Origin of the sequence: Pseudarthrobacter sp. C1 (genome assembly GCF_034720455.1) — a bacterium.
Taxonomy (GTDB): Bacteria; Actinomycetota; Actinomycetes; order Actinomycetales; family Micrococcaceae; genus Arthrobacter.
Genome location: NZ_JAYESK010000004.1, coordinates 341,459 through 398,057, shown reverse-complemented (window position 1 = coordinate 398,057; position 56,599 = coordinate 341,459). Strand labels below are relative to the sequence as shown.

Sequence of the window (56,599 nt, the reverse complement as noted above, 5' to 3'; positions counted from 1 at the left end):
CAACGCCGGACAATTCCTGGTGGACATACCGGTTCCCGTCGTGCCTTCGAACGTGACAGCCATGGTCCGGGTACTCCAGTCCGTGAGACCCGTCTCGAAGTAACCCTCCCCGGCGCGTTGAACGGTAGACTTGGATGGGCCGTTCTCCGGCCATTGCCGCCCACGCCCATCACAGATACTTGGGGCTGCGGCTTATCCCTGCTGTGAAAGGCTTTACCTGCTGTGATTACTGTCCAGGACCTCGAACTGCGTGCCGGCGCCCGGCTCCTGATGGATCAGGTGAGCTTCCGCATCGACAAGGGAGACAAGATCGGGCTGGTGGGCCGGAACGGCGCCGGGAAGACGACGCTCACCCGCGTGCTCGCGGGCGAAGGGCTTCCGGCAGCCGGCAAAGTTACCCGCACCGGTGAAATCGGCTACCTTCCCCAGGATCCGCGCACGCCGGACATGGAGCAGCTCGCGCGGGACCGGATCCTGTCCGTCCGGGGCCTGGACATCGCCGTCGGCAAGCTCCGCTTGGCGCACGAAGAGATGGCCAGCGAGGATGCTGCCGTGCAGCGCAAGGCAATGAACCGCTACGACCGGCTCGAGTCCGAGTTCCTGGCGGCCGGCGGTTACGCCGCTGAAGCCGAGGCCGCAGCTATCTGCTCCAACCTCGCCCTGCCGGACCGGCTGCTGAACCAGCCGCTCAAGACCCTTTCCGGTGGCCAGCGGCGCCGCGTGGAACTGGCGCGCATCCTGTATTCGGATGCGGAAACCATGCTCCTCGACGAGCCCACCAACCACCTCGATGCCGACTCCATCGCGTGGCTCCGTGACTTCCTGAAAAACCACCAGGGCGGGCTCATCGTGATCAGCCACGACACCGAACTCCTCGAAGCCACCGTTAATAAGGTGTTCCTGCTGGATGCCAACCGTGCGCAGATCGACTTCTACAACATGGACTGGAAGCGCTACCTCACGCAGCGCGAAACCGACGAACGTGCGCGCAAGCGCGAGCGGGCCAACGCCGAGAAGAAGGCCCAGGTGCTGTTCGACCAGGCAAACAAGATGCGCGCAAAGGCCACCAAGGCCGTTGCCGCCCAGAACATGGCCAAGCGCGCCGAGCGCCTGTTGAGCGGCCTGGAGGCTGTCCGCGAGCAGGACCGGGTGGCAGCGCTGCGCTTCCCGGATCCCTCGCCGTGCGGCCGGACCCCGCTTACCGCCGAGGGCCTCAGCAAGTCCTACGGCTCCCTGGAGATCTTCACTGACGTGGACCTGGCCATCGACCGCGGCTCCAAAGTGGTCATCCTGGGACTCAACGGTGCCGGCAAAACTACCCTGCTGCGGATGCTCGCGGGCGTGGACAAGCCCGACACCGGTGACGTGATTGCCGGGCACGGCCTGAAGGTGGGCTACTACGCGCAGGAGCACGAGACCCTCGACGTCGAGCGCACCGTCCTGGAGAACATGCGCTCCGCTGCACCGGACATGAAGGACGCGGAGGTGCGCGGCATCCTGGGCTCGTTCCTGTTCTCCGGCGACGACGTCGACAAGCCTGCCGGCGTCCTCTCCGGCGGCGAGAAGACGCGCCTCGCCCTGGCCACCATCGTGGCCTCCAGTGCCAACGTGCTCCTCCTCGACGAGCCCACCAACAACCTCGACCCCGCCAGCCGTGCCGAAATCCTCGGGGCCCTCAAGAACTACAGCGGAGCCGTCGTCCTGGTCAGCCACGACGAGGGGGCTGTCGAGGCCCTCAACCCTGAGCGCGTCGTCCTGCTGCCGGACGGTATCGAGGATCACTGGAATGAAGACTATTTGGACCTGATTACGCTGGCTTAGGCTGTCGGTCTTGCTTGCGTTCGCTGCGCTTGTGGGCCTGTCACCTTGGGTCAGCGGACGTTAAGCTCCAAGGCTCCGGTAATTCTCTGCAACTGCCCGTAGGTGATGCTGAACATTGAGTTGTGGTCTCCTGCTCCGGCCCAGAGGAGTTCCTGTTTCTTGAGGGAGCTGTCCAGGAGGGCCCTGATCTTTTCCGGGTGGCCCACCGGGGCCACCCCGCCTACCGCCTGGCCGGTATGCTGCAGGACGAACTCGGGGGAGGCGCGGCGGATTCTGCCTTCACCCAGCTGCCCGGCCACCAGCCTTGTGTCCACCCGTGCCGCCCCACTGGCAAGGATCAGCAGGGGCTCCCCATTGAGGTCGAAGATCAGGCTGTTCGTGATCGCCGCGAGGTCGCAGCCGAGCGCCTCAGCTGCCGCGGACGCCGTCGGAACGCCCGCCGGAAAAGTCCGCACGGTGTCCCCAACTCCGGCAGCCACCAGGGCCGCGCGCACCAGGACCACCGGGCCGCCGTCGTGCTCCGTCATCCGTCAGTACCCCTGGGCGTCGAGGAGTGCGTCTTCCTCTTCCTCGGATGTCGCCTTCTTCCGCTTCTTGGGAGGTGACGGACGACGGCGTGGTGCCCCGGCCGCCGCGCGGGGCGCGCCGTCCGCAAACGCATCGTCGTCCTCTGCGTCAATGGCCGCGTTGCGCGCCTGCTGGCGGGCGGCGTAACCGAAACCGACAAACATCAGGACGCCGAACGCGAACCACTGCAGCGAGTAGGAAAGGTGCGTGCCTTCCTCTGTGGAAGGCTTGGGGAACGCCATGGGCATCTCGGCGGCCGGGGGAGTCTCGGAGGCGAGCTGCCCGTAGGCTCCGGTCAGCAGCGGGTACCCAAGCTGGGCGGAGTAGGCGGGAAGGTCGATGGACGCCAGCTGGCCGTCGGGGGCGCCGCGCTTGAGTTCAGGCTCGGGATGCTTCAAGCGGACGACGGCGGTCACCTCACCTGGAGGGGGCGCCGGCACGGAGTCGGGGCTGCCGGGATTCCTGTTGCCGATGGGCAGCCACCCACGGTCAATCACGACGGTTTCACCCGTGGTCAGCCGGAACGGGACCACCACTTCGTAGCCAGGCTGGCCATTGAGCGGACGGTTCCGAACCACGCGCTGGCCATCAACAAGATAGGTGCCCCGCAGCTCCACCTGCGTCCACTCCAAGGCGGAATCCAGCCGGCTGAATTGTCCCTTGGCGTCCTCGAACGGAATGGGCGCCGCAGAGTAATTGGTCACCACCCGGTTGATCTCAGCGAGGGTCTCGGCGCGGCGGTCCATCTGCCAGCGGCCCAGGAACACGCAGGCGGTGGCGAAGATTGCGGCCAGCAGGAGATAACCCAGCCACTTGCTGGAAAAGAGGAAACGGTACATTCAGCTGTCCTGCTCCGGGGCACCAAAGATCCGGTAGTCCTCAAGCGGCAGGGTTTCCTTCCACAGCCCCCTCGTCTGGAGGTAGTCTTCCAGCCATTCCCGGTGGTCCGCACAGGCGAGCCAGGTCTTGCGCCGCTCGGGGGTGTGGATTTTAGGGTTGTTCCACAGGAGCTGCCAGGAGGCCTCGGAGCGGCAGGCCTTGCGTGAGCAGATGGCAGCGGATTCCGCGAGCGTGGGATCGGTTCCCGCCGCGAAGTCGAAAATACTCATGATGCCCTCCGCTCCTGCCCGGTTGTTGTTTCGTCGTCATCATTGATGAGTTCGCCCTGAAGGACCTCGTTGCCGTGTTCGTCATTGGCCGAGCGTGCGGGGGGACTCTCGAGTTCCGCCAGCGGCGCGGAGTCCAGCAGCAGGTCACTGTGCCCCTCCGCCTTGTCGCTGCCGTTCGCTATGACCACCGCAATCCACGGCAGGAACACGGCTCCGGCCACCGCGATAATCTTGAACCAGCCGTCCACCACGAAGATCAGAATCAGGCACACCATGCGGATACCCATGGCCAGCGCGTACTTGATCATGCGCTGGCGCATATCCTCGGAATGGGCCGCCGCAGCATCCGTGATGCTATGGACTTCCGCATCGCCGGAGAACCGGCCGGGTTCTCCAGTCGCGGATTGTCCCGCATGGTTTTCAAGGGTCACGGTGATTCATCACGCTCCAAAGGCTTAGCTCAATTCTCTCACCATCGGCAGTGGCACCCAAACCCGGGCCGGGCCGGACGCTAAGATCGAAGTCAGCCAAATTACCCCTACCTACCGCGGCCCCAGCGCGCCGCAGAATACCGGAGCCCCTCCATGACTGAAGCAGCCACCGCTCCCCGCAGCGTCCTGATCACCGGCGGCAACCGCGGCATCGGCCTGGCCATCGCCGAGGCGTTCCTGGCCAACGGCGACAAGGTTGCCGTCACCTACCGCAGCGAATCGAAACTCCCGGAGGGGATCCTTGGGGTAAAGGCCGACGTCACGGACGAGGCCTCGGTGGACGCCGCCTTCAAGGAAGTGGAAGCGGCGCACGGTCCCGTGGAGGTCCTGGTGGCCAACGCGGGCATCACCAAGGACACCCTGCTGCTGCGCATGAGCGAGGACGACTTCACGTCCGTCATCGACACCAACCTCACCGGCGCGTTCCGCGTCATCAAGCGCGCCTCCAAGGGCATGATCCGGCTGCGCAAGGGCCGCGTCGTCCTGATCTCCTCCGTGTCCGGCCTGTATGGGGCTCCCGGCCAGATCAACTACTCGGCGTCGAAGGCAGGCCTTGTGGGCATCGCCCGTTCCCTGACGCGTGAGCTTGGATCGCGGGGGATCACGGCCAACGTCGTCGCCCCGGGCTTCATCAACACGGACATGACTGCCGAACTCCCCGACGCCACCCGGAAGGACTACCTTTCCAGCATCCCGGCGGGCCGCTTTGCCGAGGCCTCCGAGGTAGCCAACGTGGTCCGCTGGATCTCCAGCGACGAGGCCGCCTACATCTCCGGAGCTGTCATCCCCGTCGACGGCGGCCTGGGCATGGGGCACTGACCGGCGCCGGCGAACTAGCAGCCCGGCGCTTCTTTGTGTAGGTCACACAAGGGAATTGGCCGGGGGCGCTGGCATGATGGACTGCAGGCCATCAGCAATTTAGACGTTTCAGACAAAGGAGCCCGCATGGGACTGCTGGATAACAAGACTGCCATCGTGACCGGATCCTCGCGCGGAATTGGCGCGGAGGTAGCCAAGAACCTTGCCCGCGAGGGCGCCGCCGTCGTGGTGAACTACCGCCAGAAGGCACCGCGCGCCAACAAGGTGGTGCAGGGCATCGAGGCCGCCGGCGGCCGCGCCGTGGCCGTGGGCGCCGACCTCACCAGCCAGGAGGGCGTGCAGGCCCTGGCCAGCGCCGCCATGGAGAACTTCGGGTCCCTGGACATCCTGGTGCTGAACGCTTCCGGCGGCATGGAAACCGGCATGGGCGAGGACTACGCGCTCAAGCTGAACCGCGACGCCCAAATCAACATGCTCAACGCCGCCGTGCCCCTGATGCAGGAAGGCTCCCGCGTGGTGTTCGTGACCAGCCACCAGGCCCACTTCATCAACACCGTGCCCACGATGGAAGCCTACGAGCCCGTTGCCCGCAGCAAGCGCGCCGGGGAGGACGCCCTGCGCGAACTCATTCCCGGCCTCGCCGAGAAAGGCATCACCCTGGTGGTTGTGTCCGGCGACATGATCGAGGGCACCGTCACCGCAACGCTCCTGGACCGCTCCACGCCTGGTGCCATCGAGGCCCGCCGCGCTGAAGCCGGAAAGCTGTACTCCGTGGAGGAGTTTGCCGAAGTGGTGGCCAGCATGGTCACCGCCGACGTCGAATCCGGCCACACCGAATACGCCGGCGGGGCAGACTACTTCGGCAAGGGCGCCGGCCAGGCCACGAGCTAGGCCCCAGCCAAAACGCCGGATGGCACGTTGCGGCGCGACGTGCCATCCGGCGTTTAAGGGGAGGCGCCGCTCAGACGCCGGCGACGTACCGGACGGCGTCGAGGTACGGCATGTTGACGGCGGCGTCAGCCACGGCGCGCACGGCGGGTTTGGCGTTGAAAGCGATGCCAATGCCGGCCGCACCGAGCATGTCCAGGTCATTGGCGCCGTCACCCACGGCCACCGTGTGCTCCAGCGCGATGCCCTCCGCTGCTGCCCATTCACGCAGGTATTTTTCCTTGGCTGCCCGGTCCACCACGGCGCCGAGCACCTTGCCCGTCAGCGCGCCGTCGACAATCTCCAGCTCGTTCGCCTGCCAGTAGTCCAGGCCCAGCTCATCGGCGATCGGCTCCAGGATCTGGTTGAAGCCGCCCGACACCACTGCAACCACGTGGCCGGCAGCCTTGAACGCGGAAACCAGTTCCCCGGCTCCCAGGCTCAGCTTCACTTCCTGGCGGACGGAGTGGACGACGTCGGCCGGAAGCCCCGCGAGGACTGCCACCCGTGCGTGGAGGCTTTGGGCGAAATCCAGTTCCCCGCGCATTGCGGCTTCGGTGACAGCGGCCACTTCTTCGCGTTTCCCGGCGTAGGCGGCCAGGAGTTCGATGACCTCCTGCTGGATCAGGGTGGAGTCCACGTCCATGATCAGGAGTTTGCGTTCGGCTGACCGCAGGCCGGCAGGGACCAGGGCGGTGTCCAACCCGCCGATGGAGGCCCCGGCCAGGGCATGGCGAAGGGCGGCAAGTCCGGCGGCCGTCGCATCCGGGAGCGCCAGGTCCGCGACGTGGACCTGGTACCGCTCGTCGCCAAGGCTTGCCTCTGACAGAATGGCGGCGCCGTGCGCGGTGAAAATGGAACGGAGCTGCTCCAGCCCGGTTGTGGTTACATTCAGGCCGTAGCTGACCGCAGTCACGTTCGAAGTCATGCCTGCAATCTTAGCCAGCGGGGGAGGGGTCCCTTGAATTCATTTCACGGCTGCTGAAAGGTGGCAAGCGGACAGCAAAAACGGTCGCACCTGGAGGAACCCATGATTGAGCTGCTCACGCCCGGCGAGGTTGACGAGGCCCGTGTTTCGGGCCAGTTCGTGGCGAAGACCTTGGCGGCGTTGAGGGAGAGAGTCGGTCCGGGAACGAACCTCCTGGAAATAAACGACTGGGCTGCCTCCATGATCCAGGCCGCGGGCGCGCGCTCCTGCTACGTCGACTACGCCCCCTCATTTGGGCGCGGCCCCTTTGGGAAAGTCATCTGCACGTCCGTGAACGACGCCGTCCTGCACGGGCTGCCCCATGACTACGTGCTGATCGACGGGGACCTGCTGACGCTCGATTTCGCCGCGAGTGTCAACGGATGGGTGACGGACTCGGCAATCAGCTTCGTCGTAGGGAATTCGTCCGCGCCCGAAGACCGGCACATGATCGACACCACCGAGAAGGCCCTCCTGGCCGGCATCGGCGCAGCGCAGCCGGGAGCCAGGATCGGAGACATCTCCCACGCGATCGGCTCGGTGCTTGAAGCGGCACAGTTCCAGGTCAATACCCAGTTCGGCGGGCACGGCGTCGGGAGCACCATGCATCAGGACCCGCACATCCCCAATACCGGTAAACCCGGCCGCGGATACGTGCTTCGCCCGGGACTGCTGTTGGCCATAGAACCTTGGGTCATGGACGGCACCAGCAAGCTCGTTACCGATCCGGACGGGTGGACGCTGCGCAGTTCCAACGGCCGCCGGACCGCGCACTCGGAGCACACCATAGCCGTCACCGGATCCGGTCCGCTGGTCCTCACTCAACTGGCATGACGGGCATGCGGGGAAGCTGCCCATCCAGGGTTTCGCTGTTACCTGCGCCGGTTATCAGTCGGCCTCTTTTTTGTCCTAGTGTCTACTCCTATGAGTGATGTTCTGGAATTGGCTTCCGTCAGCGTTGTCCGCGGCAAAAAGACCCTGCTGGACAAAGTCGATTGGGAGGTCAATGAAGGCGAACGCTGGGTGATCCTCGGACCCAACGGCGCCGGCAAGACGACGCTCCTGCAGATCGCTGCAGCCCGGCTCCACCCCAGCAGCGGTAAGGCCGGCATCCTTGACGAAATCCTCGGGCGCACGGACGTCTTCGAGCTCCGCCCCCGGATCGGGCTTTCCTCCGCCGCGCTGGCCACCCAGATTCCTGAACAGGAGAAGGTCCTCAACGTCGTGGTCACCGCCGCCTACGGTGTCACCGGCCGCTGGCGCGAGGGCTACGAGCGCGACGACGAGCGGCGGGCTTTCCGGCTGCTCAACGACTGGGGGATGGGCCCGCTCCTCAACAGGACCTTCGCCACCCTGTCGGAGGGGGAGCGCAAGCGTGTCCAGATCGCCCGTGCCCTCATGACCGATCCCGAGCTGCTGCTGCTTGATGAACCGGCGGCCGGCCTTGACCTTGGTGGCCGCGAGGAACTCGTCCACAAGCTTGGGGAACTCGCACAGGACGAGGCCGCGCCGGCCATGGTCCTGGTGACGCACCACCTGGAGGAAGTCCCGCCGGGCTTCACGCACGCCATGCTGCTGCGTGACGGCGGCGTGGTCGCCGCGGGTGTGATCACGGATGTCCTGACCGCCGAAAACCTCAGCAAGACTTTCGGGCTGGACCTGGACGTGAGCGTCAACGCCGGCCGGTACACCGCCGTCGCCCGCCGCTAAGGCGGCACTGCAGCACTTTGGATCTTCTCAGCAGCATCTTTGTGACCATCGCCGGCCTCTGGGCCGGCACCATCAACGCCGTCGTGGGCTCCGGCACCCTGGTGACGTTCCCCGTGCTCATCGCCCTCGGGGTCGCCCCTGTGGTGGCCTCCATGAGCAATGCCATGGGCCTTGTCTTCGGCACGGCAGCGGGAGCGTTCGGTTACCGGCGCGAGCTGAAGGGCCGCGGACGGCAGCTGATGAGGCTCCTGCCGGCCTCGCTCCTGGGCGGCATCTCCGGCGCCTGGCTCCTCCTGCACCTCCCCGAAGAGGTATTCCACTACGTAGCGCCCGTCCTCATTGTCCTGGCCCTCCTGATGGTGGTCTTCCAGCCCCGCCTGCAGGCCTGGGTGCGCACCCGGGAGGCGAACCCGGAACACGCCGTACGGGACAAGGGGCACGGCATCCTCCTGGTGGTGCTGGTCTACCTCGCCGGCGTGTACGGCGGCTACTTCGTTGCGGCCCAGGGAATCCTGCTGGTGGGCATCCTGGGCGTCTTCCTGACGGGCACCATCCAGAACGCCAACGCCATGAAGAACATCCTGGTCCTGGGCGTGAACCTGGTGGCCGCGGTGTCCTACGTGCTGTTCGCGTTCGACCGGATCAACTGGCTTGTGGTGCTGCTGATTGCCGTGAGCTCCAGCATCGGCGGTCTCATCGGGGCCAAAGTGGGCCGCCGGCTCCCACCCACGGTGCTGCGGGCCGTGATCCTTGTCCTGGGCCTGGTGGCCCTCGGATTCATGATCGCCAATCTGCTGAAATAATCACCCGGTGACAATCCACTATCTTGAATCGGCCGCGGACCCCCGGGTCTCCGACTACACGCAGCTCACTGACGTGCACCTGCGCAAGCTCCGGGAGCCGGCTGAAGGCATGTACATTGCCGAGTCTTCCCGCGTGCTGCGCCGGGCGCTGGCCGCCGGACACCAGCCGCGGTCCTTTTTCCTGGCGGAAAAGTGGCTGGACGACCTCCAGGACGTCCTGGCCGCCCACCCGCAGGTGCCCGCCTTCATTGGCAGCGCCGCCCTGCTGGAGGAGATCACCGGTTTCCACCTGCATCGCGGGGCCATGGCGGCGATGCAGCGCCCGGCTCCGGTCCCGCTGCCGGAGCTGCTGGCCGGTGCATGCAGGGTGGCCGTCCTCGAGGACATCGTGGACCACACCAACGTGGGCGCCATCTTCCGGTCGGCAGCCGCCTTGGACATCGACGCCGTCCTGGTCTCACCCCGCTGCGGCGATCCGCTGTACCGGCGGAGCGTCCGGGTGAGCATGGGCACGGTCTTCCAGGTGCCGTGGGCCCGGCTGACCAGCTGGCCGCAGGACCTCCTCCTGCTCAAGGACCACGGCTTCACGGTCGCGGCGCTGGAGCTCACCAAGGACGCGGAGGACGTGGACGCGGTGGCTGCCCGGAACCCGGAAAAACTCGCCCTGGTGCTTGGCACCGAAGGTGCCGGAATGAGCCCTGAGACCCTCGCCGCCGTCGACCTCGCCGTCAAGATACCCATGCGCAACGGCGTGGATTCCCTGAATGTTGCGGCCGCATCGGCGGTGGCGTTCTGGGAGCTGCGCCCCCGGGACCACGCCGGGCACCCCGTTCGCGGGCACCATGGTTATCCGCTATGATTGATAGCTGGCTGCCCTGCGCTTCACCGCACAGAACGCGGCCATCCCATTCATACCTGGCAGCTGGCAAAATCCAGTTGTGCGAACAAAGGTCCCATTATGAAGTCTGATATCCACCCGAAGTACGAAGCTGTTGTTTTCAACGACCTGGCTTCCGGCACGAAGTTCCTGACCAAGTCCACCGTTTCCTCCTCGAAGACCATCGAGTGGGAAGACGGCAACACCTACCCGGTCATCGACGTCGAAATCTCCTCTGAGTCCCACCCGTTCTACACGGGCAAGCAGCGCATCATGGACTCCGCAGGCCGCGTCGAGCGCTTCAACGCCCGCTTCAAGGGCTTCGGCGGCAAGAAGTAACATACTTCCGCAAGGTTCTTTGGGAAAGCCCGCACCGGCAACCGGTGCGGGCTTTCTGCGTTCCGGCACCGTTACTTGGGTGCGCCGCTCCTGGGGCAGGATGGAAGCATGACCGGCACACCTGTTCCAGAGCATCCTTCCGCCGCCCGCCTGCACGGTGAATATAAGGTACCCGGCGGCAAGCTCGTGGTGGTTGACCTGGACGTCATTGGCGGCCGGCTCGCCAATGTGAGCGTCAGCGGCGATTTCTTCCTGGAGCCGGACGAGGCACTCCTGGACATCAACCGTGGCTTGACCGGACTGCCTGACACGACGACGGCGGCCGAGCTTGCCGCCGCCGTCTCGTCTTCGCTGCCGGCCGGGGCAGCCCTGTTCGGCTTCTCCGCGGACGCCGTCGCGGTCACCGTCCGCCGCGCCCTCGCGAAGGCGACCTCGTGGGCGGACCACCAGTGGAACGTCATCGCACCCACCGTCCTGCCGACAGAAATCAATGTTGCCCTCGACGAGGTCCTCACAGAGGAAGTCGGCGCGGGCCGGCGCAACCCGACGCTCCGCTTCTGGGACTGGCAGGAGCCGTCCGTGGTCATCGGCAGCTTCCAGTCGGTCCGCAACGAGGTGGACCCGGCCGGCGTGGAGAAGCACGGCATCACGGTGGTCCGGCGCATCAGCGGCGGGGGAGCAATGTTCATGGAGGCAGGCAACTGCATCACCTACTCCCTCTACCTGCCGCAGACCCTCGTTGACGGCATCAGTTTCGCCGACTCCTATCCCTTCCTGGATGCCTGGGTCATGGCGGCACTGGAGAATCTCGGCATCAACGCCTTCTACGTACCGCTGAACGACATCGCCACGGACCAGGGAAAAATCGGCGGGGCAGCGCAGAAACGCCTCGCCAACGGCGGCATGCTGCACCACGTGACCATGAGCTACGACATCGACGCCGACAAAATGGTCGAAGTGCTGCGGATTGGCAAGGAGAAGCTCTCGGACAAGGGCACCCGCAGCGCCAAGAAGCGGGTGGACCCGCTCCGGCGCCAGACCGGCCTGGCACGCACCGCCATCATTGCCGCCATGAGCGAGGTATTCACCGGCAGGTACGGCGCAATTCCCTCACAGCTGACCGAAGCCGAACTTGGCGCGGCCCGTGAACGCGTCGGCAGCAAGTTCGGCACGGCAGACTGGCTGCACCGCGTCCCGTAAGCCCATCCATTGTCCCTGCCGGCCCCTAACCTCACAAGTTCGGCCAGGGAACCCTGCCGGCATGGGCCCACCTAGGGTTCGAAACGGCACTTAGGGAGCAATCGATGGTGAATTCACGACGGCGGCCTGTGCGTTGAGCGCCCGCAGCAGGTGGCTGCGCTGCTCCACGACGATGCGCCGCAGGGCGCGGGGAGCGTCTCCGTTGTCCGCCAGCCACTTGTCAGTGCGAAGGATGACCGGATGCTCCGCCGGTGCCGAGCCCTCCGCCACGTCCTGCGCCAGGGGATAGAGGCCCCGGACGATCCGGCCGGCGATCTCGATGCTGCGGCTCTCCCATACGCTGCGCAGGCACTCGAAATAAGGTTCAACATAAGGCTCCAGCAGCTCCGCGGGGGACGTCATGAAACCGCTGATGGTGGCGCTCAGGAGCTGGTTGGAGAGCTCATGCCCGTGCACCGCCGCCGTCCAGGCCGCTGCCTTCACGTCCGTGTCAGGACGGGCGGCGATCGCTGTGGCATGCCCGGCGCGTCCGGAGGCCGTGGTGTCCCGGGCGAGTTCGGCGTCCAGTTCTTCCACCGTGGCCTGGCCATGTGCTGCCAGGGCATGCCAGAAGTGCCAGCGTAGTTCGGCGTCCACTGCCAGCCCGGCCACCTCGGCGGTGCCGTCCAGGAGGCCGCGCAGCCGGGACGCCATGGCGTCATCATGCCGGCTGAGGGTGGCCAGGGTCCTCGCCCATGCCAGCTGCTGGTCCGAGCCGGGCCTGGCTGCGTCCAGTTCGCCGGCTGCGGCAGCCAGGAAGGAGGACCGTACGGCGCTCCGGACGGAGGCGGGCGTGTAGCGTTCGACGGCGGTGCCGGCGTTCTCAAGGACATTCAGCAGTACGCCGATGCCGGTTTCGGCAGGTGCGAACGCTGCGACAGCCTCGACGTACCGTGATGCCGGGCTTTCCCCGTCGCGGGCTGAATTCCAGAGCGCCGTCCAGCACAGCGCCCGGGCCATGGGGTCGGCGAGCCGATCCAGGGAGGAAAGGACCGTGGCTTCGGACGCCGGATCGAGCCGGACTTTGGCGTACGTGAGGTCCTCGTCATTAACGAGCAGGAGCCCGGGCCGCGGCCGGCCGGACAGCTGGGGGAGTTCGGTCCGCGCGCCCGCCACGTCCGTCTCGAACGTCCCGGTCCGCACCAGGGCCCCGTCGGCGTCGAAGTTGTAGGAGCCGACGCGGAGCCGGTGCGGGCGCAGCTCCTCGCGTCCGGTGACCGGGTCCACCGCTTCCTGGACGATGGCCGCTGTGCCCAGCCGGCCGTCGTCGCCCGCTGCATCTGCTGCGATGTCCAGGGACAGCGTGGAGATGCCCGAGGTCTGCAGCCACTGCTGCGCCCAGCCGGCCAAGTCCCGCCCGGAGGAGGCACTCAACGCGGCCAGCAGGTCGTCAAGCGTTGTGTTGCCGTAGGCGTGCTTACGGAAGTAGGCACGGGAGCCCTCAATGAACGCCTCGAACCCTACGTAGGCCACCAGCTGCTTCAGCACCGAGGCGCCCTTGGCGTAGGTGATGCCGTCGAAGTTCTGCTTGGCGGCCTCGAGGTCCGGGATGTCCGCCACGATCGGGTGCGTGGTGGGCAGCTGGTCCTGGAGGTAGGCCCACGCCTTGCGCTTGTTGGCGAAGTTCACCCAGGCCGTGTCCCAGTCAGTGGCCTGGTCCACGCCCAGGGTTCCCATGTAGTCGGCAAAGGATTCCTTGAGCCACAGGTCATCCCACCACTGCATGGTCACCAGGTCGCCGAACCACATGTGCGCCATCTCGTGCATCAGGGTGTTGGCCCGCCCCTGGTACTGGGAGTCGGTGGCGCGCGAGGTGAAGACGTAGCTTTCGGTGAACGTGACCAGGCCCGGGTTCTCCATGGCGCCGAGGTTGTACTCCGGCACGAAGGCCTGGTCGTACTTGCCCCAGGGGTAGGGGTAGTCGTAGAGCCGGTTGAAGAAGTCCAGGCCGTCTTTGGTGAGCCGGAAGAGTTTGTCCGTGTCGAAGGAGTGCGCCATGGAGGCGCGGCAGTAGAGGGCGAGCGGCACGTCCAGGGAGGTCCCGTCGTCGAGCGTTGCCTGCCAGCGGTCCTGCGCCTTGAAGTAGGGGCCGGCCAGCACGGTGGTGATGTACGTGGACATCGGTTCCGTGGCCGCGAAGTCCCAGCGTGCCGAGGCGGGGTCGTCGGGAAGGACGGTCCGGTCAACCTCTGCCCCGTTGGAGGCGACGTGCCAGCCGGCGGGGGCCGTCACGTGGAAGGTGTACGTGGCTTTGAGGTCGGGCTGCTCGAAGTTGGCGAAGACCCGGCGTGCGTCCGCGGGCTCGTACTGCGTGTAGAGGTAGCACTGCCCGTCGGCAGGATCAACGAACCGGTGCATGCCTTCGCCGGAGCGGCTGTACAGGGCAGTCCCGGCCACTGCCACCTGGTTGTGGGGCTGCAGGTTGTCCAGCCTGATCCTGGCGCCGTCCGCCACGTCCTCAACGCGGAGTTCCCTGCCGTTCAGGACAACGCTGTGGACCTCCCCGATGAAGTCCAGGAACGTTGCTGCCCCGGACTCGGCGGCGGTGAAGGTGATGATGCTGCGGGTTGGATAGCCGGCGGCGTCCGGGTCCGCAGCCTGCCGGACGTCCAGCGAAACGTCGTAGCTGGTGGTGCTGATCAGGACTGAGCGTTCAGCGGCTTCGTCGCGCTGCAGATTCTCATGTGACACCCAGCTATCTAATCACGGGATGGGTGACCGGAATCATGCGGCGATCAGCAGGGCAGCCGCCAGTCCCAGGACGGCAATCAGGAACCATGAGGCGAGGGCCGCCAGAAGTGCCCGCCCGCCGGTGTGCAGGAGCGTGCGCATCCGGACAGCGGACCCCAGCCCGAACAGCGCGGCGCCGAGCAGGATGTCCTGCAGTGCGCCACCTGCCTCCAGCCATTCCGGGGCCAGCCAGCCGGTGGAACGGAGCCCCACCATGGCGACGAAACCCAGGACGAAAAGCGGCACCACCGGCGGCAGTTTGGCGTTCCCGCCGTCCCCGGGAACTGCCCGCCCGGGGGCGATACGGTGGTGCGCGCCGGCTATTGCTGAGACCGGCGCCAGCAGGAGCACCCGGGTGAGCTTAACCACGACGGCGATGCCCAGCGCCGCAGTCCCCGCCGTTTGCGCCGTGGCCACCACCTGGCCGACGTCGTGCACCGATGCGCCCGTCCAGGCGCCGAAGACCGGCGCGCTGAGCCGGAGGGGATGAACCAGCAGGGGAAGGACGCCGATGGCAAGGGTTCCGCAGAGCGTCACGAGGGCCACCGGCAGGACGGTGTCCACATGCCGGATCCGGCGGACGGCCGCCATGGCGCCGATGGCCGAAGCACCGCAGATTGAGAACCCGGTGGCCACCAGGAGCGACGTCACCGGCGGGAGCCGGAAGAGCCGGGAGATGGCGTATGTCCCGCCGAAGCTCGCCGCCACGACGCCAACGATCAGGACCAGGGACAGCCAGCCCAGTCCCAGCACGTCGGTGATGCTGACCTTCAGCCCGAGCAGGACGATTCCGCCGCGCATAAGATGTTTCCCGGCGAAGTCCAGTCCGGGCCGGGCCCTGCCGGCTGTCCATGCTCCGGCCGCCGGCAGGTTCGCAGCAAGGACGCCCAGGGCCACCGCCAGTGTCATGGCCGGCAGCGCGGGCACCAGCCAATGGACCAGGAACGCGGCGGCCAGCGCAACTGCCGCTGAAGCCAGGCCCGGGAGGAGCCTCTCCGGCCGTCCGGGCAGGTCCGGACCGGGGTTGCGGAAGGAACTGCTGACGGGCACTCACCTACTGTGCCGGAAAAGGGGCGGAATCCACGAATAGGGGGACCTCCGCCAACACGCCACAATGGATGGCAGTAATGAATTCGAAACAAAAAGATGGTTGGCTATTGGACATGTCAGACCTATTCCAGGATTACTCCGTGGCCGCCGGCCGGTCCGGAGCCTATGACGAGATGTTCGCCCCCGGGCAACAGGCCCGTGACTCGTACGGGCAGGTGGCGGACGCCCTTCGCAAGCTCTCCCTGGCCGATGTCAGTGCGCGCGCCGACTCAATGGCGCGCACGTTCCTGGACCGCGGCGTGACGTTCGATTTCGCGGGGGAGGAGCGCCCGTTCCCGCTGGACATCGTTCCCCGCGTCATTCCGGCCGGCGAGTGGGATGTACTGGAGCGCGGGGTAGCCCAGCGGGTACGCGCCCTTGAGGCGTTCCTCAACGACGTGTACGACAAGATGACCGTGGTGGCAGACGGCGTGATCCCGCGGCAGCTGGTCACCACCAGCGCGCACTTCCACCGGCAGGTCCATGGCTTCGAACCGGCCGGCGGCGTCCGGGTCCACATCTCCGGCATCGACGTTGTCCGTGATGCCGCCGGAACGTTCCGCGTGCTGGAGGACAACGTCCGCGTTCCCTCCGGCGTGAGCTACGTCCTGGAGAACCGCCGGGCCATGGCCAAGGGCCTGCCGGAGGCTTTCGGCCAGCAGCTCATCCGGCCGGTCGAGGAGTACCCGCGGCGCCTGCTCTCTGCCCTGCGGAAGACCGCGCCGTCCGGCGTGGACGATCCCACCGTCGTCGTCCTGACCCCCGGCGTGTTCAACAGCGCCTACTTCGAGCACACCCTGCTGGCCGGACTGATGGGCGTTGAGCTGGTGGAGGGCCGCGACCTCATCTGCCGCGGCAACCGCGTATACATGCGCACCACGGCGGGCGAGCAGCGCGTGGATGTCATCTACAAGCGGATCGACGACGATTTCCTTGACCCCCTGCAGTTCCGCGCCGACTCCATGCTCGGCTGCCCCGGGCTGGTCAACGCGGCCAGGGCCGGCGGGGTCACCATTGCCAACGCCGTGGGCAACGGCGTCGCGGACGACAAACTGGTCTACAGTTACGTCCCTGACCTCATCCGCTACTACCTCAGCGAGGAACCCATCATCGCCAACGTGGACACATACCGCCTGGAGGAGAAGGAATCCCGCGAGTACACCCTGGACAACCTGGCCGAACTGGTGGTCAAGCCCGTGGACGGTTCCGGCGGCAAGGGCCTGGTTATCGGGCCGGATGCCTCCAAGGACGAACTGGACGCCCTCCGCCAGCGGATCATCGCGGACCCCCGCGGCTGGATCGCCCAGCCGGTGCTGCAGCTCTCCACGGTCCCGACGCTGAGCGGGGACAAGTTCGGCCCCCGCCACGTGGACCTGCGCCCCTTCGCGGTGAATGACGGCGAGAATGTCTGGGTGCTCCCGGGCGGCCTGACCCGCGTGGCACTCAAGGAGGGCTCGCTGATCGTGAACTCCAGCCAGGGCGGCGGATCCAAGGACACCTGGGTCCTGGCCGATTCCCCCCAGGTGCCGGTGGAGACCGTGCCGCGGCCTTCCATCTCCGTCCGGGAGCGCGTTTCCGTGTGGCCGGTGGAGAGCAACTGGCGGGACCGCCAGTCGGAGCAGCAGCAGTGACCCGGGCCGTAGGCCGGACAGTTTCTTTTCCAGTTTCGGGCACGCAGGAGGTAGCCGCGAATGCTTAGCCGTATTGCCGAGTCCCTTTTCTGGATCGGCCGCTATGTGGAGCGGGCGGACGGCACCGCCCGGATCCTTGACGTCCACCTGGAGCGCCTGAACCACCTCCCCATGGAGGAACGCAAGAGCGTGGCACAGGAGCTCCTGGCGGTCATGGGAGCCAGGCCGCAGAGCGAGGATTTCGGGCTGCCCGAACTGCTCCACGCACTTGCCTATGACAAAACCAGCGCCACCTCCATCGCCGGTTCCCTCGGGGCGGCGCGGGAGAACGCCCGGCGCGCCCGGGAGACTGTCTCTTCCGGTCTCTGGGAGAGCCTGAACACCACGTATTACGGGCTGAGCCAGCACCGGAAGGACGTTGTGGGCACGTACCGGTTCTGCAACTGGACCCTTGAACGGACGGCCATGGTCAGCGGCCTGGCGGACACCACCGTCAGCCACGACGAAAGCTGGCTCTTCCTGGTGCTGGGCCGCTCCCTGGAACGGGCGGACATGACGGCCCGCATGCTCTCCACCCGGGACGTGCTGTCCGCCGGCATGTCATGGGTCAACATGCTGCGGTGCGCCGGGGCGTACGAGTCCTTCCTGCGTACCCGGCGTGCCGCCTTTGGAGACCAGCACGCTGCCGAGTTCCTGCTGCTGGACCGCCTCTTCCCGCGGTCCATCGTCTATGCCCTGCGGGATGCCGATGAATGCTTGGCAAAACTTGATCCTTCCGCCCAGCGGGTGGGTTTCATCAATGATGCGCGGCGGATTGTGGGGCAGGCGCGGACGTTCCTCGAGTTCCACCGGACGGACGATCTCATGTCCGAGTTGCCCGAACACATGGAGCGGGTGCAGAAAGCCGTCTCACAGGCCTCGGACGCCATTTCCCGTAAGTACTTCAATCAGGCGGATGAACTGGCCTGGGTGGGAGAAGTTTCATGACCCGGCTGAGCATCGTCCACAAGACGGCCTACAAGTACAACAAGAGGGTCACGCTGTCCTACAACGAGGCCCGCATGACGCCGCTGACGGATTCCCAGCAGGTGGTGCTGGAGTCCGTGGTCAAGGTTTCGCCGTCGCAGGCTGCCGTGAGCACCTACCGGGACTACTGGGGCACCAGGGTTACTGCCTTCGACATGCAGATGCCGCACGATCACCTTGAAGTTGTTTCCAACATCACGGTGGAGGTCCACCGGGCCGAGAAGATCCCGTCGGAGTCGGACATTGCCGGCTGGGATGTCCTGGCCTCGCCCGAGACGCTCAATACCTTCAGCGACTGGCTTCCGCAGTCCAGGCTGAGCGGGCCAGGAGACGAAGTCCTGGGCATCATCCCGGGCGTCGTGGCCGGGAAGAACCCGCACGAGGCCGCCATGGCAGTGTTCGAGTGGATGCGCGGCGAAATGACCTACATGTCCGGTTCCACCGCGGTCACCACCAACGCGGAAGAGGCCTGGGGCCAGCGCCAGGGCGTGTGCCAGGACCTCGCGCACCTGGCCATCGGTGCGCTGCGCAGCTGCGGCATCCCGGCGCGTTACGTCTCCGGTTACCTGCACCCCCGTTCCAGCGCCGGAATCGGCGAAACCGTGGCCGGCCAATCCCATGCATGGCTGGAGTGGTGGGACGGCGACTGGCGCAGCTGGGACCCCACCAACCACAAGCCGGCCGGCGACTTCCACGTGACGGTGGCCCGGGGCAGGGACTACCGCGACGTGCCGCCGCTGAAGGGCATTCTTTCCGGCGGGGGCGGTTCAGCCCTGAGCGTCAGCGTGGAAATCACCCAGCTCGCCTGACGGGCCCGCGGGCTTTTACTCCTGCGCGGTCCTCACAGCGCCGCTGAGCTGGGTCCACCAGGTCATGGGTTCCGTCACCTTGAAGCGGCGGCCGGTGATGGAGTCCGGCGTGATCCGGACGAAGATGTCCTTTTTCCCTGCCTGCCAGGGAAAGAGGAAGAGCTGGGTGGTTTCCAGGACCTGCTCCGTGCCGGTGACGACGGCGGCAGTGCCCTTCACCACCACGCTCCAGGCCAGTCCCGTATTGGGGTCCACCCCGTCCGCCTCCAGCGCCACCGGGGCGTCCTCCGAAGCGCCGGAAAGCTTGGTGCCCTCGCTGGTGCGGAACACCAGGGTGCCCCGGTCAACCGTGTAATTGATGGGGAAGATGTCCGGGCGTCCCGCCACCAGCACCGCCAGCCGGCCGACGGACACGGTGCGGAGCACGGCCCAGCACTCATGGTGTTCAAGATTCTGCACTTCAGATACGGGTTCGGCACTCATGCGGCGAGCTTACCCTCACCAGGGGCTGGGTTTGTAGTCCTTGAGGAACACGCCGTACTGGTCCTCGCCGTTCTCCCCCATAACGATGGGATCGTAGACGCGGGCGGCACCATCAACGAGGTCCAGGGGCGCGTGGAAGCCTTCCTCCATGAGCCTGACCTTGGTGTAGTGGGGACGCTCGTCGGTAATCCAGCCGGTGTCCACGGCGGTCATCAGGATGCCGTCACTGTCCAGCATCTCCTGGGCGCTGGTGCGCGTCATCATGTTGAGCGCTGCCTTGGCCATGTTGGTGTGCGGGTGGCCCGGACCCTTGTAGGCGCGGGAGAACTGGCCTTCCATCGCCGAGACGTTGACGATGTACTTCCGGCGGGCGGTGGATCGCTTCATGGCTCCCCGCAGCCGGCTCACCAGCAGGAAGGGCGCGGTTACGTTGCAGAGCTGCACCTCGAGCATCTCGAGCGGATCCACCTCATCCACCACCTGGGTCCAGCTGTTGATCGTGGCCAGGTCCGGTACCAGCCCGCCCGCGTCGATGGCCGTTCCTGACGCAATGCGCTCCAGCGAGGCCGATCCGGTGGACAGCGCCAGCGACGTGATGGCGTCCCCGGCCAGGACCGGGTGTTCTGTCACGCTGCTGGCAAGCGCCAAGGGGTGCTTGTCATGGGCGTGGCCGAACGTCACCAGTTCCGGACCGCCGTTGGCCTGCTCCAGCGCGGCCGGAAGCGGTTCATCCTCGGCGTCCACCAACGGCTTGTAGGCATTGCCGGAACGGCGGACCGTCTGCGCCGCGTTGTTGATGATGATGTCCAGCGGGCCTGCCTCATTGAGCGAGTCCGTGAGGGCCATGACCTGGGCGGGGTCGCGGAGGTCGATGCCCACGATCCGGAGCCGGTGCAGCCATTCGCCGCTGTCCTCCATGGCGGCGAACCTGCGGGCGGCGTCCTTGGGGAAGCGGGTGGTGATGGTGGTGTGGGCACCGTCGCGGAGCAGTCGAAGCGCGATGTACATCCCGATTTTGGCCCGCCCCCCGGTCAGCAGGGCGCGGCGGCCGGTCAGGTCGGTGCGGGCGTCCCGCTTGCTGTGGCTGAAGGCAGCGCACTCCGGGCACAGCTGGTGGTAGAAGGCGTCAACCTGGGTGTAGTGCCGTTTGCAGATGTAGCAGGGTCGCGAGCGGATCAGGTGCCCGGCAACCTTGCCGGTGGCCGAGGTGGCCAGCTTGTTCCCGCGGGTCTCGTCGTCGATCCGGTCCGGCGCGGCGGTTGCCGTCCGGGCAATGACTGCCCGGTCCGCCTCGGAAATCAGGTCGCGCTTTGTGACCCTTCGGTGCCGCTTGACGGCCTTGAACATTTTCCCCGTGGCGCGCCGCACCGAAACATAGTCCGGGTGCTCCTCGTCATAGGCATGGATGGTATTCAGGACCTTGAGGCAGGCCTGGATTTCCTCAGGGGTCAGATCGGGGGAGCTCACCGTATCGATTTTACAGCCTGGGATCAAGCCGGCCGCACCCCCTGGGGGGTGGGCCGGCCCGCTGAACGCTGTTAGGAAATCCGCGCCCCCTGCGCAGAGTCTGCAGCAGCGGCTGCGTGGTTCTGGGCGACCCTGTCCACGGACTCCCGCACTCCGGGGTGGAGGTCTGCAGCCGCCTTCACGGCGTTCGGGACGAGGTGGAGGTTCCTGGCAGCGAGCGTCCGTTCCTCCTCGCCGGGCTCGGGAACGTTCTGTCCCTTGGCGAGCACCGTGATGCCCGAGTCGGTGACCTTGAAGCCGCGGGCCCGGTCCAGGTCCGCGTCCAGGCCAATGGCCGCGCCTGCCGGAACCTTGACGTTCTTGTCGATGATGGCCCGGTTGATCACCGCGCCCTCGCCCACCTGCACTTTGTCCATCAGGACCGAGTCGATGACACGGCTGCCGGTGGCCACGTAGACGTCGTTGGACAGGACGGAGCCTTCCACGATGCCGCCGGAGATCACGACGCCGCTGGAGACGATCGAGTCCAGGGCCGTGCCCACCGTGTTGTTCTGGCCGCGGACGAACTTGGCGGGCGGCGAGATGCTCTGCCGGGTGTAGATGGGCCATTCCGAGTTGTAGAGGTTGAAGACCGGGAGCGGGGAGATCAGGTCCATGTGGGCGTCGTAGAAGGAGTCGATGGTGCCGACGTCGCGCCAGTACGTGCGGTCGCGTTCGGTGGAGCCGGGAATGTCATTGAGCGTGAAGTCGTACACGCCGGCCTCGCCCTGGTTCACGAAGTAGGGGATGATGTCTCCGCCCATGTCGTGCTTGGTGTCCAGCCGCTCGGCGTCCACGTGCAGCGCCGCTACCAGGGCATCGGCGTCAAAGACGTAGTTGCCCATGGAGGCCAGGAACTGCGACGGGTCCGCGGCCAGTCCGGGGGTGGTGGCAGGCTTTTCCACGAACGCGGCAATCTTTTGGGGATCGTTCTGGTCCACTTCGATCACGCCGAACTGGTTGGCCATGTGCAGTGGCTGCCGAACAGCGGCCACTGTTGCCTTGGCGCCGCTGTGGACGTGCTGGGCCACCATCTGGGCGAAGTCCATGCGGTAGACATGGTCCGCGCCGACCACCACAACAATGTCCGGGTTGGCGTCGTGGATCAGGTTCAGGGACTGGTAGATGGCGTTTGCGCTGCCCAGGAACCAGCTCTTGCCCACGCGCTGCTGGGCCGGAACCGAAGCCACGTAGTTGCCCAGCTGGGTGGACATGCGCCAGGTCTCGGAGATGTGGCGGTCCAGGCTGTGCGACTTGTACTGCGTCAGCACCACGATCTGCAGGTAGCGGGAGTTCACCAGGTTGGACAGCGCAAAGTCGATCAGGCGGTAACTCCCGGCGAAGGGGACCGCGGGTTTGGCCCGGTCAGCCGTCAGCGGCATCAGCCTGTTTCCCTCGCCCCCTGCGAGGACAATGGCCAGGACTCTTTTGTTCAACGGCATAATGGTCGCTCCTGTACGCCTTCGTATCTCCCCAAGACAGTCCGGCATGCCCGGACTCCTTCACACTAGAACAGTTAAGCGTGAAGGACTACCTTGGGTCTTGTGCGAATAGACATTGTGACTAAAGAGTTCCCGCCGGAGATCTACGGTGGCGCCGGAGTCCACGTAGCCGAATTGAGCAGGGTGCTTAGTAAGCATGTTGACCTGCAGGTTCGTGCTTTTGGCGCTCCCCGCGATACCGACTATCATGGCGCCACCGTGACGTCCTACCAGGTGCCTGAGGACCTTGGCGGGGCCAACGCCGCGGTGCAGACCCTCGGGGTGGACCTCCGGATCGTCCCGGACGTGGAAGGCGCGGACCTGGTCCATTCGCATACCTGGTACGCCAACATGGCAGGGCACCTGGCATCCCTGCTGCACGGCATCCCGCATGTCCTCAGCGCCCACAGCCTGGAGCCGCTGCGCCCCTGGAAGGCGGAGCAGCTCGGCGGCGGGTACGCGCTCTCTTCCTGGGTGGAGAAGACGGCTTATGAGGCTGCGGCAGCCATCATCGCTGTTTCCGAGGGTATGCGGCAGGACATCCTGCGCAGCTACCCGGATGTTGATCCCGCGAAGGTCAAGGTGGTCCACAACGGCATTGACGTCGAGCTGTGGCAGCGCGACGAGAATGACGACGCCGTCCGCGCCCTGGGCATTGATCCGGCCAAACCCAGCGTGGTTTTCGTGGGCAGGAACACCCGCCAAAAAGGCGTTCCCTACCTGCTGCGGGCTGCCGCGAAGCTGCCCGCCGATGTTCAACTGGTCCTGTGCCTGGGCGCAGCGGATACCCCCGAGCTCGCTGCCGAGACTGCCCGCCTGATCGAGGACCTGCAGAGCCAGCGAACCGGCGTGGTGCTCATTGAGCGCATGTTGCCCCGGCACGAGCTCATCCAGGTCCTCAGCCACGCCACCGCGTTCGCCTGTCCCTCGATCTACGAACCCCTCGGCATCGTGAACCTGGAAGCAATGGCCTGCGGCGCCGCAGTGGTGGCCAGCGCCACTGGCGGCATCCCGGAGGTGGTGGAGCACGGCCAGACCGGCCTCCTCGTGGACCTTGAGCAGGTCACCGACGGCACCGGGACCCCCCTTGATCCGGAGAAGTTCGTCACCGAATTCGCGGCCGCCCTCACCGAGGTTGTGTCTGATCCGGAGCGGGCACGCGCCATGGGCCAGGCCGGCCGGCTGCGCGCCGAGAAACACTTCTCCTGGGAGTCCATCACCGAGACCACCCTGGACGTGTACCGCTCGGTGCTGCCGTCCCACGGCTAACGACCCCTCGCTATTAATTACGACGGCGCCGCTCCCCTCACGAGGGGGCGGCGCCGTCGTTCATTAGGCCGTTGGCCGTCAGTTCCGTTTCGCCGCAGCGGTCCTGGCCAGCAGGACCTTCTCATCCACCGGGGACTGGCCGCTTGCCCGCTGGCTGCGGAAGTAGGCCCGCGCCTCATCCTGCCGCTTCTTCTCCGCACCGGTCGCGATTGCGGCGCGCACGTGGTCGCCGCCGTAGCCAAAGGCGTCCACGAGGTCCAGCGCATGCGGGCGGATCTTCACCAGCAGCCTGTTGATGTATTCACCCACCGTTCTGGCCCGCTGCATGGAAAGGCGGCCGTTCATGAGGTACCAGGACAGGTTCTTTTCAATCAGCGACAGGCCGAAGAGGTCACGCAGCCACGTCAGCACCGTCCTGGTGCCTGGGTCCTCCACCTCGCGAAGCGCGTCGGTGAAGGCCTCCCATTGCAGCAGTTCGGCGTGCGCCTGGGCGGCATCGATGAGTTCGTTCTGGTGACGGTTGAACAGTGCCGCGCCCTTTTCCTGGGAAAGCCGGTTGCTGCCTTTAAGGGCTGTTGCCGCTTCCGCCACCATGGTCTGCACCCTGTCCGTAAGGAGGGCACGCTGGCCCTCCTCGTCACGGAGGGCGATGGCGGCTTTCTGCACCGAGCCGGTGTCCGCCATGAACTGGGCCACCTGCCGCAGTCCTGTCCGGTGGATTGCAGCGCCGGTTGCCTGGCCCACCACATAGCGGGCCAGTACCCCGAAGTCCACGTTCCGGAACTCCTTGGCGTAGTCGGCCAGGAGGCGCTTGGCCACCAGCTGCAGCAGCACGGTGTTGTCGCCCTCGAACGTGGCGTAGACGTCAAGATCGGCCCGCAGCGACGCAAAGCGGTTCTCGATCAGGAAGCCGGCACCGCCGCAGGCTTCGCGGCATTCCTGCAGGGTGTCCAGCGCATGCCAAGTGCTCAGGGCCTTCAGTGCGGCGGCGAGTGTTTCCAGGTCCTGGCGGTCGGCGTCGGTGTCGTGGGCGCCGGAAAAGACGTCGTCGAACTTCTCCAGGAGCTGCTCATGGGCGAACCCCGCTGCGTAGGTAGTGGCGAGCCGGGTGAACAGCCGGCGCTGGTGGCGCTGGTAGTCAAGCAGGACTTCTTCGTCCGTATGGGAGGAGGCGTTGAACTGGCGGCGCTCGGTTGCGTATCGGATGGCCGCCGTCAGGGCCACCCTGGACGCAGCCACGGCGGCGCCGTCCAGCGACACCCGGCCCTGGACAAGGGTTCCCAGCATGGTGAAGAACCGCCGGCCCGGGCTGGCGATGGGGGAGGTGTATGTGCCGTCCGGGGCTACGTCGCCGTAGCGGTTCAGGAGGTTCGTCCGGTGGATCCGGACGTTGGTGAAGTGCAGCCGCCCGTTGTCGATTCCGTTGAGTCCACCCTTGATGCCGTCGTCCTCGCCGCCGATGCCGGGCAGGAACTCCTTGGTTTCCGGGTCCCGCAGGTCCACGTAGAAGGCATGTACGCCGTGGTTGACGCCGCGGGTGACAAGCTGGGCGAACACCACGGCGCCCAGTCCGTCGTTGGCCGCGTTCCCGATGTAGTCCTTCCAGGCGGCGCGGAACGGCGTGTGCACCACGAATTCTTCAGTGGACGGATCGTACGTGGCCGTGGTCGCGATGCTGGCCACGTCGGAGCCGTGTCCCGTCTCGGTCATGGCGAAGCAGCCCGGGATGTCCAGGTTCATGATGCCGGGAAGCCATTTCGCATGGTGTTCGGCGGTGCCAAGGTGCATGACGGCGGAGCCGAACAGGCCCCACTGCACGCCGGCCTTGATCTGCAGCGAGGGATCGGCCACCACAAGTTCCTCGAAGCCGGCGATGTTTCCGCCGTGGTCGTCGGCGCCGCCCAAGGCTGCCGGGAAGGCGCGGTGCACCGCCTCATTGTCCACAAGGTACCTCAGCTGTCCGAACACCCTGGTCCGGTGCTCGGTGTGGGTCAGGCCTTCAATCTTGTGAAGCTCGGGGCGTGCGGCAAGGTCCCGGGCCTGCAGCCGGACGGCCGCCCACTTGCCGAGCAGCTGCTTGCCCAGCGTTTCGACGTCGACGGCGGGCTGGGGCCGGGCGGCGGTGCCGGGGACCGCTTTTTGCGGTGCTTCCGGGCGTTTCCCCTTGCCGGTGGGACGGTCCACTACTTCAGTCATGTCAATGTCCTTCGTTGGTGCTGACAGTGTTTGGTGGTTTGCATTGGAGTTAGGTCATTCCCGCGCGGCCGGGGTGAGCTCGGGAGCTATGCCGACGCAGAGCCAGTCCGTGATCTGGCGTGCCATTGCTTCCTGGTCAGGTTTGGCGGGGGAGTCCGGCGTGCTGAGCCATTGCTCGCCGGCATTCCGTACCAGTCCAATCGCGGCCTTCGGCCAGTAGCCGATCACGGCGTGCTTGCCGTCCCCCAGGTGGGACCGCATGGGCGTAGCGATCATCTCCGCGATGGCGTCGAAGAAGTGCCCCAGCGCCCCGGAGACAGCTCCCGATGAACCCTCCGGGTCGCCGCTGCCATGCCGGGTGACAAACGTATAGACGTTGGGGCTGGTCTCCGCCATTTGCAGGTAGGCCGAGACCATGGCCAGAAGCCCTTCACGAGGGGTATGGGCGCTCTGCGCGGCTTCCTTGATCCTGCGCTGCATCTGGCTCAAGACCACTTCACCCACCGCCTGCTGAAGCCCGGCCTTATCGCCAAAATAGCGGTAGAACACGGACTTTGAGGTTCCTGCAGCAGCGGCAATCTCCTCCATGGAGGCGTCACTTCCCAGCAGGTGCACAGCCCGCCGCGCCGATTTGATCAGCTCCCTCCGGCGCTCCTCCCGATGGCTCTGCCAGCGCGAAGAACGTCCGTCGGGGCTGCCTGGCACAGAGGCATCCGGGGGGTCCGTGTGGGTGATGTTCACGATACCCAGCGTATCAGGTACGCTGGGTATCGGTAACCGAACGTGACCCGAGGAGAACCCATGTCCATTGACGGACAGTCCAGCACCGGACCCGAAGACCCAAACAACCGCACGGCAGGCACCCCTGCCACGCGCCGGGCCGTGATCGTCGGCGGGAACCGGATCCCGTTTGCCCGCGCCGGCGGATCCTACGCAAAATCCTCCAACCTGGACATGCTGACCGCCGCCCTTGACGGCCTGATCGCGCGCTTCGGCCTCCAGGACGAGCGCATCGGCGAAGTGGCCGCAGGCGCCGTCCTCAAGCACTCCCGGGACTTCAACCTCACCCGCGAAGCGGTCCTGGGTTCCGCCCTCTCCGCCGAGACCCCTGCCTATGACCTGCAGCAGGCGTGCGCCACCGGGCTGGAGACCGTGGTGGGCCTGGCCAACAAGATCAAGCTGGGCCAGATCGATTCCGCCATCGCCGGCGGGGTGGATTCGGCGTCCGATGCTCCGATCGTGGTCAGCGAGGGCCTCCGCGAGGTGATCCTGGACCTCAACCGGGCCAAGACCCTTACGCAGCGCCTGCAGGTACTCGGGCGGCTGCGGCCGAAGGATCTCGCCCCGCTGGCACCCGGCACTGCCGAGCCCCGGACCGGACTTTCGATGGGCGAGCACCAGGCCCTGACCACGGCGCAGTGGAAGATCTCCCGCGAGTCCCAGGACGAACTGGCCTACAACAGCCACAGGAACCTCGCCGCCGCCTACGAGTCAGGGTTCTTCGATGACCTTGTCACGCCCTACCGGGGACTGGTGCGGGACGGCAACCTCCGTGCAGACACCTCGCTCGAAAAGCTCTCTACCCTGAAGCCGGTCTTCGGCAAGAACCTCGGTGCTGCGGCCACCATGACTGCCGGCAACTCCACCCCCCTCACCGACGGGGCGTCCACGGTCCTGCTGGCTTCCGAGGCCTGGGCAGACGCCCGCGACCTGCCCAAGCTCGCTGCCGTGGTGGATGCGGAAGCCGCGGCCGTGGACTTTGTCCATGGCAAGGACGGCCTGCTGATGGCCCCCGTGTTCGCCGTGCCCCGGCTGCTGGCCCGCCAGGGCCTCACACTGGCGGACATTGACTTCTTCGAAATCCACGAGGCATTCGCAGCCACGGTCCTCGGCACCCTGGCGGCCTGGGAGGACGAGGAGTTCGGCCGTACCCGCCTTGGCTTGCAGGGCGCTTTCGGCAGCATTGACCGGTCGCGCCTGAACGTAAACGGGTCTTCGCTGGCTGCCGGCCATCCCTTCGCCGCCACCGGCGGCCGGATTGTGGCTTCGTTGGCCAAGCAGCTGCATGCCACGGGCAGCACCGCCGGCCGGCCCGCGCGCGGACTGGTCTCGGTCTGCGCGGCCGGCGGCATGGGCGTCGTCGCTGTTCTCGAATCACTGTAGGAGGTTCCGGTGACAGACAAGTACGCACAACTGGTTAACCAGGGCCCGGGCAGGAATGTGGCCAAGAAGCTCGGCCTTCCCCAGCCCGCGGTCCTTCGCCGCTACGAGCCCGGGCAGCCCTTGATCAACGGCCCCATCCTGGTCCAGGGAAGCACGGCGGGTGCCGATGCCCTGTCCGCGGAACTGCTTTCCTGGGACCTTGATGTCCGGCGGCACGCCGTACCGCGCGAAAAACTCGGTGCCATCATCCTGGTGCTGGATGAAGTGGCGCACCCTGAGGACCTCGAAAAGCCGATTCTCCCGGCAGCGGCTTCCCTGCGGGACCTTGCCGCCGGCGGACGCGTCGTCACGGTCTCCCGGCCGGCGTCGGACGCCGATTCGCCTGCAGCTGCCGCTGCCAGGCAGGGGGTTGACGGGTTCCTCCGCTCGCTGGCCAAGGAACTTCGGGGCGGCGCCACGGGCAACGGCATCATCCTGAGGGACGGTATCGAGCCGACCAGCCCCAGCGCCCTGGCAGCCCTCCGATTCTTCCTCTCCGGCCGTTCGGCATTCGTGGACGGGCAGTTTGTGACCGTGTCCGGCACGTCCGGAGAACTTGCCGGGGACCCGGACAAGCCGCTGGCCGGCAAGATCGCGGTGGTGACCGGAGCGGCACGCGGCATCGGAGCGGCCATCGCCCGCACCCTGCACCGCGACGGCGCAACCCTGGTCCTTGTGGACGTCCCCGCGGCCGGCGACCAGCTGGCGGCGGTTGCGAACGAGGTGCGGGGGACCGCGCTCCAACTGGACATCAGCAGGGAGGACGCGGGACAACGCATTCTTGAGCACGCCGCGCAGCGCCACGGACGACTGGACATCATGGTCCACAACGCCGGGATCACCCGGGACAAACTGCTGGCCAACATGGACCAGCCCCGGTGGAACTCGGTCATCAGCATCAACATAGCCGCGCAACTCCGCATCAACGAGGCTCTCCTTTCCTCAAAGCACTTCCGGGAATCGCCGCGCATAGTGTCAGTTGCTTCAACCAGCGGCATTGCCGGCAACCGGGGGCAAACCAACTATGCGGCGTCCAAGGCCGGGGTGATGGGAATGGTCAGGGCCACCGCTCCGCACATGGCCGCGCTCGGCGGCAGCATCAATGCGGTGGCCCCGGGCTTCATAGAAACCGAGATGACCGCCAGGATCCCGTTTGCCCTCCGCGAGATCGGCCGGCGGCTGAACTCCCTGCAGCAGGGCGGCCTGCCATTGGATGTTGCCGAAGCCGTGTCCTTCCTTGCCAGTGATGCAGCGGCCGGCATCAACGGCGAGGTGCTCCGGGTCTGCGGGCAGAACATGGTGGGGGCATGATGCCCGCCCAGCCGGTCATCCTGGGGGAAATGCCCTCGCTGTCCAAGCTCTACGTCAACGCCGCTGCCCAGGCCGCACGCCGCCGGCTGCTGGGCAGCCAGGATGGATCCGTCCTGCCGGCCGAAAGCCATGAAGTGCGCGGGGTCAGCGTGGACGTTGCCACGCTCACCGCGTACCAGCACCTGATCGGCGAGACGGCCAGCGACGTGCTGCCTGCCGGGTTCATCCACGCACTCGCCTTTCCGCTGGCCATGAGCGTGCTGAACAGGGACGACTTCCCTTTGCCCCTGCTCGGCATGATCCACCTTCGGAACAGCGTGCAACAGCGTTCCCCGGTACTCTTCACCGACAGCCTGGACGTCTCCGCCAGGGTGGAAAATCTCCGGGGTCACCGTGCGGGGACGGTGGTGGATGTGGTGGCGGATGTGCGGTTGTCAGGGGCACCCGAGGCCTCCTGGCGGGGGGTGTCCACCTACCTGGCCAAGGGAGTCTTCCTGCCCGGGATCGACAAACCGTCCCCGGCCTCCGCCCGGGCGGAATTCAAGGCGCCGAACCCCACCGCTATCTGGCAGCTTGGTGTTGACACCGGCCGGGCTTACGCGGCGGTATCGGGTGACTTCAATCCCATACACCTAAGCGTGCTTTCCGCCAGGGCTTTGGGGATGCGGCGGTCCATAGCCCACGGCATGTACCTGGCGGCCAGGGCGCTCGCCGACGTCGGCCCTTCCCGTGGCGATTCCTTCACGTGGGATGTGGATTTCGACTCCCCGGTGTTTCTTCCCGGCATGGTTGCCCTGGAGATCAATACCGAAGAAGGGGACTCCGGCGCGCGGACGCGTTCCAGTTTCGTGGCATGGAATCCCAGGTCGGGGCGCCGCCACTTCAGCGGTTCGGTCAGCGCCCCCTAGTCGCGTGTCCGGACAGCGCGCAGGATGCGGTGGAGGCTCAGCAGGACCGATTCGGACGCGGGGACCATTCCCTGCTCCGCATCCCTTCCGGCGGTGGCAGCCATGCAGGCTTCCACCGCCTCCTTTGCCGCCCCGAAATGGCCGTCCTGCGCGGAGGTGTCGTCGTCGCTGAACGAGCGGAGAAGGTTGCCGGTGGCTGACAAAGCATCGGCTAGCGGACCGGTGTCCTGCAGGGGAACGCTGTAGGGTGCCTCGCTCTCCCAGATCACGTCCGAAAGCACGTCGGTGATGTCCTGGATGTGGAAGGTCACCCTCTCCAGTTCGCGCAGGTTCCGGTAATCAAGATCGACGTCGCGGGGGTGCAGTTTGCGCCTCGGATTGGCCCGCCGGCTTGCGTCAGCCTCCTTGACCAGGTGCCGGACTGAGCGGGCCGCCGCCGCCAGTTCGTCTGAACGGCTTGACCAGTCCTCGTGTTTGGGCGGCCATTCTTCCTTTAGGGCCGCCCCCATGTCGGTGAGCTGGCGGCCAAGGGCTTGGCGGAGCTCATCCAGGCTGGCCGCGGCGGCGTTCAGGTGCAGCGGCGGAAAGATCAGGAAGTTGACGCCGATCCCAACGGCGACTCCAAAGCCCATCTGCAGGAGGTAACCGAACGAAAAGTCGTCCGGATTACTGCCGCCCACGAGCAAAACCAGCAGCGCCGCCGTCGGAATCCAGTCACTGCCCGAACCGATTCCCGGCAGGCCCCCAAGCAGGACGCCTATTCCCATGATCAGCGCGACGGCGAGCGGCGACGGATCCGTGACGGTAACCAGCACATACGCCAGGCCGATGCCCACTGCGAGTCCGGCAAGGGCCTCGAGGCCCTGCCGTACCGAGCCGGCAACGTTGTGGTACATCGCCACCAGCGCACCCAGGGGGGCGTAGTAGGGATAGTTCGCAGCAGCTCCGGGCAGATGCGGGGCGATGGCGAAGGCCAGTCCGGCTGCAAAAGCCGCCTTGGCCGCCAGTTGCAGCCGCTGCGCGGCAAAGGCCGACGACAGGCCGGACACCGCCTGTTTGAGAAAAAGGGTCCCCCTGGCCCACCTGGTATCCGGGCGTGCTTGAGACTGGCGCATTCGTACCACCCTACGGCGCCCCGGCGGCTGCCTACAAAGGTGCTGGTCAGGGAGGCGGGCACAGTGTGCCCGGGGTGTGGTTCAGGACAGATCTGCCGCTGAACGGCGCACCTCTGCCGCCAGCCGGTGGGCACGGCCGGGCGTTCTTCCGTCCTCCTGCCGCCGCGGAATGTAACCGAAGCCCAGGCCGTAGGCAGGATCCGCGAACCCGAGCGCCGCGTTGGCGCCCTCATGCCCGAACGCGCGATGGCTCCCGAAGCTCCGCGACGGGTGCGGCTTCATGAACACGACGGCGAACGCGTTGTCCAGGCCTGAGGACCGGTCAAGGCCCCACACCTGTTCCTGCGACATCTGCTCGACGGTGGCTGCGGTGAGGAACGGTTCGCCGCCCTGGATTCCGGTGGTGGCTGCCGCGTAGAGGCGGGCCAGGCCCGAGGCTGCTCCCACGCCGCCTGCCGCGGACATCCCCGCGGCCCGGACCGGGCGGATATTGGGAAGCTCCATGATGGTGCTGACCGGGGCGTTGCTGTTCAGGCCCTCGAGGCTGAGCGGATCGAGCCAGGGCTCCACCGGTCCGGCCGCATAGAGGACGTCGCGGTAACGGTACTCCTGTTCCTCAGGCAGCCCAAGGAAAAAGTCGATACCGTACGGGCTCCTGATTCGCCCTTCATAGATCTCCTGCAGGGTTTCCCCGGCTGTGCGCCGGCACAGCTCTTCCATGATGATCCCGATGGTGAGCGCGTGGTAGCCAAACTGCCGGCCGGGCTGCCAGGTTGGAACAGCTCGCGCCAGCCGGGCCGCGGCGGCAGGGGTGGTGAACTCGTCCAGCCCGAAGCCGCCCTCGATGCCCATGAGCCCGGCCTGGTGCGACAAAGCCTCTCGGACCAGGAGGCGGTCCTTGCCATGCACGCCGAATTCCGGCCAGTAGTGCGCTACGGTCCGGTCGAGGTCGAGCAGACCGTCCTGAACCAGTAGCGCAATGACCATGGCAGCCACTCCCTTCGAACAGGAGTACGCCCCCGTCAAGGTGTCCGGCGCCATGTCCGGCCCGCCCGACAGTTCCACGACCGGGACCCCGTCCCTGTAGACGGCCAGCTGTGCGCTGTACTGCGGATCCTCGCGCAGGAATGTATTGAACAGTTCCAGGACGTTGTTGAAACCGGACGCTACGAAGTCGTGATGTCTATGCATGGCACCCAGCTTATCCAGAAAACGCTTACTGCCCTTCGGCGTCCGCCCCGTGCCCTAGCATGACCTCTTCCCCTGCCCTTACGGGCCCGGGCGGTGTCCCGTCCCCGAAGGGGCGGCCCCCCAGCGCTTCCCGGCCATGGGGCTCCAGCCAGCCCCTCAGATCCGGTCCTGCGGGGACTATGCCCGTGGGGTTGATGTCCTCATGGACGATGTAATAGTGCTGCTTGATCTGGACAAAATCGATGGTGTCGCCGAAGCCTGGCGTCTGGAACAGGTCCCGTGCGTAGCCCCACAGGGCTGGCATCTCGCTGAGTTTTTGCCGGTTGCACTTGAAGTGGCCGTGGTAGACGGGATCGAACCGGGCAAGTGTAGTGAACAGCCGCACGTCGGCTTCAGTGATGGTGTCACCCACCAGGTAGCGCTGCCCCGAGAGCCGGTCTTCGAGCCAGTCCAGGGCTGTCCACAGCCGGGCGTAGGCCGAGTCGTAGGCTTCCTGGGATCCTGCGAAACCGCAGCGGTAGACACCGTTGTTGACCTCGGTGAAGACGCGTTTATTGACCTGGTCGATTTCTTCGCGAAGATGCTCCGGGTACAGGTCCGGCGCCCCTGCGCGGTGAAACTCGGTCCACTCGGTGGAAAAGTCCAGCGTGATCTGCGGAAAGTTGTTGGTCACCACGGCACCGCTGGCAACGTCCACGATCGCGGGAACGGTGATGCCGCGGGGATACTCCGGGAACCTCTTGAAGTAGGCGTCCTGGATCCGTTCGATACCGAGGACGGGGTCCGTCCCGCCTGGATCGAGGTCAAAGGTCCACGAACGGGCATCGTGGGTGGGACCCGGCTGTCCCAGTGAAATGGCGTCTTCGAGGCCAAGCAGGCGCCTGACGATGACGGTCCTGTTGGCCCAGGGGCAGGCACGCGCCGCGATCAGCCGGTACCGTCCAGCTTCCACCGGCCAGCCCGGTTCGCCGTTCGGACCCGGAGTTGCGTCCCTCGTGATGCGGTCCTCAATGTAGTTGGTGTCGCGGTTGAACTCCGCTCCACCTGTGACGTAGGCGCCGCGGGTGCTGTGTTCTGCGCTCTTTCCCAAGGCATGTGCCTTTTCCGCCTGCTGCGTGGTGTCCGTTTCCTGGGTCATGGGACCACCCTATGCTCCGCGGGCAGGACAGTGGAGATCGGCTGCCAGGCCCACAGCCACGAGCCGGCCACCAGGGCCGCGAACAGAAGGATCCAGACGCCGGAGGGAACGGACGTGGCACGCCAGAGCAGGTATGCGTCGGAACTGGCCAGCCGGTCCCGGCGGCGCAGGTGCACATGGGTGAGCTTGATGAGGTCGCGCACGGCAGCCACCAGCAGTGCCAGGCCCAGGATGACAGCCACGTGGCCAACAAAGGCAGCCGGCACAAAGAGGATCAGGGCCAGGGTGATGGCAATTGCGGCCGAAGTGATAACGACGCCGGCGAGGTTCCGGAGGAACACCAGCGAGGCAGCCAGGGCCACGGCGCCGCCTGAGATTGCCGCCGGTCCCCACCCGTTGAAGCCGCACCACACGAACGCCGCACCCACCAGTGCCGGTACTGGGTACCCCCAAAAACATGACCAGGCGGTGGCGAGCCTGCTGCGGCTGTACGTGGTGGTGGTGCCTGAGTGGTCAAGGAGGAGCCGGATCCCGGCCAGCCGCTGGCCGCTCAGCACCGCAGCAACAGCGTGCCCCATCTCGTGCGTGGCCGTGGCCAGCAGGCCGAAGTACCGCCAGGAGCGGCGGGGCACTGACAAGGCGGCAGCTGTCATCACTGCCAGTGCCAGTTCCGTCAGTGTCACGTTGGGAGGATCTGCGCGGCTGAATGCTGCCAGTAATGTATCCCAGGGGTCTCCGGGCGTCGTCATCAGGGCCTCTCGCCCGCAGGGTCGTGGTGAGCCATAGCCGCCACGGTACCCGGGCTGGCTGGGTGCAGGCTTAAAACCGAAAGGCACGCCGACTACCGGGCGTGCCTCAGGATCGACGGGACTGCGGACGTTCCCGCAGCCCCACGTCGGCTGTATTAACTAGCCTTCGCACTCAGTGCAGTAGCTGTGGCCATCCTTCTGGCGCGCAATCTGGGACCGGTGACGGACCAGGAAGCAGGAGTAGCAGGTGAATTCGTCTTCAGCCTGCGGGATGACCTGTACCACGAGCTCTTCGGCCACGAACTCGCCTCCGGGCACGCCGGCGCCGTCAAGCCCGTCAGCCTCATCCAGTTCCAGCACAACGCTGCGTGCGTCGGGAGCATTTGCTGACTGGAGCTGCTCGAGAGAGTTGTCCTGCGATTCCTTGACGTCGGAGCGCAGTTCATCGTAATCGGTTGCCACTTTAGGTGCTTCTCTTTTCTTTGGTTCGCCTGTCGCGTATGAAACGTACAGCATCATGCGGGTATTCCCCAATAGCCGGAGTATATTGACCGTCCCCTGGGTAATGGTTCAAAGGAGGCAGCCTGCGGTGTTAGCGGCGAAATAGGGCTGCATGGCAGCGGATGGCGCCGCAAACGGTGCAGTCCGCACTACTGGTAAGGGGTGCACGTGGAGCAGCTCACTGCGGAATTCGGTGGTTCGGCGCGGGTGGGTACCGGTGTTGGTCCTGTCCTGGAGAAATTCGAGTCCGTGTCAAGGATCGCAGTGTTGCGGGGCGGAGGGCTCGGCGACGTGATCTTCGCCATACCCGCCATGGCCGCGCTCAAGGCAGCCTACCCCGCCGCAACCCTTACCTTGCTGGGAACTCCCGTGCACCAAGCGCTGTTTGCCGCAACCAAGAGCCCGGTGGATGAGGTGTGCATGCTGCCACACGCTGAAGGCGTCCGCCCGGGAGAGGAGGACCCGGCGGAGCTGGACGCGTTCTTTGATGACATGCGCGGACGCCGGTACGACCTGGCCGTCCAGCTCCATGGCGGTGGCCGGTACTCAAATCCGTTCCTGCTTCGGCTGGGGGCCCGGCACACGGTAGGCACGCGGACATCCGACGCTGCCAGTCTCGAGCGGACGGTTCCGTATGTCTACTACCAGCACGAACCACTCAGGGCGCTGGAGGTGGCCGGCATGGCCGGCGCTTTCCCCGTTGACCTGGAGGCCCGTCTGGCGCCGGCGGACAGCGGCGCTTCCGCCGCCGTAATGCGCGACGACGGCGCCGGCCCTTGGGTGGTGCTGCATCCCGGCGCCACTGATCCCCGACGGCGCTGGCCCGCCGGCCGGTTTGCTGAACTTGCGGCAGCATGCGCCGCGGATGGCTTCCGTGTTGCGGTCATCGGGGATGAGAGCGAACGCGCCCTTGCCGAACAGGTTGTGGAGCAGGCAGCCGCCGCCCACGTCCATTCATTCGCCGGGGACCTTGACATGGGCGGGCTCGTGGCACTGTTGGTCCGCGCCGCCGTAGTGGTGGGGAATGACAGCGGACCGCGGCACCTTGCCCAGGCGCTTGGGGTTCCGACGGTGGGGATCTTCTGGGCGGGCAACGTCATAAATGCCGGAGCGCTGGGCAGGAGCCTCCACCGCATCCACGCCTCCTGGGTGACCGCCTGCCCCACTTGCGGTATAGACATCACCCAGGTTGGCTGGACGGCGCCGCGGTGCCCGCACGATGACTCGGCGGTGGCCGGTGTTGCGGTGCGGGAGGTGCACGAGGATGTACGCAGCCTCGCAGCCACCGAGTTGACGAAAGTGGACGCATGAGCGGCACGGACGTTTTGACGGAGACGGGCCCGGGCAACCGCGTGGACAGGAAGCCTGAGCTTCTTGTCCTGCGGGCCTTGAAGCTCGGGGACCTGCTGGTTGCGGTGCCTGCCCTGAAGGCCCTTCGCCGCACGTTCCCCGGACACCGGCTGCGGTACGCGGCCCAGGGCTGGCTCTCGGAGGCCCTGGGGCTGGTCGGCGGCTACGAGCTGCTGCCCACCCACGGCCTGGACGAGCCGCTGGCCCTGGAAGCGGGCGTCGTTGACGTGGCAGTGAACCTGCACGGCAGCGGCCCGGAAAGCCAAGGGCGCATCGAAGCCCTCAAGGCGCGGCAGACCATCGGCCACCGCAGCGGGCACAGGGACGGGCCGCCCTGGCGTGCAGAACTGCATGAGCGGGAACGGTGGGTAAGGCTCCTGGAATGGCACGGGATCGACGCCGACCCCTTGGACGTGGGCTTGAACACACCGCATGTACCCAGCCCGGTTCCCGATGCGACGGTCCTTCATGTCGGCGCCGCCTACGGCAGCCGGCTCTGGCCCGCTGATCGCTTCGCTGCTGTTGCGGCAGCGCTGGATGCGGCAGGACACAACGTTGTCTTCACCGGGGGCAGCGGGGAACGGGACAGGGCGGTTGACGTCTGCCGGCGTGCGGGCCTCCCGGATGGAGCGGTGCTGGCCGGGCGGCTTGGACTGGGGGAGTTCGCTGCAACCATCGCTGCCGCGCGCCTGGTGATCTCAGCTGACACAGGCGCTGCACATCTCGCGTCGGCTTATGGCACGCCGTCGGTGGTGCTTTTTGGACCTGCCCCGCCCGAGATCTGGGGGCCCCCGCCAGGACCGCACGTTGTCCTGACCCGTGCGGAGCTGCGGCGGGGGGACACTTTTGCCGACCAGCCCGACCCTGCACTGCTGGGAGTCACTGTGCCGGATGTCCTCGCCGCGGTCGGCGGGCTGGGTCTGCCGTAGCGCTGGCGGGCACGTGAACCGGTCCGTCTGGGGCTCCTCCACGGGGCGGCAAAGTCCTAAGATGGGTTATGGGCGCTGACATTGAGATTGCGTTGGTTCTTGCAGTGGCGTTCCTCTGGATGACGGGAACGTTCGCGATCCTGTCCCGGATAGACTGCCCGGAACGGAAGGCCCGGCGTCAGGAGCGGAGAGCCAGGCGGTCAGGGAAACGGTGGGTCAGGTACCGCCCGGCTGTCCACGACTCCCGGCCGGAGGAACGGACCAGGCGCCACCGGCCCCGCAGGCTGCGGGTGCACTGACAGCGGACACCCAGGCGCGGGGCAGGCCGGCCGCCGCTCTCAGCGCACGATCACGATTGAGGCTGCCTCCCGATTCGCTGCCGCCGTGAAGGATGCGATGGCCCGGGCGATCTTCCGTCCGCCTTGTGATGACGGTTCGATCACGTTTGCGTAGTCCGCGTCCTCGCTGCAGATGAGCCGAAGGTCGATAAGGGCAGCACCGCGGGAAAAGGCGGCCCTGGCGATGGCATCGTTGAAGAGGCACAGTGCTGCCTCGATGACATTCCTGCCGGGCGCTGACGGGGGAGTGTCATAAATAGTGCATACCGCATACGGCAGGCCGGCCGCTTCGACCTGATCCACCATTTCCTCATAGTCCGCTGCAAATCTTTCCCGGGCTTTACCAAGCAACGCGAGCGCATCACCGACGGAGGGCGCACGCTCCTGCAGCAGTGGCGCATAGCCCAGGGCGTCGTTGCCGCCCGCACTTACCACCAGATGGGTTGCGTCGGACGGCAGTGCAGCCAGTTGCCGGGAAACGCCGGGGAGCACGTCGCCGTCGACCGCCAGGAGCGTGCACTGCCATCCCTGAAGTTCCTGCCTCAGCTGGGCGATGACGGCAGGCCCGCCACCGACATAGGCGCCGTTGTCAAAGATGGAATCGCCCAGCAGGACGATGTGGCCATTGCCGGCGACCGCCGTCGGACGTTCCTCCATGAGCTCATACTGCACCGTTCCCACCTGCCCTGCCATGGGCACGGCGGTGTGACCGGCACAATGCCCAAGCCTGCCCTGGGCCGGATGACAGTCCGGGTAGCGTGGAGGGAACCCCAATTATTCGAAGGAAACAACCATCAACAGGTCCGCCGCCACCACATCTGCCGTCCTGACCGGCCTCCTGCTGGCAGGCGCGCTCGCCGGCTGTGAAGCGGCAGCACGGGCAGGAAGCGAAATTGCCGAAGTCCTGGCAGGAAGTCCGGAAGCCGCTGTTGAACCTCCCGGAGGTCCTGGAGCCGATCCGGCTTACGAGGGGGATGCGGCCGCTGCTGCGCTCTCGCAGCTGGAAACGATTCCGGTGAAGGGCCGCGCACCGAGGACGGGATACACCCGGGAAGAGTTCGGTCCGGCGTGGGCCGACGTCGACCGAAACGGCTGCGACACCCGCAACGACATCCTCGCCCGCGACCTTGAAGCTGAGACGTTCAAGCCCGGAACGCACGACTGCGTGGTGGCCTCAGGCGTTCTGGCCGATAAGTACACCGGAACCACCATAAACTTCGTCCGTGGCGACGGGACCAGCTCCGCCGTCCAGATTGACCACCTCGTTCCGCTAAGCGACGCCTGGCAGAAGGGGGCCCGGCAGCTTGGAACGGAACAGCGGAAGCAGTTCGCCAACGACCCCCTGAACCTGATGGCGTCGGACGGCGGCACCAACGGTGCGAAGGGAGACAAGGATGCTGCCTCGTGGCTGCCGCCAAACAAGGCCTTCCGCTGTGAGTATGTAGTGCGTCAAACCGCCGTAAAGGCCAAGTACCAGCTGTGGGTCACCCAGGCCGAGCACGACGCCCTCGCCGGGATCCTGGCCGGCTGCCGCCACTGAGTCCTGCCCAAGCGGTGGGACGGACAGAAGAAAGCGTCAGAGCCGCTTCCTTGAAGGCAACCGGCATAGGCCATCAGAATCCAAGGGCGAAGTAGGCCAGCGGAGCCCCCACCAGCCCACATGCCACAGGTGCGCCGGCCAGGCAGAGGGCCGCGACCGCCCACGGCTTCCCGTCGCGTCTGCGGATCGCACCCACCGCGAAAATCTGGGAAGCCACCAGCAGCAACAAGGCGAGCACCGTCAGGGCCAGGCCCCAGTCGAAGGCGGTGCTCTGGAATATGGTGCAGGTCCACAGGCAAAAGTTGGCCCAGAGTAACCAGACCCCGCCAGCGACTCCCGACACTCCGATGAGCGCGGCTAAGAACGTGGCCCGGCCGGAAAATCCCTTCCCCATGCCGCCAATCATGAACGACAAAAAGCGGTTCGTGGTGAAGGCATGGCTGGAGACACAGAAAACCCCGGATTCCTGGGATGGAATCCGGGGTTTTCCCTGTGTGCGCGGAGGGGGACTTGAACCCCCACCCCCTTTCGAGGACTAGCACCTCAAGCTAGCGCGTCTGCCATTCCGCCACCCGCGCAGGTGGTATTCGGTGAACGTTTCCGCCTTTCAGCGTTTCGCGTTTCTCCGAAGCAGCGAGAAAAACTCTAACACGAACTTTCGGGAAACATGGAATCGGCCCCAGTGGGTAGGCTGAGGGCAACGATTCAGCACCGTTCCAACCCGCCAATCCAGTGAGGAGCTTTCCATGCCTGACGTCCTGCCCGAGGATGAAGTTGTCCGGATCTGCCAGGAACTCATCCGGATAGACACGTCAAACTACGGTGACGGTTCGGGGCCGGGCGAGCGGGCTGCGGCTGAATACGCCGCGGGGCTGATTGAGGAAGTGGGCCTTGCGGCGGAAATCTTCGAGTCCGCACCGGGCCGCGCCAATGTGGTGACGCGCATGGCCGGTGAGGATCCCTCCGCCAGCGCCTTGGTGGTGCACGGCCACCTGGACGTCGTGCCTGCGCTGCGGGACCAGTGGTCCGTAGACCCGTTCGGAGCCGAACTGAAGGACGGGCTGATCTGGGGCCGCGGCGCCGTCGACATGAAGGACATGGACGCCATGATCCTCTCCGTCCTGCGCAGCTTTGCCAGGTCCGGCACAAAGCCGAAACGCGACATCATTTTCGCCTTCTTCGCGGATGAGGAAGCCGGCGGCGCCTACGGAGCCCGCTACGCCGTGGACAAGCGCCCGGAACTGTTCGAGGGCGCCACGGAAGCCATCTCCGAGGTGGGCGGCTTCTCGGCCACCATCGGCGGGCAGCGCACGTACCTGCTGCAGACAGCGGAGAAGGGCATCTCCTGGCTCCGCCTCGTGGCCCACGGCAGGGCGGGCCACGGCTCACAGATCAGCACCGACAACGCCGTAACGCGGCTCGCCGCAGCCGTAACGCGCATCGGCGAGTACAAGTGGCCCATCGAGCTCACCCCCACCACCCGGCAGTTCCTGGACGGTGTGACCGAACTCACCGGCGTTGAGTTCGATGCCGACAATCCGGACATCCTGCTGAGCCAGCTGGGCACGGTGGCCCGCTTTGTGGGCGCCACCTTGCAGAACACCACAAACCCCACCCTGCTCAAGGGCGGCTACAAGCACAACGTCATCCCCGAATCCGCCGAGGCCCTGATCGACTGCCGGACACTTCCGGGCCAGCAGGACCACGTCCTGGAGATCGTTCGCGACCTCGCGGGAGCCGGCGTTGACGTCAGTTACGTGCACAAGGACGTTTCCCTTGAGGTCCCTTTCGCCGGGAACCTGGTGGATTCCATGATCGATGCCCTGCACTCCGAAGACCCGGGCGCCAAGGTGCTGCCCTACACTCTCTCCGGCGGCACGGACAACAAGTCGCTGAGCCGGCTCGGCATCACAGGCTACGGCTTTGCGCCCCTGATGCTGCCGGATGACTTGGACTTCACCGGCATGTTCCACGGCGTGGACGAGCGCGTACCTGCCGACTCCCTCAAGTTCGGCGCCAGGGTGCTCAACACCCTCCTCACCAACTACTGAGCCAGGCTGCCATGACGCCGGAAGAGATCCTGCCGGAGGAGCTGCTGGAGCAGATCCGCGGCCGCGCCGCCGGGTATGACAGGGACAACGCCTTCTTCCATGAGGACCTTAAGGACCTCGCGGCGGCCGGCTACCTGAAGCTGTTCGTTCCAGGGTCCGACGGCGGGGCAGGGCTTGGCCTTGAGGCGGCGGCGCAGTGCCAGCGGAGGCTGGCAACGGCCGCCCCGGCCACCGCGCTGGCCGTCAACATGCACCTGGTGTGGACCGGCGTCGCGCATGTCCTCGGCGCCCGCGGCGACGGATCCCTGGACTTTGTGCTCAAGGAAGCGGCCAACGGCGAGATCTTCGCGTTCGGCAACTCGGAAGCCGGCAACGACTCGGTCCTGTTCGACTCCCGGACCACGGCCGCGCCGCTGCCGGACGGCGGCTACTCTTTCACGGGAACCAAGATCTTCACCAGCCTCTCACCGGCGTGGACGAGGCTGGGAATCTTCGGGAAGGACCCTTCCGGCCGGGACGGCGAGGGGGAGCTGGTCCACGGCTTCATCACGCGCCAAACACCCGGCTACCGCATCCTCGACGACTGGGACGCGCTTGGGATGCGGGCCAGCCAGTCCTGCACCACCGTCCTGGACGGCGCCGGCGTTCCGCCGGAGCGCATCTTCCGCAGGATCCCCGTCGGCCCCAGCCGCGATCCCCTGGTTTTCGCGATCTTTGCCTGTTTCGAGACGCTGCTCGCCGCCGTCTACACCGGGCTGGGGGAGCGGGCCCTGGCCCTGGGCGTGGAGAACGTCAAGCGCCGCACCTCCTTCAAGAACGGCGGACGCAGCTACGCGCAGGACCCCGACATCCGCTGGAAGGTTGCCGAGGCGGCAATGGCCATGGATAACCTCTACCCGCAGCTGCGGTCCGTCGCAGCCGACGTGGATTCCCTGGTGGACCATGGCCAGCAGTGGTTCCCCAAGCTGGTGGGGTTGAAAGTGAACGCGACGGAAACGGCGCGGCGCGTAGTGGACCTGGCCATCCGCGTCAGCGGGGGATCCAGCTATTTCCGGGGATCGGAACTGGAGCGGCTCTACCGGGACGTCCTTGCCGGCATGTTCCATCCGTCCGATGACGAATCTGCCCACAACACCGTGGCCAACGCCTGGCTGGGTCCGCTGGAGGATTGACCTAAACGGTCCTTTGAACCTGCAGCACCCGGCGGCGCAGCCAAAAGCGCCGTCCTCCGCCCACGTACAGCTTGCTGCGCTCCAGCTCCCACTTGCCGTACTCGGAGTGTTCCACCAGGCGGCGCCGTGCCTCATGCAGGGAATCGACAGGGCTGACCGTCAGTACGAGGTACTCGTACTGCCTCAAATAGTCCCGTTCCCGCTGGACCGAACTGGTGAGAAATTGTTCCTTCATTTGCCCTCCATTCTCGTCCTTTTCCGGCTAACGTGAAGTCATGAGCATCGATCCGCGTGTCGCGCTTCAGTCCTTGACCACCGCTTTGGAAGAACACCTTATAGCAGCATCCAACCGCCGCGGAGACGGTGATCCCTCCGTGGAGGCGGCATTCTTTGCAGTTGCAGACGCCTTCGAAGTTTACGAAGACGCACTCTATGAGGCCTACAACGAGGTCACACCGCTCCAGGTCTTTGATGACGAGGACGAAGAGGACGAGGAAAGCGACGTGGACGACGACGAGGACCTGGAAATCGTCCAGGAGTAGGACCGCGGACCTAGTGCGGGGCTGACACATCCTCCAGAGCCCGGGCAATTTCCGGCGGCAGCGGCGAGAGCTGGGCATCCACCAGTTCCTTCAGCTGGGCCGGCGTCCGCGGGCCCACAATGGCGGTTGCTACGCCGTGCTGCGACAGAAGCCAACTGAGGGCAACGTCCTGCGGAGTCCGGCCCAGGCCTTTGGCTGCCATGCAAACAGCTTCCACCGTCCGGGACGGCTGCTCCTCCAGGTACGGCTCAACGTACCCGGCTTCGGTTGCGGAGGCAGCCCTTGATCCGGAGGGGATGCTGCCGCGGTACTTGCCCGTGAGCACGCCGCGGCCAAGCGGCGCCCACGCCATCAGGCCCATGCCGGCGTCCTCGACGGCAGGGATCAGTTCGGCTTCCGGCCTGCGCTGCAGGAACGAATACTCCGCCTGCGCGGCGACAAGGGGGAAGCCGGCGATGGCTGCGGCCTTCGCCGCCTGCCAGCCGTTGAAGTTGGAGACCCCCACATACCGCGCACGGCCGGTACGGACAGCAAATTCCAAAGCTGACAGCGTCTCGTCCAACGGCACATTACGGTCCCAGGCCTGCGCGAACCAGATGTCCACATAGTCGGTGCCCAGCCTGGCGAGGCTCGCTTCCAGTCCGGTGAGCATCGCATTACGCGACGTGTCCACGCCGAGCCGGCCATCCGGCGTCGTCATTCCTGCTTTAGTGGAGATGGAAACCTCCGTCCGGGCCACGACGTCGCCCAGCATGGAGCCGATCATCGCCTCCGAGCGCCCGTCCGCGTAGGAGGCGGCGGTATCGACGTGCCGGCCGCCGGCATTAAGGAAGGTGCGCAGCAACTCAGAGGCGTCCTGTTCGTCCGTTTCGCCGGCCCAGGACATGGTGCCGAGGGAAAGGGCGGAAACCCGCAATCCACTGTTGCCGACGTAACGCTGCTGCATAGCAGCAAGCTTACGGGCAGAACCGGCGCTGCCCATGACGTAGGGTCTTAGCGTGAACTGGTTTGAGGCGGCCCTGCTGGGCCTAGTGCAGGGACTGACCGAATTCCTTCCGATTTCATCGAGCGCGCATCTGCGGATTGTGGGGCAGTTCCTGCCCAATGCCGAGGATCCCGGCGCTGCTTTCACCGCCATCACCCAGCTGGGCACCGAGACGGCGGTGCTCATCTATTTCTGGCGGGACATCGTCCGGATCGTCAAGGCATGGGCCGGTTCGCTTACCGGAAAAGTCTCCCGGCAGGACCCGGATGCCCGGATGGGCTGGCTTGTCATCCTGGGCAGCCTCCCCATCGTTATCCTGGGACTGCTGTTCCAGGACCAGATCGAATCGGTGCTCCGCAGCATGTGGATCGTCGCCACCATGCTGATTGTCTTCGGTTTGATCCTGGCGGTCGCCGACGCAGTAGGCAGGCAGGAACGCGACCTGACCCGGCTGACGTACAAGCACGGCATCCTCTACGGCTTCGCCCAGGCCATGGCGCTGATCCCCGGCGTGTCCCGGTCCGGCGGCACCATCACCGCCGGCCTCCTGATGGGGTACACCCGGGAAGCGGCCGCACGGTACTCCTTCCTGCTGGCCATTCCGGCGGTTTTTGGCAGCGGCCTCTTCCAGCTGTACAAGACGGTGTCCAAGGAAGGAATCACCGGCCCCTACGGCCTGCCGGAAACCGCGCTTGCCACCGTCATCGCCCTGGTGGTGGGCTACATCATCATCGGCTGGTTCCTGAAGTTCGTTTCCACCCGCAGCTACCGGCTGTTCGTCTGGTACCGGATCTTCCTGGGCCTGGCCCTGTACCTCCTGCTCGGTTTCAATGTCATCAGCGCCTAGCACTAGGCTTGGCGTGTGAAATCCTGGAAATCCCGCCCCGTTCCCGACGTGCCCGGAAGCATGCCCGCCCTCCGGCTGTTCGACACGGCTGCAGGCCGTGAAGTTGCCCTGGAGAATGAGGGACGCCCCTCGATGTACGTCTGTGGCATCACGCCGTACGACGCCACGCACATGGGCCACGCCGCCAGCTACGTGGCCTTTGACCTCCTGAACAGGGCCTGGCGGGACGCCGGCCACGAGGTTGACTACGTGCAGAACGTCACGGACGTGGACGATCCGCTCCTGGAACGCGCCACGGCCACCGGCGTTGACTGGCAGGAGCTCGCCGCCAGCCAGATTGAGCTTTTCCAGACGGACATGGAAGCCCTCAACGTGCTCGCTCCGGACCACTACGTGGGTGCCGTGGAATCCATCGGCCTGATAGTTCCGGAGGTGGAACGGCTGGTCAGCCTCGGGCTGGCCTACAAAGTGCAGGGCACCAACGGCGAGCCTGACGGGGACGTTTATTACGACGTCGAAGCGGCCGGAAAGCACTCCGTGGCACCGGACGCGTGGACCCTGGGATGCATCTCCGGGTTGGCGGAAAGCGAGATGCTTGAGCTGTTCGCGGAACGCGGCGGCGATCCCGGGCGGGCAGGAAAGCGGCAGGCACTTGATCCGCTGCTGTGGCGGGTGGCACGGGAAGGCGAGCCAAGCTGGCCCGGCGGCAGCCTGGGTGCGGGCCGGCCCGGCTGGCACATTGAGTGCACCGTGATCGCGCAAAAGTACCTGCCCTCGCCCTTCACCGTTCAGGGCGGCGGCTCGGACCTGATCTTCCCGCACCACGAGATGGGTGCCGGCCACGCGTATTCACTTGCCGGTGTTCCACTTGCCAGGCACTACGCCCATGCAGGCATGGTGGGCCTGGACGGCGAGAAGATGAGCAAATCCAAAGGAAACCTGGTCCTGGTGTCGAAACTTCGGGCAGCGGGGGAGGACCCTGCCGCCATCCGCCTTGGCATCCTTGCCCACCACTACCGCTCCGACTGGTCCTGGACGGATGAAGGGTTCCTGGAAGCCAAGGCCACCCTGGCCGCGTGGCGCCGGGCGCTGGGCCGCGCTCCCAAGGGGTCTGCCGTCCCGCTTGTTGCCGAGATGCGGGAGGCTCTGGCTGCGGACTTGAATGCCCCGGCTGCCGTCGCGGCCGTGTCCCGCTGGGCGGAGCAGGCAAACAACGACGCCGGCCCGGCAAGTCCGGTAGACCAGGCAATGGTCAAGGACGCCGTGGACGCCTTGCTTGGTGTGGTTCTCTAGGCTGCCCGTTCAGGGCCGGTCCTGGCCCCGCCGCTTGAGATAGCGCTCAAACTCGCGGGCAATCGACTCGCCGGTGGCCTCGGGCAGGTCCGCCGTGTCCTTTGCCTCCTCAAGCTGCCGGACATAGGCGGCGATTTCGGGATCTTCCGTGGCGAGTTCGTCCACACCCCGTTCCCAGGCGTCTGCCTCCTCTGCCAGCTCATGCGTGTCCAACGGCACCTGGAGCAGTTCCTCGATGCGGTTCAGGAGCGCCAGCTGGGCCTTCGGTGACGGCGCCTGGGCAACGTAGTGGGGGACCGCGGCCCAAAGCGAGACGGTGGGAATTCCTGCCAGCAGGGCGACCTCCGAGAGCACGCCGACGATTCCCACCGGGCCTTCATACTGCGAAGCCTCCAGGTTCATGCGCTCCCGCAGGGGGGCGTCGTCAGAAGAAGTGCTGACCGGAATGGGCCTGCTGTGCGGAACATCCGCCAGCAGCGCCCCGACCAGGACGACATAGTCAACGTTCAGCGCTTCAGCGTGCACCAGGAGTTCGGCCGTGTAGGCGCGCCACTTGTAGGACGGTTCAGTTCCCTGGACAAAAATGACGTCCACATTCGAATCCGGTGCGCTGGCCTTGTAGATCCTCGTGGAGGGCCACTTTATCTTGCGTTCACCGGCAGCATTCCGGCGCACGGTGGGCCGCGTGAACTGGAAGTCGTAATACTCGTCCGCGTCGATGGACGCCACCTTCTTGCCGCCCCACAGTTTGTTCAGGTAGCGCAACGAATCGCTTGCCGCTTCTCCGGCGTCGTTCCAGCCTTCAAAGGCGGCAAGCATCACTGTTATGCGCTGTCCGTCAGCGACCGGCTGCAGGAACCGCTCGGGTCCGGCACCTGGTTCGGCGGTGTCTCCCTCGAAGCTATTCATTTCTTCACCCTACGTCCAAGGACCGCAGCTGTGCATTGAATGAAGCGCCGCAAAATCCGCCGAAAGCAGGGTCGGTGGCGCGAACGAGCCCGATATTCGCCGAAGGCGTAGCCGTCAGCCTGCGTCCGGGCTGTCCCCGTAGACTGAGGACATGCGATTGCCAGCTGACAGTTCCCCGCTCAAAGCCGTCCTGTGGGACATGGACGGCACGATTGTTGACACGGAGCCGTACTGGATTGCTGCCGAACACGCACTGGTGGAAGCCCACGGCGGTACCTGGTCCCATGAACAGGCCATGCAGTTGGTCGGGCAGTCGCTGACCTTTTCCGCCGGCATCCTGCAGGAGGCCGGCGTGGACCTTGAAATACGCGAAATCATTGACACCCTGACCGGGGCCGTCGTGAGCAGCGTGCAACGCCAGGTGCCATGGCGGCCCGGTGCGCGCGAACTCCTCGAGGAGCTTCACCTCGCAGGGGTCCGCTGCGCCCTGGTCACCATGTCCGAGGGGCCGCTGGCCCGCCAGGTGGTTGCCAGCCTTCCACGGCCGTACTTTGAAGTCCTGGTCACCGGGGACACAGTGGCGCAGGGCAAGCCGCACCCCGAGGCGTACCTGACCGCCGTCGAATGGCTGCAGGACTCGGACCCGGAGCTGGCCATCCATCACTGCGTCGCGCTGGAGGACTCAGCCCCGGGTGTGGCGGCAGCCGTGGCGTCCGGCGTGGCAACCGTGGCTATTCCGCACATCGTCCCGCTTCCCGAGGATGATCGGTACACGCTCTGGGACTCACTGTCCGGCCGCTCCGTGACGGACCTTGAATCCCTGGTCCTGGCCGGCCCTGAGCTCTTGGGGTCCTCATCTGCGCCTGCCCGCTCGCCGGAGATCTCCGGTGGCTGAAACCAGTGCGCCGGTCCGGCGCGAGGGCATCCCGCTGGGCAGGATTGCCGGAGTTCCAGTGGTGCTCGCCTATTCGTGGTTCGTCATCGCCGCCTTCACCGTGATCGTGTATGGCCCTGTCCTGGGCCAGGAGAACCCCGCCCTTGGCGCCAGCGCATACATTGTGGCGTTCGCCTACGCCGTCCTGCTCCTCATCTCGGTATTGGTCCACGAGCTCGCCCACGCGCTGACAGCGAGAATCTACGGCTGGCCGACCCAGAAGATCGTGCTGAACCTCTGGGGCGGGCATACGCAGTTCGAGAGCTTTACCGCGACGCCGGGACGGTCAGTCCTGGTGGCCCTGGCCGGGCCCGCCGCGAATTTCGTCCTGGCCGCGGGCGCCTGGCTGGTGCTCGGCACAGTGGCCCTGGGCAGCGTTGCCGAAATCCTGATCAACATTTTCATGTGGGCGAACTTCCTGATTGGCGTCTTCAACGTGCTCCCGGGACTTCCCCTTGACGGTGGACGGCTGGTCGAATCCGCCGTATGGAAGGCAACCGGTAGCCAGGCAAAAGGCACTGTGGCCGCCGGGTGGGGCGGCCGCATCATCGTCGTCGCCATCTGCTATTGGTTCGTTGCGCGGCCCCTGCTGGCCGGAAAGTCGCCCGACTTCAGCCTGCTGATGATCACGGTCCTGGTGGCCAGCTTCCTCTGGGTGGGTGCCTCGGCGTCCATCCAGCAGGGAACCCTCCGGGGACGGCTCCACCTTGTCAGCGCCGCAGGGCTGTCGACGCCGGCTACCGGGCTGCCTGCCACGGCAACGGTGGAGGAAGCCCTCCGGCACGAGGGTGCCGGTGCCCTGTCACTGGTGGTTTGCGGGCCGGACGGCCGGCCGGAGGGAGTGGTGGATGCCGCCGCCCTGTCCTCTGTCCCTGCGCACGCTGCGGCTTCCACCCCCATCACGGCTGTTTCCTTCGCCCTCGCACCGGGGGCTTACGTTCCCGAATGGTCGAAAGGACAGGAGCTGCTCCAGTTCCTCTCCCAGCTCGAAGGGCGGCATTACGCCGTGGTGGACCACAACGGCAAGGTCACCGGGCTTCTTTCCCAGGACGCGGTCCTGGCCGCCGTTACTGGAAAACCCCGGCGGCCCGATACGCGCCGGCAGGGCCAAAACCGGTAGAGTTACCTGCCGGCCGGTGCATCGCCGCCGCAGAAGCCGGATTGTCTGCAATGGGACATCCAGGCGCCATGTTTTACAGGAGCGAGGAAATTCATGAGCAGCGAAACTGCCGTCAACGAGGCCACAGCAGCTTCCGGTCAAGCCGGTGATGCTACCGGCGTCTCGCAGCCCGTCGGCGCTGCCCGCCGGCGTGGTCCTTTCCGCGAAGGTGAGCGCGTCCAGTTGACCGACGAGCGCGGGCGCATGAATACCATCACCCTTGAGAGTGGCGGAGCATTCCACACGCACCGCGGCTTCCTGAACCACGATGACATCATCGGCAAGGCGGACGGGTCGGTGGTTGTCAACAACGTCGGCCAGCAGTACCAGACCCTGCGCCCCCTGCTCTCCGACTTCGTCCTGTCCATGCCGCGCGGGGCCGCAGTGGTGTACCCCAAGGACGCCGGGCAGATCGTGACGATGGCTGATATCTTCCCCGGTGCGCGCGTCGTGGAAGCGGGCGTGGGCTCCGGGGCGCTGTCGATTTCCCTGCTCCGGGCTGTAGGCGACCAGGGCTACCTCCACTCTTTCGAGCGCCGCGAGGAGTTCGCCGACATTGCCCGCGGCAACGTCGAGACGATTTTCGGCGGGCCGCACCCGGCCTGGCAAATCTCCCTGGGCGACTTCCAGGACGAGGTGGTCCGGAGCGAAGCGCCGGGCTCCGTGGACCGCGTGGTCCTGGACATGCTGGCTCCGTGGGAATGCCTGGACGCCGTGGCAACCGTCCTGGCGCCCGGCGGTGTCTGGATCAACTACGTGGCCACGGTGACCCAGCTTTCCCGCACCGCCGAAGCCATTCGTGCAGACGGCCGCTTTACTGAACCGGATGCCTGGGAATCCCTGGTCCGGGGCTGGCACCTCGAAGGACTGGCCGTCCGGCCGGACCACCGCATGGTGGCGCATACCGGGTTCCTGCTGGTCACCCGGCGCCTGGCCGACGGCGTTACCGGCATCTCCGTGAAGCGCCGCCCCTCCAAAACCGACTTCAATGAAGAGGACGTCAACGCCTGGACCCCCGGCGCGGTCGGGGAACGGCAGGTCTCCGACAAGAAGCTCCGGCGCGCAGCGCGGGACGCCATCGCCGGAACGAACGTCAAGGACGAGCCCGAGGTCACGAAGTAGTCCACATTTCGGGAGTCGCCATCCCTACCTGCCGTGTTGGGGCTAATGTCTTAATAGAAGCGCAGGAAGGGGCTGATACATCATGGAGACGCCAAACCAGGACTCCGGACGTACACCGGCAGAGCAGTCTGCCGCCAATGACCTCTCGGTTGCCGACCGCCAGGTCAACATCCTCCGGGACAAGCTGAGGCACATTGACCGCCAGCTGGCTGCGGCGACGCAAAACAACACCAAGCTGGTCAGCATGCTTGAAACCGCGAAGGCCGAGATCCTTCGGCTGAAAAATGCGCTGGACCAGGAGGGGCAGCCACCCTACAGCTTCGGTACCATCCTGCAGTTGAACCCCAAGCGCCAGCCCTCACCCGGCAACAGCGGACAGGCCGCAACCGAGGAATCGGTGGACATCTTCAACGCGGGACGGAAGATGCGAGTGGGCATCAGCCCCCTGGTGAACATCAACCAGCTGGCCGTTGGGCAGGAGGTCCTGCTCAACGAGGCCCTCCTTGTGGTCGCCGGGCTGGGATACGAGCGGGCCGGTGAACTCGCCACCCTGAAGGAAATGCTCGGTGCCGATCGCGCCCTCGTGGTGGGGCGTGCCGATGAAGAGCGGGTTGTGCGGCTTTCCGGAGCGCTCCTTGCCGAAAAGCTGCGGGTGGGCGATGCCCTGTCGGTTGACTCCAGGACCGGATACGCCCTCGAAAAGGTGCCCCGCTCCGAGGTGGAGAACCTCGTGCTGGAGGAAGTCCCTGACATCACCTACGAGGACATTGGCGGTCTTGGGCCCCAAATCGAGCAGATCCGTGACGCCGTCGAACTGCCGTTCCTCCACCCTGACCTCTACCGGGAACACGGCCTCAAAGCTCCCAAGGGCATCCTGCTGTACGGCCCTCCCGGCTGCGGCAAGACCCTCATCGCCAAGGCCGTGGCCAATTCCCTTGCCGCCCGCGCCGCCGAGCGTTCGGGCAATGTGGACCTGAAAAGCTATTTCCTGAACATCAAGGGGCCGGAACTGCTGGACAAGTACGTCGGTGAGACCGAGCGCCACATCCGGCTGATCTTCTCCAGGGCACGCGAAAAGGCCTCCGATGGCAGCCCGGTCGTGGTGTTTTTCGATGAGATGGATTCCCTCTTCCGCACGCGCGGCACAGGGATTTCGTCCGACGTCGAAACAACCATCGTGCCGCAGCTGCTCAGCGAGATTGACGGCGTGGAGCGGCTGGACAACGTGATCGTCATTGGCGCGTCAAACCGTGAGGACATGATCGATCCGGCAATCCTCCGTCCGGGCCGGCTTGACGTTAAGGTCAAAATCAACCGTCCGGATGCGGAGGCTGCTGCGGACATTTTCAACAAGTACATCACTCCGGACCTGCCGTTCCACGAATCCGATCTCGCTGAGCACGACGGCGATGTCCAGGCGACGGTGGATGCGATGGTCCAGCGCACTGTCGAAGCTATGTACTCCACCGACAAGTCCAACGAGTTCCTTGAGGTCACCTACGCCAACGGCGACACGGAAATGCTCTACTTCAAGGACTTCAACTCCGGTGCCGTGGTGCAAAACGTTGTGGACCGGGCCAAGAAGTATGCCATCAAGGACCTTCTCATCACGCAGCAGAAGGGTCTGAGGATCGAGCACCTGCTGCGCGCCGTCGTGGACGAATTCCGCGAGCACGAGGACATGCCCAACACCACCAATCCGGATGACTGGGCACGGATCTCGGGCAAGAAGGGCGAACGGATCACATACATCCGGACCATCGTCCAGGGCAAGGCGGGCCAGGAGCCAGGCAAGTCGATCGAAACCATGCCGACCACAGGGCAGTATCTATGACCGCTGCACGGGAACCCGCGGCCGGGGGGACTCTGCCGGCCGGCGGGGCCATGCGGGTGATGGGGGCGGAAACGGAGTATGGCATCCATGCCCCCTCCGCCCCGACTGCCAATGCCACCATGATGAGTGCCAGGGTGGTCCAGGCCTATGCGCAGGTAACCCGGCAGCGCGCCGCCGGCGGAGCGGAAACCCGCTGGGACTATACGGATGAGGAGCCGCTGCATGACGCCCGCGGCTGGACAGTGGACCGACGCTCAGCCCATCCGAGCCAGCTCACCGACCAGCCGCCGGTGCTGGACGCGGAAACGGTGGCACTGGCGTACGGGCGGGAGGAGCTGGAGCTCGACGGGCAGGACGAGTCCGGAACGCTGCTGATGAACATGGTCCTCGGCAATGGCGCGCGGCTGTACGTCGACCATGCCCATCCCGAGTACTCCAGCCCGGAGGTGACCAACCCGCGGGACGCCGTGAAGTGGGACGCCGCCGGAGACCTTGTTGCGCTGGCCACCGTTCGCCGGCTGGCCGCAGATCCGGACCTTCCGCCGGTCAACCTGTACAAGAACAACACGGACAATAAATCGGTGTCCTACGGCTCGCACGAGAACTACCTCATGCCGCGTTCCGTTCCCTTCGGCGACATCGTGCGGGGCCTGACGCCCTTTTTCGTCAGCCGCCAGGTCCTGTGCGGATCCGGCCGGGTGGGCATCGGCCAGGACGCCTCCACCCCGGGTTACCAGATCAGCCAGCGGGCCGACTTCTTCGAAGCGGAAGTGGGACTGGAGACCACTATCCGCCGGCCCATTATCAATACCCGGGACGAGCCGCACGCAACAGCGGACAAGTACCGGCGCCTGCATGTCATCATCGGCGACGCAAACCTCAGCCAGGTTTCCAATTACCTGAAGTTCGGAACCACGTCGATGGTCCTCAGCCTCATTGAGGCAGGGCTGGCGCCCAAGATCGAGGTGTACGAGCCGGTTTCTGCACTCCAGGCGGTAAGCCACGATACTTCGCTCACCGCAAAACTGCGGCTGCTGGACGGCAGGCGGGTCACCGCCCTTGACCTCCAGTGGATATACCACGAGGCCGCGGCCAAGCTGGCGCAGGATACGGGGGTTGGCGACGCCGTGGACGGGGACGGCCACACGCATGACGTCCTGGAGCGTTGGGCCACCGTCCTGACCCAGCTCGACAATGACCGGGCCGCCGCAGCTTCCTCGGTGGAGTGGCTTGCCAAACTGTCGCTGCTCGACGGCTACCGTGAACGCGACGGACTTGAGTGGAACGACGCCAGGCTCGGCCTCGTCGACCTTCAGTGGGCTGATATCAGGCCCGAAAAGGGACTCTATTACCGGTTCCTCGCCAGGGACAGGATGCAAAGAATCCTTGAAGATGACGCCATCGTCTCCGCCGTCACTGAACCACCGGCCGATACCCGCGCATACTTTCGGGGCAAGTGCATCAGCAGCTTCGGCAAGGACGTCGTAGGTGCCAGTTGGGACTCCGTAATCTTCGATGTTCCGGGATACGGCCGGCTCCAGCGCGTGCCCACCAGGGAACCGCTTAGGGGAACCAAAGCCCTGACCGGAGCGTTGTTTGATCGCTACCGGGACGCAGGCCCGTTCCTCGCGGAGCTTCTGGGACATAACGCTCCGCCTGCGGCGTAAACCGCCCCGGTTGGCCCACACCGTGGCAGGATGGGCATATCGGAGGATCCGCCGGATCCGAAGACAGAAATAAGGAGGGGTAGCAATGGCAGGCCAGGAGCAACAGCAGCCGCAGTCACGCGACAGCCAGGTCGAAGAGGACATTCCCGAGTCGCCGCCCACGCCGCCTGAGGCGCAGGCATCGGCATCAACGGAAGGCGTGGACGACCTCCTCGACGAGATCGACGGCGTCCTCGAATCCAACGCCGAAGAATTCGTACGGGCATTCGTCCAAAAGGGCGGTCAGTAACCCGGACCCGGAGGCTGGCGGAAGCCGCGGACGGCCGAATCTGTACCGACGTTGAAGTACCACGTTCAAGGAGTGCATGAGTGCAGGAATCAACCGCCAACCAGGTAGCCGCCAACGCCACGTCATCGTTCACCGAACACCTGCAGCGGGACCGGCCGGAGCTTCTGCCCTACAACCGGTCCCTCCAGGCGGGCGCGGCCGCCGCACCGTTGCAGGTTCCGCACGCCACCACGATCGTTGCGATGAGCTACGACGGCGGCGTGCTGATGGCGGGGGACCGGCGGGCCACCATGGGCAACGTCATAGCGAGCCGGCACATCGAAAAAGTCTTTCCGGCCGACCGCTACTCCGTCCTGGGGATCGCGGGGACTGCCGGCATTGCGATTGACCTCACCAGGTTGTTCCAGGTGGAACTCGAGCACTACGAGAAGATCGAGGGCACGCTCCTCAGCCTGGAAGGCAAGGCCAACCGGCTTGGCGCCATGATCAGGGGAAACCTGCCCCTGGCGCTGCAGGGACTGGCAGTGGTGCCACTCTTCGCCGGGTTCGACACCAGCGCCGGTGTCGGCAGGCTGTTCTCCTACGATGTCACCGGGGGCCGGTACGAGGAACACGAGCATCATACGGTGGGATCCGGCGCTGTCTTCGCACGCGGTGCTTTGAAGAAGCTCTGGCGGCCAAACCTTACGGCAGCGGAAGCTACCGCCGTCGCGGTCGAAGCCCTGTACGATGCCGCCGACGACGACTCAGCCACCGGCGGTCCTGACACCGTGAGGCAACTCTGGCCTGTCATCTACACGGTGGATAGCTCGGGTGCGCGGCGGGTTCCGGACAGCGAACTGGCAGCTGCCGCGAGGAATGTCATCGAAGCCCGCACCATCGCTGGACGGGAGGCCTGAGATGACACAGCAGTTCTATGTATCACCCGAGCAGCTCATGAAGGACCGTGCCGACTTTGCACGGAAGGGCATCGCCCGCGGCAGGTCCGTCGTCGTCGTCAGCTGCGAGGACGGCATTGCACTCGTTGCCGAAAACCCCTCGCCGTCGCTTCACAAAATCGGTGAGATCTACGACAAAATCGCGTTCGCCGCCGTCGGCAAGTACAACGAGTTCGAAAGCCTCCGCCAGGCCGGGGTCCGCTACGCCGATGTGCGCGGGTACTCCTACGACCGGGAGGACGTGACGGCCAGGGGACTGGCCAGTGTCTACGCGCAGAGCCTTGGTGCGGTGTTCACCGCTGAACAGAAGCCCTTCGAGGTGGAGCTTGCAGTGGCCGAGGTTGGCCCCACGCAGGCGGAGGACCACCTCTACCGGCTGACGTTTGACGGCTCCATTGCCGATGAGCACTCCTTTGTTGTGATGGGCGGCCAGGCAGACAAGGTCTCAGCCGTGATTGGCCATGGCTGGCGCAGCTCGCTGAGCTTCGCAGAGGCTGTGCGGCTGGCAATGGCGGGACTGGTTCCGCCCGCGGAGGGAGAGGAACCGGCGAAGGCACTGCCGGCTGGAGCGCTGGAGGTGGCAGTCCTGGACCGGCAGTCAGAAAGCAGCCGCGGATCAAGGCGTGCCTTCCGCCGGCTTACTGACGCAGATATCACTGCAATGCTGGCCTAGGAGGACAGGACAGATGGACAAGAGAATTTTCGGCATCGAAACCGAATTCGGCATCTCATATTCGAGCCCCGACTCGAGGCCTCTCGCTCCCGAGGAGGTGGCCCGGTACCTTTTCCGGAAAGTTGTCAGCTGGGGGCGCTCCTCCAACGTCTTCCTGACCAATGGCTCCCGGCTCTACCTTGACGTGGGGTCCCACCCGGAATACGCCACCGCCGAATGCGATGACTTGGCGCAGCTCATTGCCCATGACAGGGCCGGGGAGCTGATCCTTGATGACCTCGTGGACGAGGCACAGGCCCGCCTTGCGGCCGAAGGGTTCAACGGAACGGTCTACCTGTTCAAGAACAACACTGACTCCGCCGGAAACTCCTACGGCAGCCACGAAAACTACCTCATTCCCCGCCGCGGCGAATTCTCGCGGCTGGCAGAAATCCTGATCCCGTTCCTGGTCACCCGCCAGCTGATCGCCGGTGCCGGCAAGATCCTCAAGACACCGCACGGGGCAACGTACGCCTTTTCGCAGCGGGCCGACCATATTTGGGAGGGCGTATCCTCCGCCACCACCAGGTCGCGCCCCATCATCAACACCCGCGACGAGCCGCATGCGGATGCGGAATTCTACCGGCGCCTCCATGTCATCGTGGGCGACTCAAACATGTCTGAAGCCACGGCCATGATGAAGATCGGCACCGTGGACCTCGTGCTGCGCATGATCGAGGCCGGGGTGATCATGCGGGACATGCGGATGGAAAACCCGATCCGCAGCATCCGTGAGATCTCCCACGACCTCAGCGGCCGCGCACTGGTCCGGCTGGCGAACGGACGCCAGCTGACGGCACTGGAAATCCAGCAGGAGTACCTGACGAAGGTCACGGCGTTCGTGAAAGAGCATGGCGCCCACAACCCCCACGTCCCCTTGATCCTGGACCTTTGGGAGCGCACGCTCAAGGCCATCGAAAGCGGCGACTTCCGCAGCATCGACACCGAAATCGACTGGGCCATCAAGAAGAAGCTCATGGACAA

The 56,599-nt window shown here is 65.8% G+C and carries 55 protein-coding genes and 1 tRNA gene (1 of these 56 only partly in view); 33 read left to right on the top strand and 23 right to left on the bottom strand.

Annotation, left to right across the window (positions count from 1 at the left end; genetic code table 11):
* Positions 1-222 precede the first annotated feature (222 nt).
* Positions 223-1,821 (top strand): ABC-F family ATP-binding cassette domain-containing protein, encoded by a 1,599-nt coding sequence (locus U7114_RS09490; protein ID WP_321216198.1) that lies wholly within the window; start codon positions 223-225, stop codon positions 1,819-1,821.
* A 50-nt stretch (positions 1,822-1,871) separates the two neighbouring features.
* On the opposite strand, the gene U7114_RS09485 is transcribed toward U7114_RS09490, so the two are convergent.
* The 4 genes from U7114_RS09485 to U7114_RS09470 are packed head-to-tail and all read right to left on the bottom strand — an operon-like array spanning position 1,872 to position 3,928.
* A complete protein-coding gene (locus U7114_RS09485; protein WP_157242346.1) occupies positions 1,872-2,348 on the bottom strand; it encodes a YbaK/EbsC family protein in 477 nt (158 codons plus the stop codon).
* Positions 2,349-2,351: 3 nt separating this feature from the next.
* A complete protein-coding gene (locus tag U7114_RS09480) occupies positions 2,352-3,227 on the bottom strand; it encodes an SURF1 family protein (protein ID WP_323057175.1) in 876 nt (291 codons plus the stop codon).
* Positions 3,228-3,497, bottom strand: a complete 270-nt coding sequence (locus tag U7114_RS09475; RefSeq protein WP_323057174.1) for a hypothetical protein — start codon at positions 3,495-3,497, stop codon at positions 3,228-3,230.
* Positions 3,494-3,928, bottom strand: coding sequence for a DUF3099 domain-containing protein (locus tag U7114_RS09470; RefSeq protein ID WP_321216201.1), 435 nt, complete (start codon positions 3,926-3,928; stop codon positions 3,494-3,496). Before U7114_RS09470 ends, U7114_RS09475 begins: the two co-directional genes overlap by 4 nt.
* 153 nt (positions 3,929-4,081) lie before the next feature.
* On the opposite strand from U7114_RS09470, the gene U7114_RS09465 reads away from it, so the two are divergent.
* Complete coding sequence (locus U7114_RS09465; RefSeq protein ID WP_157242343.1) at positions 4,082-4,807, top strand: beta-ketoacyl-ACP reductase; 726 nt, start codon at positions 4,082-4,084, stop codon at positions 4,805-4,807.
* A gap of 126 nt (positions 4,808-4,933) precedes the next feature.
* A complete protein-coding gene (locus tag U7114_RS09460; protein ID WP_157242342.1) occupies positions 4,934-5,698 on the top strand; it encodes an SDR family oxidoreductase in 765 nt (254 codons plus the stop codon).
* A gap of 70 nt (positions 5,699-5,768) precedes the next feature.
* Here the strand turns inward: U7114_RS09460 and serB are convergent, their stop codons facing one another.
* A complete protein-coding gene (gene serB / locus U7114_RS09455) occupies positions 5,769-6,662 on the bottom strand; it encodes a phosphoserine phosphatase SerB (RefSeq protein WP_157242341.1) in 894 nt (297 codons plus the stop codon).
* A 102-nt stretch (positions 6,663-6,764) separates the two neighbouring features.
* Here serB and map point away from each other — a divergent pair, with 102 nt between their 5' ends.
* From map to U7114_RS09425, 6 genes are all read left to right on the top strand, one after another.
* A complete protein-coding gene (map, locus tag U7114_RS09450; RefSeq protein WP_323057173.1) occupies positions 6,765-7,535 on the top strand; it encodes a type I methionyl aminopeptidase in 771 nt (256 codons plus the stop codon).
* 90 nt (positions 7,536-7,625) lie between these two features.
* Positions 7,626-8,411, top strand: a complete 786-nt coding sequence (locus U7114_RS09445; protein ID WP_157242339.1) for an ABC transporter ATP-binding protein — start codon at positions 7,626-7,628, stop codon at positions 8,409-8,411.
* Positions 8,412-8,428: 17 nt separating this feature from the next.
* Entirely contained in the window at positions 8,429-9,214 is a 786-nt protein-coding gene (locus U7114_RS09440) for a sulfite exporter TauE/SafE family protein (RefSeq protein WP_157242338.1), read from the top strand.
* A 7-nt stretch (positions 9,215-9,221) separates the two neighbouring features.
* Entirely contained in the window at positions 9,222-10,073 is an 852-nt protein-coding gene (locus U7114_RS09435; RefSeq protein WP_323057172.1) for an RNA methyltransferase, read from the top strand.
* A gap of 99 nt (positions 10,074-10,172) precedes the next feature.
* The gene (locus U7114_RS09430) at positions 10,173-10,430 is read left to right on the top strand and encodes a type B 50S ribosomal protein L31 (protein WP_066275740.1); all 258 of its coding nucleotides are present in this window, start codon (positions 10,173-10,175) and stop codon (positions 10,428-10,430) included.
* Positions 10,431-10,538: 108 nt separating this feature from the next.
* Positions 10,539-11,630 carry a biotin/lipoate A/B protein ligase family protein gene (locus U7114_RS09425; protein WP_323057171.1) on the top strand — a complete coding sequence of 364 codons (1,092 nt, stop codon included), beginning with the start codon at positions 10,539-10,541 and terminating at the stop codon, positions 11,628-11,630.
* Between the two features lie 90 nt (positions 11,631-11,720).
* On the opposite strand, the gene pepN is transcribed toward U7114_RS09425, so the two are convergent.
* The gene (pepN, locus tag U7114_RS09420; RefSeq protein ID WP_323057170.1) at positions 11,721-14,360 is read right to left on the bottom strand and encodes an aminopeptidase N; all 2,640 of its coding nucleotides are present in this window, start codon (positions 14,358-14,360) and stop codon (positions 11,721-11,723) included.
* Positions 14,361-14,393: 33 nt separating this feature from the next.
* Positions 14,394-15,449 (bottom strand): YeiH family protein, encoded by a 1,056-nt coding sequence (locus tag U7114_RS09415; protein ID WP_416235549.1) that lies wholly within the window; start codon positions 15,447-15,449, stop codon positions 14,394-14,396.
* Positions 15,450-15,562: 113 nt separating this feature from the next.
* Here U7114_RS09415 and U7114_RS09410 point away from each other — a divergent pair, with 113 nt between their 5' ends.
* The 3 genes from U7114_RS09410 to U7114_RS09400 are packed head-to-tail and all read left to right on the top strand — an operon-like array spanning position 15,563 to position 18,954.
* Positions 15,563-17,119, top strand: a complete 1,557-nt coding sequence (locus U7114_RS09410) for a circularly permuted type 2 ATP-grasp protein (protein WP_157242336.1) — start codon at positions 15,563-15,565, stop codon at positions 17,117-17,119.
* Positions 17,120-17,179: 60 nt separating this feature from the next.
* Positions 17,180-18,106 (top strand): alpha-E domain-containing protein, encoded by a 927-nt coding sequence (locus U7114_RS09405; protein WP_013600945.1) that lies wholly within the window; start codon positions 17,180-17,182, stop codon positions 18,104-18,106.
* Entirely contained in the window at positions 18,103-18,954 is an 852-nt protein-coding gene (locus U7114_RS09400) for a transglutaminase family protein (RefSeq protein ID WP_157242335.1), read from the top strand. Before U7114_RS09405 ends, U7114_RS09400 begins: the two co-directional genes overlap by 4 nt.
* 15 nt (positions 18,955-18,969) lie before the next feature.
* Here the strand turns inward: U7114_RS09400 and U7114_RS09395 are convergent, their stop codons facing one another.
* The 3 genes from U7114_RS09395 to glgC all read right to left on the bottom strand — a co-directional run bounded on the left by U7114_RS09395 (position 18,970) and on the right by glgC (position 22,385).
* Entirely contained in the window at positions 18,970-19,437 is a 468-nt protein-coding gene (locus U7114_RS09395) for a pyridoxamine 5'-phosphate oxidase family protein (RefSeq protein ID WP_157242334.1), read from the bottom strand.
* Between the two features lie 15 nt (positions 19,438-19,452).
* The gene (locus U7114_RS09390) at positions 19,453-20,904 is read right to left on the bottom strand and encodes an SDR family NAD(P)-dependent oxidoreductase (protein ID WP_321213533.1); all 1,452 of its coding nucleotides are present in this window, start codon (positions 20,902-20,904) and stop codon (positions 19,453-19,455) included.
* A gap of 71 nt (positions 20,905-20,975) precedes the next feature.
* Complete coding sequence (gene glgC, locus U7114_RS09385; protein ID WP_323057169.1) at positions 20,976-22,385, bottom strand: glucose-1-phosphate adenylyltransferase; 1,410 nt, start codon at positions 22,383-22,385, stop codon at positions 20,976-20,978.
* Between the two features lie 102 nt (positions 22,386-22,487).
* Here glgC and glgA point away from each other — a divergent pair, with 102 nt between their 5' ends.
* Positions 22,488-23,693: a glycogen synthase gene (gene glgA, locus U7114_RS09380; RefSeq protein WP_321213535.1), complete on the top strand. Its 1,206-nt coding sequence runs from the start codon at positions 22,488-22,490 to the stop codon at positions 23,691-23,693.
* A gap of 78 nt (positions 23,694-23,771) precedes the next feature.
* Here the strand turns inward: glgA and U7114_RS09375 are convergent, their stop codons facing one another.
* Positions 23,772-25,889 carry an acyl-CoA dehydrogenase gene (locus tag U7114_RS09375; RefSeq protein WP_323057168.1) on the bottom strand — a complete coding sequence of 706 codons (2,118 nt, stop codon included), beginning with the start codon at positions 25,887-25,889 and terminating at the stop codon, positions 23,772-23,774.
* Between the two features lie 54 nt (positions 25,890-25,943).
* Positions 25,944-26,630 (bottom strand): TetR/AcrR family transcriptional regulator, encoded by a 687-nt coding sequence (locus tag U7114_RS09370; protein ID WP_323057167.1) that lies wholly within the window; start codon positions 26,628-26,630, stop codon positions 25,944-25,946.
* Positions 26,631-26,690: 60 nt separating this feature from the next.
* Here U7114_RS09370 and U7114_RS09365 point away from each other — a divergent pair, with 60 nt between their 5' ends.
* Genes U7114_RS09365 through U7114_RS09355 form a run of 3 tightly spaced genes read left to right on the top strand, consistent with a single transcriptional unit; the run spans position 26,691 to position 30,310 of the window.
* Positions 26,691-28,052 carry an acetyl-CoA C-acetyltransferase gene (locus tag U7114_RS09365; protein WP_323057166.1) on the top strand — a complete coding sequence of 454 codons (1,362 nt, stop codon included), beginning with the start codon at positions 26,691-26,693 and terminating at the stop codon, positions 28,050-28,052.
* Between the two features lie 9 nt (positions 28,053-28,061).
* Complete coding sequence (locus U7114_RS09360) at positions 28,062-29,402, top strand: 3-oxoacyl-ACP reductase (RefSeq protein WP_323057165.1); 1,341 nt, start codon at positions 28,062-28,064, stop codon at positions 29,400-29,402.
* Positions 29,399-30,310, top strand: coding sequence for a MaoC/PaaZ C-terminal domain-containing protein (locus U7114_RS09355; protein ID WP_323057164.1), 912 nt, complete (start codon positions 29,399-29,401; stop codon positions 30,308-30,310). Before U7114_RS09360 ends, U7114_RS09355 begins: the two co-directional genes overlap by 4 nt.
* On the opposite strand, the gene U7114_RS09350 is transcribed toward U7114_RS09355, so the two are convergent.
* The 5 genes from U7114_RS09350 to U7114_RS09330 all read right to left on the bottom strand — a co-directional run bounded on the left by U7114_RS09350 (position 30,307) and on the right by U7114_RS09330 (position 34,965).
* A complete protein-coding gene (locus U7114_RS09350) occupies positions 30,307-31,359 on the bottom strand; it encodes an FUSC family protein (RefSeq protein WP_323057211.1) in 1,053 nt (350 codons plus the stop codon). The genes U7114_RS09355 and U7114_RS09350 overlap by 4 nt on opposite strands.
* A gap of 147 nt (positions 31,360-31,506) precedes the next feature.
* Positions 31,507-32,616 carry a serine hydrolase domain-containing protein gene (locus tag U7114_RS09345; protein ID WP_323057163.1) on the bottom strand — a complete coding sequence of 370 codons (1,110 nt, stop codon included), beginning with the start codon at positions 32,614-32,616 and terminating at the stop codon, positions 31,507-31,509.
* Between the two features lie 25 nt (positions 32,617-32,641).
* Entirely contained in the window at positions 32,642-33,754 is a 1,113-nt protein-coding gene (locus tag U7114_RS09340) for a glutathione S-transferase family protein (protein WP_321213541.1), read from the bottom strand.
* Positions 33,751-34,503, bottom strand: a complete 753-nt coding sequence (locus U7114_RS09335; protein WP_323057162.1) for a M50 family metallopeptidase — start codon at positions 34,501-34,503, stop codon at positions 33,751-33,753. Before U7114_RS09335 ends, U7114_RS09340 begins: the two co-directional genes overlap by 4 nt.
* Before the next feature lie 159 nt (positions 34,504-34,662).
* The gene (locus tag U7114_RS09330) at positions 34,663-34,965 is read right to left on the bottom strand and encodes a DUF4193 domain-containing protein (protein ID WP_066275770.1); all 303 of its coding nucleotides are present in this window, start codon (positions 34,963-34,965) and stop codon (positions 34,663-34,665) included.
* 207 nt (positions 34,966-35,172) lie between these two features.
* On the opposite strand from U7114_RS09330, the gene U7114_RS09325 reads away from it, so the two are divergent.
* Together U7114_RS09325 and U7114_RS09320 are read left to right on the top strand one after the other, a co-directional pair.
* Complete coding sequence (locus U7114_RS09325; protein WP_321213543.1) at positions 35,173-36,315, top strand: glycosyltransferase family 9 protein; 1,143 nt, start codon at positions 35,173-35,175, stop codon at positions 36,313-36,315.
* On the top strand, positions 36,312-37,283 hold the full coding sequence (locus tag U7114_RS09320) for a glycosyltransferase family 9 protein (protein WP_323057161.1): 972 nt from the start codon (positions 36,312-36,314) through the stop codon (positions 37,281-37,283). The genes U7114_RS09325 and U7114_RS09320 overlap by 4 nt, the downstream gene beginning before the upstream one ends.
* Positions 37,284-37,621: 338 nt before the next feature.
* Here the strand turns inward: U7114_RS09320 and U7114_RS09315 are convergent, their stop codons facing one another.
* The gene (locus tag U7114_RS09315) at positions 37,622-38,278 is read right to left on the bottom strand and encodes an SGNH/GDSL hydrolase family protein (protein ID WP_323057160.1); all 657 of its coding nucleotides are present in this window, start codon (positions 38,276-38,278) and stop codon (positions 37,622-37,624) included.
* A gap of 358 nt (positions 38,279-38,636) precedes the next feature.
* Here U7114_RS09315 and U7114_RS09310 point away from each other — a divergent pair, with 358 nt between their 5' ends.
* Positions 38,637-39,161 (top strand): HNH endonuclease family protein, encoded by a 525-nt coding sequence (locus tag U7114_RS09310; RefSeq protein ID WP_323057159.1) that lies wholly within the window; start codon positions 38,637-38,639, stop codon positions 39,159-39,161.
* Between the two features lie 73 nt (positions 39,162-39,234).
* Here U7114_RS09310 and U7114_RS09305 read toward each other — a convergent pair whose 3' ends face one another.
* Positions 39,235-39,555, bottom strand: a complete 321-nt coding sequence (locus tag U7114_RS09305) for a hypothetical protein (protein ID WP_321213547.1) — start codon at positions 39,553-39,555, stop codon at positions 39,235-39,237.
* Positions 39,556-39,656: 101 nt separating this feature from the next.
* Positions 39,657-39,739 (bottom strand) — tRNA-Leu (locus U7114_RS09300).
* 168 nt (positions 39,740-39,907) lie between these two features.
* On the opposite strand from U7114_RS09300, the gene U7114_RS09295 reads away from it, so the two are divergent.
* Both U7114_RS09295 and U7114_RS09290 read left to right on the top strand, forming a co-directional pair.
* Entirely contained in the window at positions 39,908-41,212 is a 1,305-nt protein-coding gene (locus U7114_RS09295; RefSeq protein ID WP_157242322.1) for a M20/M25/M40 family metallo-hydrolase, read from the top strand.
* 11 nt (positions 41,213-41,223) lie between these two features.
* Positions 41,224-42,384, top strand: coding sequence for an acyl-CoA dehydrogenase family protein (locus U7114_RS09290; RefSeq protein ID WP_323057158.1), 1,161 nt, complete (start codon positions 41,224-41,226; stop codon positions 42,382-42,384).
* Between the two features lies 1 nt (position 42,385).
* Here the strand turns inward: U7114_RS09290 and U7114_RS09285 are convergent, their stop codons facing one another.
* Positions 42,386-42,619, bottom strand: a complete 234-nt coding sequence (locus U7114_RS09285) for a DUF5703 family protein (RefSeq protein ID WP_157242320.1) — start codon at positions 42,617-42,619, stop codon at positions 42,386-42,388.
* Positions 42,620-42,659: 40 nt separating this feature from the next.
* Here U7114_RS09285 and U7114_RS09280 point away from each other — a divergent pair, with 40 nt between their 5' ends.
* Positions 42,660-42,926, top strand: coding sequence for a hypothetical protein (locus U7114_RS09280; protein WP_157242319.1), 267 nt, complete (start codon positions 42,660-42,662; stop codon positions 42,924-42,926).
* Between the two features lie 10 nt (positions 42,927-42,936).
* Here U7114_RS09280 and U7114_RS09275 read toward each other — a convergent pair whose 3' ends face one another.
* A complete protein-coding gene (locus U7114_RS09275; protein ID WP_323057157.1) occupies positions 42,937-43,872 on the bottom strand; it encodes an aldo/keto reductase in 936 nt (311 codons plus the stop codon).
* Positions 43,873-43,924: 52 nt separating this feature from the next.
* Between U7114_RS09275 and U7114_RS09270 the strand changes: the two genes are divergently transcribed.
* A complete protein-coding gene (locus U7114_RS09270; protein ID WP_321213551.1) occupies positions 43,925-44,758 on the top strand; it encodes an undecaprenyl-diphosphate phosphatase in 834 nt (277 codons plus the stop codon).
* Between the two features lie 15 nt (positions 44,759-44,773).
* Entirely contained in the window at positions 44,774-46,051 is a 1,278-nt protein-coding gene (gene mshC, locus U7114_RS09265) for a cysteine--1-D-myo-inosityl 2-amino-2-deoxy-alpha-D-glucopyranoside ligase (RefSeq protein WP_323057156.1), read from the top strand.
* Positions 46,052-46,060: 9 nt separating this feature from the next.
* Here mshC and U7114_RS09260 read toward each other — a convergent pair whose 3' ends face one another.
* On the bottom strand, positions 46,061-46,960 hold the full coding sequence (locus U7114_RS09260) for a PAC2 family protein (RefSeq protein WP_321213553.1): 900 nt from the start codon (positions 46,958-46,960) through the stop codon (positions 46,061-46,063).
* A gap of 151 nt (positions 46,961-47,111) precedes the next feature.
* Between U7114_RS09260 and U7114_RS09255 the strand changes: the two genes are divergently transcribed.
* The 9 genes from U7114_RS09255 to pafA all read left to right on the top strand — a co-directional run.
* The gene (locus U7114_RS09255) at positions 47,112-47,855 is read left to right on the top strand and encodes an HAD family phosphatase (RefSeq protein WP_321213554.1); all 744 of its coding nucleotides are present in this window, start codon (positions 47,112-47,114) and stop codon (positions 47,853-47,855) included.
* Positions 47,848-49,014 carry a site-2 protease family protein gene (locus U7114_RS09250; protein WP_323057155.1) on the top strand — a complete coding sequence of 389 codons (1,167 nt, stop codon included), beginning with the start codon at positions 47,848-47,850 and terminating at the stop codon, positions 49,012-49,014. Before U7114_RS09255 ends, U7114_RS09250 begins: the two co-directional genes overlap by 8 nt.
* Before the next feature lie 93 nt (positions 49,015-49,107).
* Complete coding sequence (locus U7114_RS09245) at positions 49,108-50,175, top strand: tRNA (adenine-N1)-methyltransferase (protein WP_323057154.1); 1,068 nt, start codon at positions 49,108-49,110, stop codon at positions 50,173-50,175.
* Positions 50,176-50,257: 82 nt separating this feature from the next.
* Positions 50,258-52,009 (top strand): proteasome ATPase, encoded by a 1,752-nt coding sequence (gene arc / locus U7114_RS09240; protein ID WP_157242314.1) that lies wholly within the window; start codon positions 50,258-50,260, stop codon positions 52,007-52,009.
* Positions 52,006-53,676 (top strand): depupylase/deamidase Dop, encoded by a 1,671-nt coding sequence (dop, locus tag U7114_RS09235; protein ID WP_323057153.1) that lies wholly within the window; start codon positions 52,006-52,008, stop codon positions 53,674-53,676. Before arc ends, dop begins: the two co-directional genes overlap by 4 nt.
* An 85-nt stretch (positions 53,677-53,761) precedes the next feature.
* On the top strand, positions 53,762-53,965 hold the full coding sequence (locus U7114_RS09230) for a ubiquitin-like protein Pup (protein ID WP_157242312.1): 204 nt from the start codon (positions 53,762-53,764) through the stop codon (positions 53,963-53,965).
* Between the two features lie 80 nt (positions 53,966-54,045).
* Complete coding sequence (gene prcB / locus U7114_RS09225) at positions 54,046-54,864, top strand: proteasome subunit beta (protein ID WP_321213558.1); 819 nt, start codon at positions 54,046-54,048, stop codon at positions 54,862-54,864.
* Position 54,865: 1 nt separating this feature from the next.
* Positions 54,866-55,576 carry a proteasome subunit alpha gene (gene prcA, locus U7114_RS09220; protein ID WP_323057152.1) on the top strand — a complete coding sequence of 237 codons (711 nt, stop codon included), beginning with the start codon at positions 54,866-54,868 and terminating at the stop codon, positions 55,574-55,576.
* Positions 55,577-55,589: 13 nt separating this feature from the next.
* A protein-coding gene (gene pafA / locus U7114_RS09215) for a Pup--protein ligase (protein ID WP_323057151.1) crosses the window boundary here: on the top strand, positions 55,590-56,599 show its 5' portion. Its footprint extends 355 nt past the window's final position; 1,010 of the gene's 1,365 nt are visible here — the first part of the coding sequence; the start codon lies at positions 55,590-55,592; its stop codon lies beyond the right edge, outside the window.

Excerpts from the sequence above, each read along its gene's own strand:
- U7114_RS09485 (WP_157242346.1), bottom strand. The coding sequence starts at position 2,348 with ATGACGGAGCACGACGGCGGCCCGGTGGTCCTGGTGCGCGCGGCCCTG.
- U7114_RS09480 (WP_323057175.1), bottom strand. The coding sequence starts at position 3,227 with ATGTACCGTTTCCTCTTTTCCAGCAAGTGGCTGGGTTATCTCCTGCTG.
- U7114_RS09475 (WP_323057174.1), bottom strand. The coding sequence starts at position 3,497 with ATGAGTATTTTCGACTTCGCGGCGGGAACCGATCCCACGCTCGCGGAA.
- U7114_RS09465 (WP_157242343.1), top strand. The coding sequence starts at position 4,082 with ATGACTGAAGCAGCCACCGCTCCCCGCAGCGTCCTGATCACCGGCGGC.
- U7114_RS09460 (WP_157242342.1), top strand. The coding sequence starts at position 4,934 with ATGGGACTGCTGGATAACAAGACTGCCATCGTGACCGGATCCTCGCGC.
- serB (WP_157242341.1), bottom strand. The coding sequence starts at position 6,662 with ATGACTTCGAACGTGACTGCGGTCAGCTACGGCCTGAATGTAACCACA.
- map (WP_323057173.1), top strand. The coding sequence starts at position 6,765 with ATGATTGAGCTGCTCACGCCCGGCGAGGTTGACGAGGCCCGTGTTTCG.
- U7114_RS09445 (WP_157242339.1), top strand. The coding sequence starts at position 7,626 with ATGAGTGATGTTCTGGAATTGGCTTCCGTCAGCGTTGTCCGCGGCAAA.
- U7114_RS09430 (WP_066275740.1), top strand. The coding sequence starts at position 10,173 with ATGAAGTCTGATATCCACCCGAAGTACGAAGCTGTTGTTTTCAACGAC.
- U7114_RS09425 (WP_323057171.1), top strand. The coding sequence starts at position 10,539 with ATGACCGGCACACCTGTTCCAGAGCATCCTTCCGCCGCCCGCCTGCAC.
- U7114_RS09410 (WP_157242336.1), top strand. The coding sequence starts at position 15,563 with ATGTCAGACCTATTCCAGGATTACTCCGTGGCCGCCGGCCGGTCCGGA.
- U7114_RS09405 (WP_013600945.1), top strand. The coding sequence starts at position 17,180 with ATGCTTAGCCGTATTGCCGAGTCCCTTTTCTGGATCGGCCGCTATGTG.
- U7114_RS09400 (WP_157242335.1), top strand. The coding sequence starts at position 18,103 with ATGACCCGGCTGAGCATCGTCCACAAGACGGCCTACAAGTACAACAAG.
- U7114_RS09395 (WP_157242334.1), bottom strand. The coding sequence starts at position 19,437 with ATGAGTGCCGAACCCGTATCTGAAGTGCAGAATCTTGAACACCATGAG.
- glgC (WP_323057169.1), bottom strand. The coding sequence starts at position 22,385 with ATGCCGTTGAACAAAAGAGTCCTGGCCATTGTCCTCGCAGGGGGCGAG.
- U7114_RS09375 (WP_323057168.1), bottom strand. The coding sequence starts at position 25,889 with ATGACTGAAGTAGTGGACCGTCCCACCGGCAAGGGGAAACGCCCGGAA.
- U7114_RS09365 (WP_323057166.1), top strand. The coding sequence starts at position 26,691 with ATGTCCATTGACGGACAGTCCAGCACCGGACCCGAAGACCCAAACAAC.
- U7114_RS09355 (WP_323057164.1), top strand. The coding sequence starts at position 29,399 with ATGATGCCCGCCCAGCCGGTCATCCTGGGGGAAATGCCCTCGCTGTCC.
- U7114_RS09345 (WP_323057163.1), bottom strand. The coding sequence starts at position 32,616 with ATGCATAGACATCACGACTTCGTAGCGTCCGGTTTCAACAACGTCCTG.
- U7114_RS09340 (WP_321213541.1), bottom strand. The coding sequence starts at position 33,754 with ATGACCCAGGAAACGGACACCACGCAGCAGGCGGAAAAGGCACATGCC.
- U7114_RS09335 (WP_323057162.1), bottom strand. The coding sequence starts at position 34,503 with ATGACGACGCCCGGAGACCCCTGGGATACATTACTGGCAGCATTCAGC.
- U7114_RS09320 (WP_323057161.1), top strand. The coding sequence starts at position 36,312 with ATGAGCGGCACGGACGTTTTGACGGAGACGGGCCCGGGCAACCGCGTG.
- U7114_RS09315 (WP_323057160.1), bottom strand. The coding sequence starts at position 38,278 with ATGGAGGAACGTCCGACGGCGGTCGCCGGCAATGGCCACATCGTCCTG.
- U7114_RS09305 (WP_321213547.1), bottom strand. The coding sequence starts at position 39,555 with ATGGGGAAGGGATTTTCCGGCCGGGCCACGTTCTTAGCCGCGCTCATC.
- U7114_RS09295 (WP_157242322.1), top strand. The coding sequence starts at position 39,908 with ATGCCTGACGTCCTGCCCGAGGATGAAGTTGTCCGGATCTGCCAGGAA.
- U7114_RS09290 (WP_323057158.1), top strand. The coding sequence starts at position 41,224 with ATGACGCCGGAAGAGATCCTGCCGGAGGAGCTGCTGGAGCAGATCCGC.
- U7114_RS09285 (WP_157242320.1), bottom strand. The coding sequence starts at position 42,619 with ATGAAGGAACAATTTCTCACCAGTTCGGTCCAGCGGGAACGGGACTAT.
- U7114_RS09280 (WP_157242319.1), top strand. The coding sequence starts at position 42,660 with ATGAGCATCGATCCGCGTGTCGCGCTTCAGTCCTTGACCACCGCTTTG.
- U7114_RS09275 (WP_323057157.1), bottom strand. The coding sequence starts at position 43,872 with ATGCAGCAGCGTTACGTCGGCAACAGTGGATTGCGGGTTTCCGCCCTT.
- U7114_RS09260 (WP_321213553.1), bottom strand. The coding sequence starts at position 46,960 with ATGAATAGCTTCGAGGGAGACACCGCCGAACCAGGTGCCGGACCCGAG.
- U7114_RS09255 (WP_321213554.1), top strand. The coding sequence starts at position 47,112 with ATGCGATTGCCAGCTGACAGTTCCCCGCTCAAAGCCGTCCTGTGGGAC.
- U7114_RS09245 (WP_323057154.1), top strand. The coding sequence starts at position 49,108 with ATGAGCAGCGAAACTGCCGTCAACGAGGCCACAGCAGCTTCCGGTCAA.
- arc (WP_157242314.1), top strand. The coding sequence starts at position 50,258 with ATGGAGACGCCAAACCAGGACTCCGGACGTACACCGGCAGAGCAGTCT.
- dop (WP_323057153.1), top strand. The coding sequence starts at position 52,006 with ATGACCGCTGCACGGGAACCCGCGGCCGGGGGGACTCTGCCGGCCGGC.
- U7114_RS09230 (WP_157242312.1), top strand. The coding sequence starts at position 53,762 with ATGGCAGGCCAGGAGCAACAGCAGCCGCAGTCACGCGACAGCCAGGTC.
- prcA (WP_323057152.1), top strand. The coding sequence starts at position 54,866 with ATGACACAGCAGTTCTATGTATCACCCGAGCAGCTCATGAAGGACCGT.